This window comes from Cobetia sp. BMC6, from assembly GCF_029991385.1.
Classification (GTDB): Bacteria; Pseudomonadota; Gammaproteobacteria; order Pseudomonadales; family Halomonadaceae; genus Cobetia.
This window is the reverse complement of the sequence record NZ_JAKUMF010000011.1, coordinates 57,672-108,224: the sequence shown is the minus strand read 5'-3', so window position 1 is coordinate 108,224 and position 50,553 is coordinate 57,672. Positions and strand designations below refer to the sequence as shown.

Sequence of the window (50,553 nt, the reverse complement as noted above, 5' to 3'; positions counted from 1 at the left end):
AGGCTGCCAGATCTCGCGCTCGCGGCTACCGAAACGAAAGCAATTTCATTGCGATGATCTACCTGATCGGCAGCCCCGTGGGGCGCATGCTGGATGAAGCCAAATCCACATGAAACGTCGAAGAGCCGGATTCTGACAGCACAACACATAATGAATAGTATAACAGAGCATTTGGGCAAGCTTAGAATTACCTATATAGAATCAGATGGTGGTGCGGGTGCCTATAAAGTGGTCAGGCATTGTCAGGATAACCCTTTAGAAAGAATGCCGGGTGGGGATGTGTGGGGTGAAGATATGTTTCTACCTACAGACTATGAAGGATTGTTAACAGCAGATGTCATTTCTGACAATGTTCTCCACTCTATAAAGTCCGCAGTTTCTTCTGCAAAAAAATATAAGATTGATGAAGAAGGCTTTCGATCACTCTATACTGAATTTGCTCTAGGTGTATATTGCCCAGTTGAAAGGAAATATCGACTTTTTAAATACAGCATGTCGCTTGTTAGGGGATTCACCGGTCTTTATGAGATAGAAGTAAATAAAGGGGAAGTGCCTGAGGATGATATAGTCGTCTTGGGTATGCGGTCTCAGTTCGAAAATAATGCCAAAATAGTATTTGAATACTATCGCTCGCGTGGAAAGAGTCCTACCGATTTAATGCTTGATTTTGTAAATTACGCGATCGATACAGCAGGCGGTATAGGAAGTGAAATAGATAGACCATCGGTACTTAAAGTACTAAATGGTGGAAGGCTCTCTATGAAAGAGTATGTTAGTTAGGTTATATGGATGCCTGTGATATTGGCACCCAATATTTTTGTGGTTAAGTTAAGCGCAGCGCCTCGATATCCTGGGCGATGTCTTCGGCGAGCTGGCGGACGGCTTCGCTTTCGCCTTCACGCTGGGCGTAGGCGCGCAGGCCCATGACTTCGGCCTGCAGGCGACGGCCGAGGCGTTCCGGCTGGTGAGCGGGGCGCTCGGGGTCGATGAGTTCACCGGCGTCGCGGGCGTCCGCGAAGGCCTGGCGGAAGCGGGCTTCCATGTTGGCGAGCAGCATCTCGACCTTGTCACGGGCGGCCTGTTCACGCTCGCCGAGTTCCAGCAGGCTCTTTGCCAGCATGCAGGCGCGGGACGGCACCTCGCAGTCGCGCAATCCGCCGAGCTTGCGGATATAGGTGGCGAGGGCGGTCAATGGCGAGTCGTGGCTGGCCATCAGGCTTTCCATCTCACGCAGACTGCGCGCGGAGTAGCAGTCCAGCGCTTCCTGGAAGAGGCCGTCCTTGCTGCCGAAGGTGGCGTAGATGCTGCCGGGACGCATGTCGAGCGCGCGCTCGATGTCCTTCAGCGACGTGGCATGAAAGCCCTTCTGCCAGAAGAGATTGAGCGCCCGTTCGAGGGAATCCTGGCGGTTGTGCAAGGTCGCGCGTGGCATGGCTGTCCTGACGATGGGGCTCACGAGTGACGCCTGTCTTCGCGCGGCTCGGCGAAGTGGGCAGTCTACAAGGAGCAAGGTGTTGAGTGAGTACTCAATTTTAACTTGAATGATCGCTCAAATCCAGCTAGTGTGTTCCCCGACAACGCAGTGCAGCGGTTTCCAGGCTTGATTTTGAGCGTTCGCTCATGTGTTGCCCTGCATCTTCAGGGGCGCTGCTCGAGGCTTCATGCCACTGACTGGCAGCCCGCCCCTGAGACACCGCGCATCTCGCCCCTCATCCCGAAGGAGTTCTCATGACTGATTTCACGCTGTATACCGCCGACAATGCCCCGCAGGACAGCAAGCCGCTGCTTGGCAAGTCCGTCGAAGCCTTCGGCATGGTACCGGGCCTGCACGCCGTGATGGCGGAAGCACCGGGTCTGCTGAAAGGCTACCAGGTGCTGCACCAGCTATTCCTCGACAGCAGCTTCGATGATGAAGAGACCACCGTCGTGTGGCAGACCATCAACGTCGAGCATAACTGCCACTACTGTGTACCGGCGCATACCGGCATCGCCAAGTCGATGAAGGTGGATGACGCCATCACCGAAGCACTGCGCAACGAGACGCCGCTGCCGACCGAGCGTCTGGAAGCCCTGCGCACCTTCACGCTGGCCGTGGTGCGTGAGCGTGGCTTCGTCGATGACGCTACCGTGCAGACCTTCCTCGATGCCGGTTATACCAAGCGCAATGTGCTGGAAGTGATTCTGGGCCTGTCCCAGAAGGTGATGAGCAACTACACCAATCACCTGGCCGAGACGCCGATCGACGAGCCGTTCAAGAAGTTCGAGTGGCACAAGCAGGGCTGAAGCCGAGGCGAGAGGCGGCGGCAAGTGCCTGACTCTTCAATGCTAATGAAAATATTTCTCATTAGTGTTGACGTCTGAGCCCGCGGGTCATATTCTGGGGTCATCGCTTCCCCGCCATGGGTAGCGGTGTCCCGGCCAGTGGAGTCAGGCCCCTGTCCGGGAGGCTTCTCATCAGACAGTTTTACGGTCCTTGCCAGCGGCTCATCCTACGGGGTGGGCCGCTTTTTTATGCGCAAAAAAAGACGCCTCCTTCGCTTGCACGAGGGAGGCGTCCGGAAGCGCTTTTCGGTTCACTCACTTTCCGTCTGCCAATGACAGGGAGGAAGGCTTGCGAGTCGAGCGGTGCTTCGTGCTCACCAGATTTGGATGTCAGGTCCCTGGTAAGCGTCTCATCAGGCCAGTCACGACCTTGATATTCTGGCGCCATGATACGTCAGCCGGTGAGGGGAGGCCAGCGACGCGTGAGATAAACGCTGACTCAATGTTAATGAAAATATTTCTCATTAGTATTGACGGCGTCTACTGGAGAGCATAATCTGGATTCATCGCTTCCCGCCATGGAATGCGGTAGCCAGAACAGCGGAGTCAGGCCCCTGTTCGGGTTTCTCCTCATCAAGCTAGTCACGGTCTTAGGGCGACTCTCACGGGTCGCCTTTTTTCGTGTCTGGTGCTTCTTTATTCCTGTCTGGCGCTTTTCTCTGGCGCTCTATTCTGGCGCTCGATCTCGGTCTCCCTTCGGCCGCTCCCCGCTTGCCTCCCCGCTCACGCCTGTTGCGCCCCGTCGCTCGGCCTCCGCTGGCTCGCCATCTCGTTTAGAATGACGACACTCTATTCGTACGCCGCCAAGGTGCCCGGGTTTCGCTGCCTTTTCAGACGGTTGGCCTTGGTCGTCAGCCATCGCCATCGCTCAGTGCACAGGCGAGACCTGCGGGGCCTTTCGAGGAAGTCATCATGATCACACTCTATCGACTGCACGATGATGGCCGCCTGCGCGGCGAACATATCGTGTTGCCTGACCCGCAGCCCGGTCAGCCCGATGCGCCGCCGCGCCTGGCGGACAGCGCTGAAGAGGCGGCAGTCCTGCATGCCAGCTTGCTGGCCGATGACGAGCTGGCGCCACCGATTCTGGTGCGTAGCGATGTGCTGTGGATCGATCTCTGCGAGCCGGATGAGCAGGAAAAGCGCTGGGTGAGCGAACAGTTCACGGTGGAGCTGCCTGATGTCGAGGAGCTGGAGGAGATCGAGTCGTCGTCGCGCTTCTATCTGGAAGGCGATGGCATCCACGTCGTCTCGCTGTTTCCGCATCGCAAGGGGCGCGAGCCGCAGACGGCCAACGTCGCCTTTCATCTGCATGGGCGCCAGTTGATCAGCATGCGCCACGAGGATATCGGCCTGCTGCGGCTGTTCCGCAATCACCTGCGTCGCCAGCGACTGAGCCCGGAGGATGGCTGGGAAGTGCTGTTGGCGCTGCTGGCGATGAAGGTCGATTACCTGGCCGATGAGATCGAGGATATCTACCGGGCCCTGGAGGCGTTGGGCAAGCAGGCGGTGCACCCCGAGGCGCTGGAAGACACCCTGCACGGCATCCTGTTGCAGGAGCGCTACAACGACAAGGTGCGCCAGTCGCTGCTGGACAGTCAGCGCCTGCTGCGTCAGCTGACGCGCCATCTGCCCTCGGCGCCACGTCAGAAATCGCGACGGCAGGAGATTCGCGACATGCTGCGCGACATCGACTCGCTCAATCCGCACACCACCTTCATCTTCGACAAGGTCAACTTCCTGCTCGATGCCTCGATCGGTTTCACCAATCTCGATCAGAGCCGCATCATCAAGATCTTCTCGGTGGCGGCGGTAGTCTTCATGCCGCCGACCTTGATCGCCAGCATCTACGGCATGAACTTCCACTGGATGCCGGAGCTGGACGAGGACTGGGGCTATCCCTTCGCGCTGTGCCTGATGGGGGTATCGGCGCTCTCGACCTATCTGTTCTTCAAGTGGAAGAAGTGGCTGTAAGTCACTGAAGACAGACATAAAAAAAGCGCCTGGCGTCGTGAGACAGCCAAGCGCACAAGAAACTTGCATTACAACACTGAAGATCGCCACCGAGGCCCGGGATGGGCCGACAGCGAAACCGCGCGTGGGGGCGTCGCCATGCAGACCAGTCACCGGGAATCGGTGGGATGAGCAGTGCAACTACCTGAGCGCGAACCTGGACGGTCGGGCTGCGCCACGCAGGCCCGGCCGTCGTCGGTCTAGTCCGGGAGCAGGCGGCCGATGCCGCGACGCGCCTGCTCCCGCATGTTCGTGGCGCACAGTATAGGGTGCCGCGCTTTGGAGAATAAGCGCGTACAATTGAAAACTAGGGTTTCCAATATGGAAACCTGAGAGATAGATGGGGTGTCTGGCCGTGTCCAGAGGCCATGGCGGTTGCAGAGCGAGGGAAAGGGAGAAACATGGCGACACTTGATGCATTGCGCGTCTTCGTCGAAGTCGTGCGCGCGGCCAGTTTCACGGCGGCGGCGCGCCGACTGGGAATTTCCAAGTCGCTGGCGTCCAAGCGGGTGGCGGCACTGGAAGAGCAGCTGGGCGTCAGCCTGATCAATCGATCGACCCGCAAGCTGCATCTCACCGAGGCGGGGCGCATCTACTACGAGCACGGCCTGCGCATCCGCGAGGAGCTGGAATCCGCCGAGGCCCGCGTACAGTCCGTGACCTCGCAGCCGATAGGCCAGCTCAAGGTCTCGGCACAGGTGTCGTTCGGCTTCATGTATCTGGCCGCGCCGACCACCGCCTTCATGCGTCGCTACCCGGATGTCAGCGTCGAGATTCTGCTCGAGGATCAGCGCTTCGAGCCCATCGATGAGTCAGTGGACCTGGCGATTCGCATGGGGCCGCTGCCGGATTCCTCGATGGTCTCGCGGCCGCTGTGCAAGGTGGTCTATGGCCTGTATGCGGCGCCGGACTATCTGGCGCGTGTCAATGCACCGCCGGTGCAGCCCCAGGATATCCGCGCCTTCGATACCATCTTCTACGGCAATTACGACCTGGGGGCGCATTGGCGCTTCACGCTCAATGGTCAGCCCTTCGATGTGGAGCCGGAGTCGCGGCTGGTGATCAACAATCTGCTCGGCGTGGTGGAGGCGGCCAAGGCCGGCTTCGGTCTCGCCTACCTGCCGACCTTCTCGGCCCGCGCGGCAGTGGAAAGTGGTGAACTGGTGCCGCTGCTGCAGCCCTACTGGAACGAGCATGGCTCGATGGTGGTGCTGTTCCGTTCACGCAAGTACCTGCCCGACAAGACCCGCGCCTACCTCGACTTCATCACCGAGTGGTTTCAGGAGCATCTGCAGCTCTGAGTCGCCTCTACCGAGAGGGTTACCAATCGATGGCCTGGCCGGCCCAGTCGTAGAAGCCGCCGCTGGCGGTGGGCGAGAGTTCGCAGGCGACGCGCAGCAGACGGCGCGCCACGAACCCCGTCGTGAAAAGTTTGCCCTCGGGCACGCGGGCCTGGAAGGGCGTCGACAGGCCGGTGTCGGTGGTGCCGGGATGCAGCGCGACCAGCAGCGCCTCGGGATTGCGCCGTGCGATCTCGATGGCGGCGGTCTTGAGCAGCATGTTGTGGCTTGCCTTGCTGGCGCGATAGGCATACCAGCCGCCGCTGCGGTTGTCGGAGATCGAGCCGACCCGCGCCGACAGCGAGGCGAAGATCACTGGCGTGCGTCGGCGCAGACGTGGCGCCAGCATCCCCAGCAGCAGGGCCGGGGCGAAGGCATTGACCTGATGCAGATGCGTCAGGGCCGCCAGGCTCAAATCCTCCAGGCGTTTCTCCGGCCATAGCTGCTCGCGCTCGTCATGCAGCAGGCCCAGCGCGTTGAGTATCAGCGCCGGTGGCTGCCCCGTCTCGCTCTCCCCATCCAGTTGCTGTGTCAGCCACTCCTCGAGGCGCGCGGTGCCTTGCTCGGTGGTCAGGTCGGCCTCCAGCGTCTCGAGCTCGGGATGCGCCGAAAGGCATGAGACATCGCGACTCACCGCCAGCACTTTTCCGCAGTGCGGATGGGCGAGCAGCTCAGCGATCAGCGCCCGCCCGATCCCGCCGCTGGCGCCGGTGACCAGTGCGCAGAAGCCCTGTGGCAGGCGCGCGAAGGTGTCCGCCGCCAATGGCTGATCTTCCAGTCTGCTATCTGCCATGCATGTCTCCCTCTGTAGTGGCCGAATGTGACTGTCGTCAGGCAGTGCGCTCCATCAGCCTGGCGAGGCGGGAATCGCGGCTCAGTGTGGTCGGGGTGGTGTCTTCCTGCAGGCGGCCCGCTTCCAGCAGCGCCAGACGCGCGAAGCGCTCCAGCCCCAGCGGCTGGTGGGTGATCATGATCAGGCTGCGGCCCTCGCAGGCGGCGAGAATCGCGCTCATCACCTGCTCGGCGCTGGTGCGGTCCAGTCCTTCGCAGGGCTCATCGAGCAGCACGATCGGCGCTGGTGACAGCAGCGCACGCGCCACACCGAAGCGGCGCAGCTGGCCACCGGACAATGAACGCCCCCCTTCATCCGGGAAGCCGGCAAGCCCCTGTGGCTGGCGGGCCAGCCAGTCGCCAAGGCCAAGGCTTTCCAGCATGCGCGTCAGTGCCTCATCGCTGGCCTCGGGAGCGGCCAGGCGCAGGTTGTCGGTGTAGCTGGCACAGAAGAGATGCGTGTCCTGCGGGCAGACCGCGAAGCTTGCACGCAGCGTGGCCTCGTCGAGTGAATCCAGCGCCACGCCGCCCAGCGTGATGCGTCCGGCGCTGGGGACATGGAAGCGACTGAGCACGTCCAGCAGGGTGCTCTTGCCGCTGCCGGACGGGCCGAGCAGTGCCAGATGCTCGCCTGCGGCCAGTGTCAGCGACAGCTCTTCAAGCACCGGCGTGTCGCCGTGGGTGACGCTCAGCTGCTCGATCTCCAAGGCGTGTCCCACCGGCGTGGCAGCCTCAGAGCCACTGGGGAACTGGGCCGCCGGCGTATTGGCCTGCACGCCGTTGAGGCGCGCGGCCGCCGACAGACAGCGACCGAGCCCCTGCCAGGCCAGCGGCAGTGGCGCCAGTGCCTCGAAGGCGCCGAGTACCGCCAGCAGGAACAGCGCCAGCAGACGACCATCGAGCAGCTCGCCAGAATGCGTCGTGATGTCGTCGTTCGCATATGGCGCCATCTGCATGACGCCGAGCAGGGCGACCCCGGCCAGCGTCAGCCCCAGCAGACTGTGACTCAGCCAGCTGGCCAGTGCCTGACGGCGTGCCTGGGTGCGCTCGATGCGGTCCCGCTCGGCCTGTTGCTCGGCCAGGCGCTCAAGCTCTTCATTCCAGCGATCATAGATCACCAGCTCGCCCAGTCCCTGCAGGCGCTCAAGCAGGCGTGCGCGCAGGCGGCTGGCCGAGGACTGATGACGCATGGCGTCACGGCTACCCCGCCACCATGCCAGCCACGGCACCAGTCCGCCGGTCAGCACCAGCCCGATCACCGCCACCAGCGCCAGTGTCGGCGCAAAGATGCCGATCAGCGTGCCGGCGGCGAGGATGGCGCAGACCGCCACCAGCGAGGGAATCAATACGCGCACGTAGAGGCTGTCGAGGGCGTCGACATCAGCGCCCAGGCGGGTCATCAATTCTCCCTGTCCGGCATGCTGCAGGGCGGTGGGGGAGAGCGGCTCGATGGCTTCGAACAGGCGGCGGCGCAGGCTCGCCAACAGACGCAGCGTGCCCTCATGGGTGGTGACCCGCTCGCCATAGCGCCCGGCGGTGCGCGCCAGCGCCAGACCGCGCACACCTGCCGCCGGGGTGAAGAAGTTGAAGGCCTGGGTGGTGACGACGCTCAAGCCGGCCACGGCGGTGGCGGAGAGGAACCAGCCCGACAGCGCCAGCAGACCGGTGGCGGCCAGCAGGGTGATCAGTGCCAGCAGGGCACCGATACCCAGCCAGCCGCGATGCTCGCGCATCAAGGCCAGATACGGCGTCAGTTCGCGCAGACGTGGGCGCTGTTCGACGTGTGGCTCGGCCAGTGCTGGCTCACTGGCCGTGACAGGCATGGGCGTGTCAGACGCGGGCTTGCGGATGGCGCGGTTCATGCGTCACCTCGCGGCGTCGGGCGGGGGAGCGGGCGGTCCTGCACCAGTTGGCCATCGTCCAGATGAATCAGGCGCTGGCATAGCGTCAGCAGCTCTGGTCGATGGGTCAGCAGCAGCAGGGTGCGACCCTCGCCGAGACGCTTGAGCGCGGCAATCACGCGCGCTTCGCTGTCGGCGTCCAGGCTGGCGGTGGGTTCATCCAGCAGCACCAGTGGCGCGTCATGCAAGAATGCGCGGGCCAGTGACAGACGGCGTGCCTGACCGCCGGACAGCGCCTGACCGCCCTCGCCAAGGCGCGTCTCAAGCCCTCGCGGCAGGTGCTGGTACCAGTCGAGCAGGTCGGCATTGTCCAGCGCCGCTTCGAGCTGTGCGTCACTGGCGTGAGGCCTGGCAAGACGCAGGTTGTCGGCCAGCGTGCCGGAAAGCACCACCGTCTCCTGACCGACCCAGGCCGCCATGCCCGGCGGCAGGCCGTGGCTCAGCGGATGGCCATTGAGATACAGCAGGCCGTCGCTGGCCTCGACGAAGCCGAGCAGCAGATTGAGCAGCGTCGACTTGCCGGAACCGGAGGCGCCGGTCAGCGCGACACGCTCGCCCTGGGTGATCCGCAGGGTCAGTGGCCCGAGTGCCGGTGGAGTCAACGTGCTGGTCTGGCGGTTCCACTGATTGGGATAGCGCACACAGACCTCTTCCAGCATCAGCGAGTGCAACTTGCGGGACTTAGGGCGTGCTGCGGGCAAGTCGCTGTCGGGGTTGCGCGTCAGTGCGCCCGCTTCACCATCCGACTCTTGGATAAATGGAGCGCTGCCGACGATGGGGGCGAGGTCACTGGCGGCAGCCTCGGCCTCGGCCTTGGCGTGATAGTGCACGCCCAACTCGCGCAGCGGCTGATAGAACTCGGGCGCCAGTACCAGAATGAAGAGTGCGGTCTGCAGGGTCAGCGGTGAGTCGCCCCAGGTGCCGAATTGCAGGTGGCCGAGGAAATGGAAGCCGAGGTAGACCGCCAGCAGCGCGATGGACACCGCGGTGAAGAATTCCAGCACCGTGGAGGACAGGAAGGCCAGGCGCAGTACGCGCATGGTGCGCTTGCGAAAGGCATGGCTGACTGCCTCGACCTGGGGGCCGCGTCTGGCGCTGCCGAACAGCTTCAGGGTCTTGAGACCGGTGAGCAGGTCCATGAAGTGACGGCCCATGCGGTCCATCTCCCGGAACTGCTCCTGCGAGCGCTTGCGCGCCGCGATGCCGACAAGAATCATGAATATCGGTACCAGTGGTGCGGTGGTGGCGAGAATCAGGCCGGCCGCCCAGTTGAGCGGAAACACCACACACAGCAGCATCAGCGGAATCAGCCCCGCGAGGCGTGTCTGCGGGCGGAAGTCGGCATAGTAGCCGTGCAGTGACTCGACCTGGTCCCAGGCGCGGTTGGCGAGACTGGCGCGATGCTGGCGACGCACCCACAGCGGGCCGAGTTCGGCGAAGCGCTGCAGCAGGCGTTCGCGCAGGCCACGACGGATCTGCTGGCTGGCGCGCGTGCCGGCATAGCCACGCAGGCCAGTGAGCGCGCCGCGCAGCGAGAGACTGGCGGCGAGTACCGCGATGGCCGGCCACAGTGTCGCCAGGCCTTCGCGGTCGATCGCGACGCCCTGGGCCAGGCGGGCGATGGCCCAGGCCTGGGCGAGCAGGACCAGTGTCGAGAGCAGGGCGCACAGGATGGCGAGCTGGGGCCAGCGGCCACCGGCACGTGCCAGTGTCTCCAGCCAGCGGCGTGGCACGAATTCTGCCGAGGCAGTGGCATCGGTGGGGGAGGGTGAAACATCGGGTACAGCGGCAGTTCGGGGCATTCATGCTCCTGCCGGTGGTGGCAGAGATAGTTGCAGGGAAGCGCTGGCGTCATGTCTCAAGGCAGAGAATGACGCATCTGGCGCAAGCTTACCGCCGAGAGAGCGTTGGTACACGGCGACGCACTGTCGCACATCTTCACCTTGCGTATAATATGCCCCAGCACTTGCTGCTGAGACAGCAGCGTGATTTCACGCCCCGGCAGTCAGTCATTGCCGAGACGCTTGTTGCCCTCTCTTCTCGAACTACTGGACTCCACATGACCGTTCGTACGCGCATCGCACCGTCGCCGACTGGTGATCCCCACGTCGGCACCGCCTACATCGCCCTGTTCAACCAGTGCTTCGCTCGTCAGCACGGTGGCGAGTTCATTCTGCGCATCGAGGATACCGATCAGACGCGTTCCACCGGTGAATCCGAGCAGATGATCCTCGACTCGCTGCGCTGGCTGGGCATCGAATGGGCCGAAGGCCCGGATGTCGGCGGTCCGCACGGCCCGTACCGTCAGAGTGAGCGTGGCGATATCTACGCCAGGCACTGCCAGCAGCTGATCGATGCCGGCCATGCCTTCAAGTGCTATCGCACCAGTGAAGAGCTGGACGAGCTGCGCGAGTCGCGCAAGGCCGAAGGTCTGCACATGGCGCTCAAGCCATCCGACCTCGCGCTGCCGGCAGAAGAAGTGGCTCGTCGTGAAGCGGCGGGCGCGCCCTTCGTCATCCGCATGAACGTGCCGGAAAGCGGCACCTGTGTGGTCAAGGACATGCTGCGTGGCGAGATCGAGGTCGATTGGGCCCAGGTCGATGCGCAGATCCTGCTCAAGTCCGACGGCATGCCGACCTACCACCTGGCCAACGTGGTGGATGATCACCTGATGGAGATCACCCACGTGATGCGTGGCGAGGAGTGGATCAACTCGGCGCCCAAGCATCAGCTGCTGTATGAATACTTCGGCTGGCAGATGCCGGAACTGTGCCACATGCCGCTGCTGCGCAACCCGGACAAGACCAAGCTGTCCAAGCGCAAGAACCCGACGTCGATCCTCTACTACCGTCGCATGGGTTACCTGCCGGCGGCGGTGATCAACTATCTCGGTCGTCTGGGCTGGTCCATGCCGGACGAACGCGAGAAGTTCACCCTGAGCGAGATGCAGGAGCATTTCGATATCCAGCGTGTCTCGCTGGGTGGCCCGGTGTTCGATGTCGAGAAGCTCAGCTGGCTGAACGGTCTCTACATCCGCGATCTGTCCGAGGATGAGCTGCTGAGCGAACTGCGTCAGTGGGCCTTCAACGAGTCCTACGTCAAGCAGATCCTGCCGGAAGTGAAGCCGCGCATCGAGACGCTGTCCGAGGCGATTCCGCTGGCCGGGCACTTCTTCTCCGGCCTGCCGGCCATCACGCCGGACGACTTCGCCAAGGCGAAGCTGGAAGGCGAAGACCTGGTGCGTCAGATGCAGTTCCTGACCTGGAAGCTTGAAGCCGTGAGCCGCTGGGACAAGGAGCATCTGCTGGCGGAGGTGAAGCTGCTCTCCGAGCACTTCGGGCTCAAGATGAAGGACTTCCTGGCGCCGGTATTCGTGGCGGTGACCGGCTCGGCGACCTCCACCTCGGTGATGGACGCGATGGTCATTCTGGGCTCCGACATGACGCGCGCGCGTCTGCGCCACGCCGTGGCCGTGCTGGGTGGTGTTTCCAAGAAGGCTGCCAAGCGCTTCGAGAAGGAATATCGCGACCTGTAAGAATATCGCGACCGGCAAGGTGTCTGCGGTGTGCGGATGCCGGCCCCTGTGACGTCTGTCGTCATGGGGGCCATGCCTTGCAGCAGCACGATGAGAATTGTGTGAGAAAGAAGTTGACGACCCCGAGGGTTATCAGTAAGATACGCCTCGTTCCTGAGAGACGGGGCCTTAGCTCAGCTGGGAGAGCGCAACACTGGCAGTGTTGAGGTCAGCGGTTCGATCCCGCTAGGCTCCACCAAGTTTCTCAAGCGACTGCGTCCCATTCGTCTAGTGGTCCAGGACACCGCCCTTTCACGGCGGTAACAGGGGTTCGAACCCCCTATGGGACGCCACTCTTCAGACATCTCGAGTCACCTTTCAGGTCTCGTGAAGTCAACAAAAAAGCACACCTTGCGGGGTGTGTTTTTTTTGTCCCTGATTCTGGCTTATGCACAGCCTGTGTGTCGGCAGAAAGCATGTTATCCCCAAGTCGCCCTTGACAGACCTCGTGTCTTGTCCACTGTTCGCGCGCTGTCACATCTCCCCCTGCATCTCCTCCCAAAGTGCGGCCCCTGTGGCTGGCGCTCACTTCGTGTTGCCAAAAATTTCTTTTATATCAATGGCTTATGCGCTGGTTAAATTTTGTGCAATCTGTTGGTAAGCCCGCTGTCATGCTGGTTCGCCGCGCTTGTCTAGGGGTTATCAACGAGGTTATCCACAGATAGTGTGGAAAAGCATGCCGAGCGCTGCTGCTGTCTGGGATGTTGCGATGCGGCACGAAAAACGCCTCATTCCCGCGTCCATATGGCGTTGGAATGAGGCGTTTTCAGTGCGAGGCCGTGTGATGCGGTTCGGCTCACTCGCTCGAGTTCAAGGCCGCTTCATCTGGAGAGGCGCTTGAGCAGCGAGGAGGTGTCCCAGCGATTGCCGCCCATGGCCTGCACGTCGGCATAGAACTGATCGACCAGCGCCGTCACCGGCAGGCTGGCATCGATGCGGCGTGCTTCCGCCAGACAGATGTCGAGGTCCTTGCGCATCCAGTCGACGGCAAAGCCGTGATCGTACTCGTCCTTGATCATGGTGGCGTGACGATTTTCCATCTGCCAGGAGCCAGCGGCGCCCTTGGAGATCACCTCGATCACCGCCTCGCGATCCAGTCCTGCCTGCTCGGCGAAGTGCAGGCCCTCGGAAAGTGCCTGCACCAGCCCGGCAATGCAGATCTGGTTGACCATCTTGGTGGTCTGGCCGGCACCGGTCTCGCCGATGCGCTTCACCATGCGACCGTAGTGCGTCAGCACCGGCTCGGCACGCGCGTAATCCGCCTCGCTGCCGCCACACATGATGGTCAGCACGCCATTCACGGCGCCTTGCTGGCCGCCGGAGATCGGCGCGTCGACGAAGCCGATACCGGCCTCGCCCGCGGCGGCGGCCATCTCGCGTGCCAGGTCGGCACTGGCGGTGGTGTGGTCCACCAGCAGACTGCCGCTCGCCATGCCGGCCAGCACGCCGTCGTCGCCGTAGGTGACGCTGCGCACGTCATCATCATTGCCCACGCACATCAGCACGATATCGGCGCCCTCGGCGGCTTCTCGCGGGGTGGCGTGATGGCTGCCGCCGTACTCCTCGCTCCACAGCTCGGCGCGTGCACGTGTGCGGTTGTAGACCCGCACCTGAAGGCCTGCGCGTTTCAGATGGCCGGCCATGGGGTAACCCATGACCCCGAGTCCGATGAAGGCGGCGGTATGTGGCGTGGTGTGTGTCTCTGACATGCTGGGAGGCTCCTTGCCATCGATCAGGTGTGAGGTTGCGCCGCTCGCGGTGGGGCGCATGGCGTGCCGGCGCGTGCAGGGCGTGACGAAGCCGGTACATCAGCACGCTAGCACGTTCGGGGCGGGGCGGCTTTATGACTTGCATCTCGACAGGGGTTGCACGCATGAGAGGCGACAGGCCAAAAAAAACCGCCTCCGAAGAGGCGGTCTGTCCTGCAGGCCGATGACCCGATATTGCCTGGTTGCCAGGCAACTGGTTACTTGGTCGGGTAGTCGCGCTGCGGGTGGCCGGTATAGAGCTGGCGCGGACGGCCGATACGGTGGCCGCCGGCGATCATCTCGTTCCAGTGGGAAATCCAGCCGATGGTGCGCGACATGGCGAAGATGACCGTGAACATGTTGGTCGGAATGCCGATCGCCTTGAGGATGATGCCGGAGTAGAAGTCGACATTCGGGTACAGCTTGCGCTCGATGAAGTACTCGTCTTCCAGCGCGATCTGCTCCAGACGCTTGGCGATCTTGAGCTGCGGGTCGTCCGCCATGCCCAGCTGCTCCAGTACTTCGTCGCAGGTCTCTTTCATGACCTTGGCGCGCGGATCGAAGTTGCGATAGACGCGGTGACCGAAGCCCATCAGCTTGAACGGGTCTTCCTTGTCCTTGGCCTTGTCGATGAAGCGCTGGATGTTTTCCTCGGACTCTTCACCGATCTCGTCGAGCATGGTCAGCACGGCTTCGTTGGCGCCGCCGTGTGCCGGGCCCCACAGTGCCGCGATACCGGCGCTGATGCAGGCGAACGGGTTGGCACCGGTGGAGCCGGCCAGGCGAACGGTAGAGGTCGAGGCATTCTGCTCGTGGTCGGCGTGCAGCATGAAGATGGTGTCCATCGCCTTGGCGAACACCGGGTTGATCTTGTACTCCTCGCACGGGTTTCCGAACATCATGTAAAGGAAGTTCTCGCCATAGGAGAGGTCATTGCGCGGGTACATGAACGGCTGACCGATGTTGTACTTGTGGCACATGGCCGCCAGGGTCGGCATCTTGGCGATCAGGCGCACGGCGCTGACGTAGCGTTCCTTCTCGTTGGTGATGTTCAGGTTGTCGTGATAGAAGGCGGCCAGACCACCGACCACGCCGCAAAGGATCGCCATCGGGTGGGCGTCGCGACGGAAGCCCTTGAAGAAGTTGACGATCTGCTCATGCACCATGGTGTGGTTGCTGATCAGCTGGGCGAACTTGTCGTATTCCTCGTCGCTCGGCAGTTCTCCGAACAGCAGCAGGTAGCACAGCTCGATGTAGTTGGAGCTCTTGGCCAGCTGGTCGATGGGATAGCCGCGATGCAGAAGCACGCCTTTCTGACCATCGATGAAGGTGATGGATGATTCGCAGGCGGCAGTGGAGACGAAGCCCGGGTCATACGTGAACATGCCTTCGGCGGTCAGGCCGCGAACGTCGATGACGTCCTGGCCGAGCGTGCCGGAATAGACCGGGAACTCGATGCTCTTGTCGATACCGTCTACTGTCAATGTCGCTTTCTTGTCAGTCATGCCGACCTCCTCATTATTCGCGTAACTCTTTGACTTGCTTGCCATGCCGGGCTTGCATCAATCCCGCCCACTATAGAAGCCCGCCAAGGATTGTCAATTCGCCACACGGCGTAGAGACGCGCGCCATGCTGTTGTGCGTCAGTTCCCCGACGTTTACGTATCCCGTGGCGTCAGGTCGCGTCCTGTTCACTGCATTTTGTGCAATCCGTGGTTGCGGCCCTGCGACGTCATGCCATTTGTCATGCCAATGGCCAACCCCTATAATCCACCGTCGCGCGACTGGCGGGAAATTCGGCTCGGTACCGTGGATGGCCTGCGCCCGAGACCCTTCCTCAAACCACCGCCCCTGCGGGCTTGCGTCCGTGTTGGGCCAAGAGAGTGTGTAAGAGCCGTGAATAGCAAACGACCCGTAAATCTCGATCTGACGACGATAAAGTTCCCTCTCCCTGCGCTGACTTCAATCACCCACCGTATTACCGGCGTGATTCTGTTCGTGGGCCTGGTATTTGCGCTGTGGGCACTCGATGCCTCGCTGTCCTCCCCGGAAGGGTTCGAGGCAGTGCGCGACACCCTGGCAACCAACTTCCTTGCCAAGATCGTGGCCTGGGGCCTGCTGTCTGCCCTCGGTTTCCACTTCGTGGCTGGCATCAAGCACCTGCTGATGGACATGGATATTGGTGTCGAACTGGAAAGTGCTAATCGCAAGGCGCAGGTCACTGTCGTGATCAGTGCTGTTCTCGTGGTCCTGGCGGGAGTCTGGGTATGGTAAACAACATCACCAATTTCAGCCGCAGCGGTCTGTCCGACTGGGTGCTGCAGCGTGTCTCTGCCGTGATTCTGGCAGTCTATTCCGTGTTCATGGTCGGCTACCTGCTGCTCCATCCGAACCTCGACTACACCACCTGGAGTGGTCTGTTCGAGAACACGGCAATGCGTATCTTCTCTTTGATGGCATTCATCTCGATTGCCGCACACGCCTGGATCGGTCTGTGGACCGTGGCGACCGATTACATGAAGCCGACCGCACTGCGTTTCGGTTTCCAGGTCTTCGTCATCCTTGCGTTGTTCATCTTCTTGGTCTGGGGCGTTCAAGTCCTGTGGGGAGCCTGATACATGTCCACCATGCGTAGCCTGACATTCGACGCGATCATCATCGGCGGTGGCGGCTCTGGCCTGCGTGCCGGCCTCGAGCTGTCCCAGTCCGGCAAGAAGACCGCCGTGCTGTCCAAGGTCTTCCCGACCCGTTCGCACACTGTCTCTGCCCAGGGCGGTATCACCTGTGCCATCGCTTCTGCTGATCCGAATGATGATTGGCGCTGGCACATGTATGACACCGTCAAGGGCGGCGACTACATCGCCGACCAGGACGCCGCCGAATACATGTGTACTGAAGGCCCGAAAGCGGTCTTCGAGCTCGAGCACATGGGTCTGCCGTTCTCTCGCTTCGACAACGGCCGCATCTATCAGCGCCCGTTCGGTGGTCAGTCCAAGGACTTCGGCAAGGGCGGCCAGGCGGCACGCACCTGCGCCGCGGCTGACCGTACCGGTCACGCTCTGCTGCACACCCTCTATCAGGCCAACCTGAAGAATGGCACCGTCTTCCTCGACGAGTGGTACGCCATCGACCTGGTCAAGAATGCCAACGGCGATATCGTCGGCGTGATTGCCCTGTGCATCGAGACCGGCGAGACCGTGGTCGTGAAGTCCAAGGCGACCGTTCTGGCCACCGGCGGTGCGGGACGTATCTACGCCTCCACCACCAATGCCCTGATCAACACCGGCGACGGTATCGGCATGGCGCTGCGCGCCGGCCTGCCGGTCCAGGACATGGAAATGTGGCAGTTCCACCCGACCGGCATCCACGGTGCGGGCGTGCTGGTCACCGAAGGCTGCCGTGGTGAAGGTGGCTACCTGGTCAACAAGGACGGCGAGCGCTTCATGGAGCGTTATGCGCCGAACGCCAAGGACCTCGCGGGCCGTGACGTCGTCGCGCGCTCCATGGTGCTGGAAATCCTCGAAGGCCGTGGCTGTGGCGAGAATGGCGACCACGTCTTCCTGAAGCTGGATCACCTGGGCGAGGAAGTGCTGAACAAGCGCCTGCCGGGTATCTCCGAGCTGTCCAAGACCTTCGCGCACGTCGATCCGGTCAATGCACCGATCCCGGTCGTGCCGACCTGCCACTACATGATGGGCGGCATCGCCACCAACGTGCACGGCCAGGCCATCGCACAGAACGAAGACGGCAGCGACCGCATCGTCAACGGCCTCTATGCCGTGGGTGAAGTGGCCTGTGTCTCCGTTCACGGTGCCAACCGTCTGGGTGGCAACTCGCTGCTGGATCTGGTCGTCTTCGGCCGCGCCGCGGGCAAGTACATCGAAAGCGCGCTCAACGAAGGTGTCGAGTACCTCGAGCCGACGCAGAGCGACATCGATGCTGCCCTGGTGCGCCTGAACCGCTGGAACGAGTCCGAGAGCGGTGAGTCCGTGCCGGAACTCAAGCGTGAACTGCAGCAGATCATGCAGAACTCCTTTGGTGTCTTCCGTCAGGAAGACAAGATGGAAGAGGGCGTCAAGCAGCTGTCCGAGCTGCGTGAGCGTATCGCCAAGGCGGGTCTGTCCGACAAGTCTCAGGTCTTCAATACTGCGCGTATCGAAGCACTCGAGCTGGACAACCTGATGGAAGTGGCGGAAGCCACTGCCATTGCGGCCCTGACCCGCAAGGAAAGCCGTGGTGCTCACTCCCGTTACGACTTCCCGGATCGTGATGACGAGAACTGGCTCAAGCATTCTCTGTTCTTCCCGAACGAGAAGCGTGTCGGCAAGCGTGATGTGAACTTCGCGCCGAAGACCGTCGAGCGTTTCGAGCCGAAGATTCGTACCTACTGAGTCTGAACCCAAGGCGCGCGTCACGGCCCGTTGGGGCGCCGCGCCTTTCTTCAGACCAAGTTCGCACTCGCTCGAGTTCACTCTCGCTTGAGTTCGCCGTGATCGAGGTGCGTGCAGGTCACCGCACGCACCTGACCCGTTTGCCCGGAGGGGAAACCATGCTTCAGGTATCCATATACCGCTACAACCCTGAAACCGATACTGCGCCGTACATGCAGGAGTTTCAGGTCGACACCCAGGGTCGTGACCTGATGGTGTTGAACGTGATGGAAATGCTCAAGGAACAGGACAGCTCGCTGGCCTATCGTCGCAGCTGTCGTGAAGGCGTCTGTGGTTCGGACGGCATGAACATGAACGGCAAGAACGGCCTGACCTGTGTCACTGCGCTGTCCGAAGTCGTCAAGGACAACAAGCTGGTGCTGCGTCCGCTGCCGGGTCTGCCGGTCGTGCGTGACCTGGTCGTCGACATGAGCATCTTCTACAAGCAGTACGAGCGCATCCAGCCGTACCTGCTCAACGACACGCCGGCGCCGGCCATCGAGCGTCTGCAGTCGCCGGAAGACCGTGACAAGCTCGACGGTCTCTACGAGTGCATCCTGTGTGCCTGCTGCTCGACTGCCTGCCCGTCCTTCTGGTGGAACCCGGACAAGTTCGTCGGTCCTAGTGGTCTGCTGCAGGCCTATCGCTTCCTGGCGGACTCGCGTGACACCGCCACCAAGGAGCGTCTGAGCGAGCTGGATGACCCGTTTGCCGTATTCCGTTGTCGCGGAATCATGAATTGTGTCGCGGTTTGCCCCAAGGGTCTGAACCCGACACGTGCCATCGGCAAGATTCGTGAGCTTTTGCTGGCAAACGCCACTTAAAAGCCGCGCCTTAGCTTGCTATGATGCACGTCAGCTGCGGCAGGGTGTCACACCTTGCCGCAGCGCACAGCTTGCTGAAGCCGGTGCCTTGTGCACCGGCTTTTGACGATAAAAGAAGACTCAGATGGTGAAGGCCTCCATGGTTTCGCCATACAGGGCATAATCGAGTGACGCCGACAGCGCTTGTCAGGCGCCTACCCCACCCCATCAGTCAGGGTGACCGAGAGATGCAAGAAGGCACAATGGAGTTGATGTGGCGCACTTCCCATATGAGCGGGGGGAATGTCCACTACGTAGAAGATCTCTACGAGCGTTATCTTGTCGACCCGAATGAGGTTCCCGACGAGTGGCGCAACTACTTTGATACTCTGCCGCGTCATGACGGCAGCCCCTCCCAGGATGTTCCGCTAGCGCCGATCCGTGATCAGTTCTACGAGATGGGTCGCAACAGTCGCCGCCCGGTGGCTGTCTCTGCGGGCGAAAGCAGCGAGAACAAGAAGCAGGTTCGTGTTCTCCAGCTGATCAACGCCTACCGCTTCCGTGGCCACCAGAAGGCGGATATCGATCCCCTCGGTCTGCGCAAGCCGGCACCGGTACCGGACCTCGAACTGTCCTTCCATCAGCTGTCCGCCGCTGACATGGACGTCGAGTTCCAGACCGGCTCGCTGTTCCTCGGCAAGGATGTGGCACCGCTCAAGGAAATCCACGCCGCGCTGGAGCAGACCTACTGCCGCAGCATCGGCGCCGAGTTCATGCACATCGTCAACACGGAAGAGAAGCGCTGGCTGCAACAGCGTTTCGAGTCCGTGCGTTCCAAGCCGAACTTCTCACGCGATGTCCGTCATCACGTGCTGGAGCGTCTGACCGCTGCCGAAGGCCTCGAGAGCTATCTCGCCAGCAAGTACCCGGGCACCAAGCGCTTTGGTCTGGAAGGCGGCGAGTCCTTCATTCCGATGATGGATGAGCTGATCCAGCGCAGCGGCAAGTACGGTACCAAGGAAGTCGTGATCGGCATGGCCCACCGTGGCCGTCTCAACCTGCTGGTCAACCTGCTGGGCAAGAGCCCGTCCGAGCTGATCGAGGAATTCGACGGCAAGAAGCAGATCGCCAAGGGTTCCGGCGACGTGAAGTACCACCAGGGCTTCAGCTCGAACGTCATGACGCCTGGCGGCGAAGTCCACCTGGCGCTGGCGTTCAACCCGTCGCACCTGGAGATCGTCTCTCCGGTGGTGGAAGGCTCCGTGCGTGCCCGTCAGGACCGTCGTGAAGACGCCGAGGGTGACAGCGTACTGCCGATTTCCATCCACGGTGACGCGGCCTTCGCCGGTCAGGGCGTGGTCATGGAAACCTTCCAGATGTCGCAGACCCGTGCCTACAAGACGGGCGGTACCGTGCATGTCGTCATCAACAACCAGGTGGGCTTCACCACCTCGCGTGCCGATGACGCTCGCTCGACCGAATACTGCACCGACATCGCCAAGATGGTTCAGGCGCCGATCATCCACGTCAATGGAGATGATCCGGACGCCGTGCTGCACGCCGCCCAGGTGGCCATCGACTATCGCCAGCAGTTCAAGCGTGACGTCGTGATCGACCTCGTATGTTACCGCAAGCGCGGTCACAACGAAGCCGACGAGCCGTCCGGTACCCAGCCGCTGATGTACGCCAAGATCAAGTCCCAGAAGACCGCTCGCGAGAAGTATGCGCAGCGTCTGGTCGAGGAAGGTGTGCTCAGCGAGGAAGAGACCAAGCAGCTGGTCGACCAGTACCGCTCGGATCTCGATGCCGGCAATCATGTGGCCAACGCCCTGGTGAAACAGCCGAATACCGGCCTGTTCGTCGACTGGACGCCGTATCTGGGTCACGAGTGGACCGGCGTTGCCGATACCTCGATGGACATGAAGCAGCTGCAGGCGCTCGCCAACAAGATGTGCGAAGTGCCGGACGGCGTCTCGGTCCAGCGTCAGGTCAACAAGATCTATGAAGACCGTCGCAAGATGGCCGCCGGTGGCATGCCGCTGAACTGGGGCTTCGCCGAGACACTGGCCTACGCCACCCTGGTCGATGCCGACCATCCGGTACGTATCACCGGTCAGGATGTGGGTCGTGGTACCTTCTCCCACCGTCACGCGGTGGTGCACAACCAGAAGGATGGCAACACCTACGTGCCGCTGCAGCACATCAAGGATGGTCAGGCGACCTTCACCATCCATGATTCCTACCTCTCCGAGGAAGCCGTGCTGGCCTTCGAATATGGCTACGCCACTACCATGCCGAATGCGCTGGTGGTGTGGGAAGCCCAGTTCGGTGACTTCGCCAACGGTGCCCAGGTGGTGATGGACCAGTTCATCTCTTCCGGCGAGAGCAAGTGGGGCCGCCTGTGTGGTCTGACCATGTTGCTGCCGCACGGCTACGAAGGTCAGGGCCCGGAGCACAGCTCCGCACGCCTCGAGCGTTACCTTCAGCTGTGTGCCGAGCACAACATGCAGGTATGCATGCCGACCACGCCGGCGCAGATCTATCATCTGCTGCGTCGTCAGGTCATCCGCTCGCTGCGCAAGCCGCTGGTCGTGCTGTCACCCAAGTCTCTGCTGCGTCACAAGGAAGCGACTTCCACCCTCGACGAGCTGGCCGATGGCCGCTTCGAGATGGTGCTGTCCGACAAGGGCAACCTGGAAGCTTCCAAGGTCAAGCGCGTCGTGCTGTGTGCGGGCAAGGTCTACTATGACCTGGCCGCCTATCGCGCCGAGCAGGGCCGTGAAGACGTTGCCATCATCCGTGTCGAGCAGCTCTATCCCTTCCCGAAGGAAGAGCTCCAGGCCGCCATCGCCGACTACGAGAATCTCGAGCAGGTGATGTGGTGTCAGGAAGAGCCGCTCAACCAGGGTGCCTGGTATCAGAGTCAACATCACATGCGTCAGGTCGCTGAGCAGCACCGTCAGGGGCTTGGCATGAGCCTGGACTTCGCCGGACGCCCGGCCTCTGCGGCACCTGCCGCGGGCTACATGTCCGTTCATAACGAGCAGCAGCGCCAGCTGGTCGACGACGCCTTCAACAAGTAAAGGCTCGCGACCCGCAAGGGCACCGAGAGAGAATCGAGTTAAGGAACTCCAATGGCTATCGATATCAAAGCGCCGTCTTTTCCGGAATCCGTCGCCGAAGGCACTGTGGCGACCTGGCACAAGCAGCCCGGCGACAGCGTCGAGCGTGACGAGCTGATCGTCGAGATCGAGACCGACAAGGTCGTGCTGGAAGTCGTCGCACCGCAGGACGGCACCCTGGGCGAGATCAAGGTTCAGGAAGGCGACACCTGCGAGTCCGAGCAAGTGCTGGGCTCCATCGGTGATGCAGACGCCGCTGCGTCTTCTGACGCCAAGGACGACTCCGCCGCTGAGAGCAAGTCCGAAAGCAAGGACGACGCCAAGGCCGAGAGCAAGCCGGCCGCCGGTGGCGAAGGCAAGACGCTGGAAGTCAAGGCGCCGAGCTTCCCGGAATCCGTTGCCGAAGGCACCGTTGCCACCTGGCACAAGAAGGTCGGTGAGGCCTGCGAGCGTGACGAGCTGATCGTCGAGATCGAGACCGACAAGGTGGTGCTGGAAGTCGTGGCTCCGGCCGACGGCGCCCTGAGCGAGATCAAGGTCGAGGAAGGCGATACCTGCGAGACCGAAGCCGTGCTGGCACTGTTCAGCGCTGGTGCTTCCGGTGGCGCCGTGCCGGCCGCTGAGGCAAGCGACGACAAGTCCGAGTCTGACGAAGGTCAGGACGAGAAGGTCGGCGACAAGATCCTCGCCCCGGCAGCGCGCAAGATGGTGGCCGAGCACGATCTGGACGTCAGCAAGCTGGTCGGTACCGGCAAGGGCGGACGCGTGCTGAAGGAAGACGTGGCCAAGGCCGTCAAGGAAGGCACTGCGGCCAAGACCGCTGCCAAGCCGGCTTCCAAGTCTGATGCCAAGGCCGCGTCGAAGTCTGCACCGACCTTCGAGGGCGAGCGTCCAGAGAAGCGCGTGCCGATGAGCCGCATGCGTCAGACCATCGCCAAGCGTCTGGTCAATGCCCAGCAGACTGCCGCCATGCTCACCACTTACAACGAAGTGGACATGAGTGCGGTGATGGAGCTGCGCAAGCAGTACAAGGACACCTTCCAGAAGGTGCACGACACCAAGCTCGGCTTCATGGGCTTCTTCGTCAAGGCGGCCACCGAAGCGCTCAAGCGCTTCCCGGACGTCAATGCCTCCATCGACGGCACCGACATCGTCTACCACGGTTACCAGGACATCGGTGTTGCCGTGTCTTCCGACCGCGGTCTGGTCGTGCCGGTGCTGCGTGATACCGACAGCATGAAGCTCGCCGATGTCGAAAAGACCATCGTCGACTTCGGTCAGCGTGCCCGTGCCGGCAAGCTGGGCATCGATGAGATGCAGGGCGGTACCTTCACGATCACCAACGGCGGCATTTTCGGTTCCCTGATGTCCACCCCGATCCTGAATCCGCCGCAGACCGCCATTCTGGGCATGCACAAGATCCAGGAGCGTCCGATGGCCGTGAACGGTCAGGTCGTCATCCGTCCGATGATGTATCTGGCGCTGTCCTACGATCACCGCATGATCGATGGCAAGGATGCAGTCCAGTTCCTCGTCGCCATCAAGGACCTGCTGGAAGATCCGGCTCGTTTCCTGCTCGACGTCTGAGACCGCAATGTCTCACGGCCTTGAGGATCTCGAGGGCGTGAGCGGCCCCGGCGGGTGGCACTGACACGCGCCGGGTTGCCAACCCGAATCGAACTGCACCAACAGGAAGAGACATGGCCGATAAATTTGATGTGATCGTCATTGGCGCTGGCCCTGGTGGCTATGTCGCCGCCATCCGCGCTGCTCAGCTGGGTCTGAAGACCGCCTGCGTCGAGAAGTGGGTCAACAAGGAAGGCAAGGTCGTTCACGGCGGTACCTGCCTGAACGTCGGCTGCATTCCGTCCAAGGCATTGCTGGAAACCTCGCACAAGTACGTCGAAGCGCGTGATGAGTTCGCCGAACTGGGCATCAAGGCCGACGGCGTCGAGATCGACGTGGCCAAGATGATCGAGCGCAAGGCGCAGATCGTGAAGAACCTGACCGGCGGTATCTCCGGTCTGTTCAAGGCCAACGGTGTCACCGCGCTGGAAGGTACCGGCAAGGTGCTGCCGAACAAGCAGGTCGAAGTGACCGACCACGACGGTGGCAAGACGACCTACGAAGCCGAGAACATCGTCATCGCGTCCGGTTCCGTGCCGGTCGAGATTCCGCCGACGCCGCTGACCGAAGGTCTGATCGTCGACTCCACCGGCGCGCTCGAGTTCGAGGAAGCGCCGAAGCGCCTGGGCGTCATCGGCGCCGGTGTCATCGGCCTCGAGCTTGGCAGTGTCTGGAGCCGTTGCGGTTCTGAAGTCACCGTGCTGGAAGCGGTCGACAGCTTCCTGCCGATGGTCGATGCGGCCGTCGCCAAGGAAGCCCAGAAGCTGCTCAAGAAGCAGGGTCTGGACATCAAGCTCGGCGCCCGTGTGACCGGTTCCGACATCAAGGACAGCGAAGTCGTCGTCAAGTACACCGACGCCAACGGCGAACAGGAACAGACCTTCGACAAGGTCATCGTCGCGGTTGGCCGTCGTCCGTACACCCAGAGCCTGCTCGACAGCGATGTCGGCATCAATCTGGACGAGCGTGGCTTCATCCACGTTGATGACCAGTGCGCGACCAGCGTGCCGGGCGTCTACGCCATCGGCGACGTGGTGCGTGGCCCGATGCTGGCGCACAAGGCCTCTGAAGAGGGCGTGATGGTTGCCGACATCATCGCCGGCCACAAGGCCGAGATGAACTACGACGCCATCCCGAGCATCATCTACACCTTCCCGGAAGTGGCGTGGGTCGGCAAGACCGAACAGCAAGCCAAGTCCGAAGGCATCGAAGTCAAGACCGGCAGCTTCCCGTTCGCGGCAAGCGGTCGTGCCATGGCCAACAATGCCACTGAAGGTCTGGCCAAGATCATTGCCGACGCTGAGACTGATCGCGTCCTGGGCGTTCACATCATCGGCCAGCATGCCGGTGAGCTGATCGCACAGGGTGTGACTGCCCTCGAGTTCGGCGCAAGCGCCGAAGACCTCGCACTGATCTGCACGGCTCACCCGACGCTGTCGGAAGCCGTGCACGAAGCCGCGCTGGCCGTTGACGGGCATGCGATTCACATCGCAAACCGCAAGAAGCGCAAGTAAGCGTCCTTCCGAACAAGAGGCGCGTCGCCCCGGCCAGGCCGGGGCGAACGGTGGCAGTGGCATCTTGCGACTGCCGTTCGAGTCTAATGCAACCAATGGCATGACACGATGAACCTTCACGAATATCAGGCAAAACAACTTTTTGCCGACTATGGCCTGCCGGTGTCCAAGGGCTTTGCCGTTGACACCCCGGAAGACGCTGCTGAAGCGTGCAAGAAGATTGGCGGCGACAAGTGGGTCGTCAAGGCACAGGTCCACGCTGGTGGCCGCGGCAAGGCTGGCGGCGTCAAGCTGGTCGACAGCGCACAAGCCGCTTCCGACTTCGCGACCCAGTGGCTGGGCAAGAACCTGGTGACCTACCAGACTGACGAAAATGGTCAGCCGGTCACCAAGATTCTCGTCGAGAACTGCACCGACATCGCCGAAGAGCTGTACCTGGGCGCCGTCGTTGACCGCACCACTCGTCGCATCGTCTTCATGGCTTCCACCGAAGGCGGCGTGGAAATCGAGAAGGTTGCTGAAGAGACGCCGGAAAAGATCTTGAAAGCCGAGATCGATCCGCTGGTCGGCGCACAGCCGTACCAGGCGCGTGAACTGGCCTTCAAGCTGGGTCTGAACCCGACCCAGATCAAGCAGTTCACCAAGATCTTCCTGGGTCTGGCGAAGATGTTCGCCGACAAGGATTTCGCGCTGCTGGAAATCAACCCGCTGGTCATCACCGACGAAGGCAACCTCCACTGCCTCGACGGCAAGATCAACATCGACGCCAACGCCGTCTACCGTCACCCGGATCTGCAGGCGATGCACGATCCGTCCCAGGAAGACGAGCGTGAAGCGCATGCTGCCCAGTTCGAACTGAACTACGTTGCCCTCGACGGCAACATCGGCTGCATGGTCAACGGCGCAGGCCTGGCGATGGGCACCATGGACATCGTCAACCTGTCTGGCGGCAAGCCGGCCAACTTCCTCGACGTGGGTGGCGGTGCTACCAAGGAACGCGTTGCAGAAGCCTTCAAGATCATCCTGTCCGACGACAACGTCAAAGCTGTTCTGGTGAACATCTTCGGCGGCATCGTACGTTGTGACATGATCGCCGAAGGCATCATCGGTGCCGTCGAGCAGGTCGGTGTCAACGTGCCGGTCGTGGTGCGTCTGGAAGGTAACAACGCTGAACTCGGCGCCAAGAAGCTGGCCGAAAGCGGTCTGAACATCATCGCTGCTACCAGCCTGACTGACGCGGCGCAGCAGGTTGTCAAAGCTGCGGAGGGCAAGTAATGAGCATTTTGATCGACAAGAACACCAAGGTGATCTGCCAGGGCTTCACTGGCGGCCAGGGTACCTTCCACTCTGAACAAGCCATCGCCTACGGCACCAAGATGGTCGGTGGCGTGACGCCGGGCAAGGGTGGTCAGACTCACCTGGGCCTGCCGGTGTTCAACACCGTCGCCGAAGCCGTTGCCGAGACTGGCGCTGAAGCGTCCGTCATCTACGTGCCGGCACCGTTCTGCAAGGATTCCATCCTTGAAGCGGCCAATGCAGGCATCAAGCTGATCGTCTGCATCACCGAAGGCGTGCCGACTCTCGACATGCTGGAAGTCAAGGTCAAGTGCGACGAGCTGGGCGCGCGCGTCATCGGTCCGAACTGCCCGGGTGTTATCACTCCGGGTGAGTGCAAGATCGGTATCATGCCGGGTCACATCCACCAGCCGGGCAAGGTCGGTATCGTGTCCCGTTCCGGCACCCTGACCTACGAAGCCGTCAAGCAGACCACTGACCACGGTTTCGGTCAGTCCAGCTGTGTCGGTATCGGCGGCGACCCGATCCCGGGTTCCAACTTCATCGATATCCTCGAGATGTTCGAGAAGGACCCGAAGACCGAAGCCATCGTCATGATCGGCGAGATCGGCGGTTCTGCTGAAGAAGAAGCGGCTGCCTACATCAAGGCGAACGTCACCAAGCCGGTCGTCTCCTACATCGCTGGTGTGACTGCGCCTCCGGGCAAGCGCATGGGCCATGCAGGCGCCATCATCTCCGGCGGCAAGGGTACTGCCGACGAGAAGTTCGCGGCTCTGGAAGCGGCTGGCGTCAAGACTGTGCGTTCACTCGCGCAGATCGGCGATGCCATCAAGGAAGTCACTGGCTGGTAAGCCATTGATCTCCTGACAGCGATCGGCGCCAAGCGGATCGCATGTCACCGAAAGGGCAGGCCCACAGGGCCTGCCCTTTTTTCGTTTCTGGCCCTCAACAGTCTCTCCCGAGTGCATGCCGGCGGTTCTACCTGCAGCCGGTGACGTGCGCGAGGGCGAGGTGTTTCACAGGTACAGGCGCGACAGGTGCGTTCATATCAAGCAGTTGATAATCTGATGACTGTTCATTGGCACCTGACCAAGCGACACGTGCAGATGCCCCACGGCGCAACACGACTCACTGATAAGGATGTTCCATGCTCAAGTCATTCCCCGCCCTCACGCGTTCCGCGCGCCTGCTGGCGCTGCTGTCCCTGCCGTTGGCTGCTGGCGTACCGCTGGCTGCCAGTGCAGATTCCGGCGCGGCGGCAGCCTCCGCCCCTGAAGCTTCAGCGAGCATGCAGGTGCCTGCCAAGAGCATCGAGTCGGTGACCAGTCGTGATGATGTCGCCTCCGTCCAGGCGCGTCTCGAGACGGCGCTCGAGGCCAAGGGGCTGACGCTGTTCAGCGTCATCGATCATGAAGCGGGAGCCAAGAAGGTCGGCATGGGGCTGCCTGCGACGCATACCGTCATCTTCGGCAATCCCAAGGTGGGCACTCTGTTGATGCAGTGCGATGGAGCGGCCGCCCTGGACCTGCCGCAGAAGATGTTGATTCGTGCCGTGGAGGGCGGCAGCGTGATCGAGTGGAATGACCCGCAGTACATGGCCAATCGTCATGATCTGGGCGACTGCAAGCTACCGCTGGACAAGATCGCCGGGCTGCTCAAGGGGCTGGCCGCCGAAGCGGCGGGTCAATGAAGGCAGCGCTCATCACGTGTCGATACTGATATCGTGAACTGACAACGGGAACTGACGATCGATCGCTGCCAATCAAGCAGGACGAGAAAGCCGGACTCCTCATGGAGTCCGGCTTTTTGATGGCCCCCTGTCAGGAACCACCTGTCTTGCAGGGAGGGATTGCAGACAGGGCTTGTAGACAGGGCTTGCAGGGTTTGCTTTCAGAGCTGCTTACAGAGCATCACCGTGCTGCTTCAGCCACTGCACGGCGCGGTCCGGGTAGTCCGTGAAGACACCATCTACCTTGGCGTCGATGAAGAAGGCGCGCAGCATGTCATCGTAATCGCTGGCCCAGTCGGGGATGCGCCCTTCATCGAGGCGGAAGGTGTAGGGCATCACGATCAGGCCCTGCGCATGGGCTTCCTCGACCATCGGAGTGACCTTGATGTCGTCCCGGGTCGAGCTGTCTTCGATCACCATCGGTTTCCATGGCCCGATGCCATCGGCGTAGGTGGCGATGCGCTGCATGCCGCCTTCCTGATACATCCAGTCATAGTCGTAGGGCTCAAGCTTGCCATCCGCATCCGGCTGGAAGGTCATGTCCCAGCTGGTCTCGCCCATCAGCTGTACCAGGCGCAGGTCCATCTCCAGCTCAGGCTGCAGCGTGTCGTGGATGCGCTTGAGGCCATTGGGGTCGAAGACCTGTACTACAGCGTTGTCATCGTGCGCGACGTAGCCGTACTGCTTGAGGGTCTCGAGCACGGCTCGGGAGACCTGCTTGCCTTCCGACTGGTGGAACCAGGGTGCCTTGATCTCCACGTACAGGCCGACATCGCGTCCGGTGGAGTGATTCAGGCCCTGGATCATCTCGATTTCTTCACTCAGGGTATGCAGGCCGAAGTGCGACTTGCCCAGCGGGAAGCGCTCAGGGTAGTCGGCGACCTGCTCGCCATCCTTGACGGTGAAGCCCTCGCTGAACGACAGCTTGCGCAGCTCATCCAGCGTGAAGTCGATGGCGTAGTAGCGGCCATCGTCGCGCGCACGCTCGGGGAAGACCTCGGCGACATTGGTCACGCGATCCAGGAAGCGGTCGTGCAGTACCACCAGCTGGTCGTCCTTGCTCATCACCACGTCCTGCTCGAGGAAGTCGGCGCCCTGGGCGTAGGCCATCGCCTTGGCGGCGAGTGTGTGCTCGGGCAGGTAGCCCGAGGCCCCCCGGTGGGCGACCACGACCTTGTCGGTGCCATGGCCGGGGTCGATGCTGCGCAGAGGCCTGTCATCAGCGAGTGCCGCTGAGGTCGAGGTGGCCAGCAGAGAGCCGACCACGCCCATCATGGCCAGCGGGCGACGAATGCGGGCGGAAGTCGGGTGACACTGGGAAGGATGCGGCATGTGAGATCACCTTGAGCTGTGGTTATTGTATGGCCGTTCAATAAAGCCGTCTGCCAACATAACAAATTCTTATTCATAAGGCGATGATCAAGTGTTTTTCATGATGAGCAAGAGCCGCTGCTCGGTCGTTCGGTCATGTGGTCGCCGAGCGACGCTTGAGCAAGCTTCCCAGCATGCTGCGTCCCGCCATCACGAAGAACACCGGAGCGCCGGCGATCAGGTAGAAATAGAAGGTCACGGCCCGCCATATCACCACGGCCGCCGCGGCACTGGCGGCGCCGATCATCGGGCTGAGCAGGGCGGTGGAGGACAGCTCCGCGCCTCCGGCACCGCCGGGCAACAGCGTCAGCTGGCCCGCTGCCAGCGAGAGCATCTGCACGATGAAGGTCCAGCTCCAGTCGATGTCCTGCCCCAGCCCGGACACGGCCAGATAGAGGATCGAGTAGCGCAGCAGCCAATGCGCGCAGCAGAGCAGGAAGATCAGGCTCAGTGTCAGGCGCGGCAGGGCGAGCGTCTCGACCAGCGCATGGCGAAAGTGGATCAGACCCCTCGCCAGCTTGACGCGTGAGCGATGGCGTACCTTGAGCCAGCGCAGCAGGCGTCCGCTGGTCTTGAGCAGGCGCCGATGGTGCTTGCCCAGCGCAGCCAGCAGGCCAAAGCCGATGATCAGCAGCAGCGCCGGCACGGCCAGCATCCACCCCAGGCGCAGGTCGATGGTATGCGAGAGGGCGTAGAGCCCGATGCTGGCCAGTGCCGAGAGGAAGAACAGCATGTCGGTGATCTGATCGACCGCGAATACTGCCGTGGCCTGCGCCGGGCGCACCCCCTGACGTGACAGCAGCCCCATCAGAGTAAGCGGGCCGCCGCTGCCGCCGGGGGTGGCGCTGATGGCGAATTCGGTCGCCATCACCATGCCGACGGCGCGCCGTTGCCCCAGATGACCGCCACGTCCGGCCAGCAGTAGACGCAGCCGGCCGGCGTTCAGGTTCCAGCACATGACGATCATGCAGAGCATCAGGAGGAAGGTGTCGAGGGGGAACTGGCGCAACTGGCCGCCCAGTCCACTGCCACCCAGCACCAGCGGTATCGCGATGACCATCACAAGGCCAGCACCCAGTAACCAGAGGGCACGATTCATGGCAGATTCCCGCAGCGGGTTGATACAAGGCCCATACAACGGGACTCATCGGGTGGGTGGGTCTCAGGCAGCACTGTGTTCCGCCTGGTGCGAGTTCAGTTGCGTCATGTCAGGCGTGGCGGGGGTGAGCAGCCCCTGCTGGGTCAGCCACCCGATCTTGGTCATCGGCAGGCGCCCCTCATCGAGCAGGCGCTCGACCAGCGTCAGCCAATACTGGCGTGAGCGTGCATGGCGCATATCGACCGGATGCAGGCCCAGACGCAACACTGGCGCCTGTTGCTCGCGGCTCAGCTTGCGCTGCGTCACCCACTGCGACATCAGACGGCGGGGCGCTGAGCGTGCGCTCCAGACCAGTCCGGGCGCATCGATGACCGTGAAGTCAGGTAGTCGATAGAGATGCTGGGGGTCGCTGGTGTAGCGGAAGTCGAGGGACTTCAGCGCCTGACGAGTGCCGTCGCTCATCAGCCAGGCGGGAGCCACGAAGCCCTCCAGCGGCCAACCAAGACGCTTGAAGAGTGCGGCGCCTTCCAACAGGCGTCGTCTGGCTTCGGCCTCATCGAGGGGGTAGAACTCACCCTCCCAGGTCAGCACGCGGCGCATCAGGTAATCGCGCGGGGTGCGGGGGGCTGGCGCGTCATCGCAGTGATAAAAGCCATGCAGGGCAAGCTCGTCTCCCTGTTGGCGGCGAGAGTCCAGCAGCGCGATGAATTCGGGAGCGTCTTCCAGGGCGCTGCGATGATGGAAATCAGGTACCACCAGCCAGGTGATCGGACAGGGATGATTCAGGCGTGCCTGGCAGAGGGCATCCACCTCGGCGACGAAGTCCCGGTAGTCGGACCATGTCTCGGGCGCGACATCATGCAGGACCAGCAGAAAGTGCTGCTTGGCAGGTGGCGACTCAGCCATGGGTCACCTCTTCCAGTACCGGTTGCATGCGAGTCCCGGTGACCGCGTGATAATGCCCGAGCAGACCATCCACGACACGGTCCCAGGCGTGATGCTTCTCGACATGACGACGCGCCTGGCGGCCCAGTGCCACGGGGTCATTGGCGAAGACTTCCTGTACGGCACGCGCCATGGCATGCGGCGAGTGCGGGTTGCAGAGCTGACCGCAGCCCAGTGGCACATTCTCGGCCAAGGCGCCTGCGCGTGCCGCCACCACCGGCGTACCACAGGCCATGGCTTCCAGCACCACCAGGCCAAAGGTTTCTTGGGTGCCGGCATGCAGCAGCACATCCACCGAGGCCACCAGACGCGCCACTTCGGTGCTGCTGCAGAAATGCCCGGTCACGCTGACATTGTCGGGTAGATGTCGCGGCATGCCCGAGCCGATCAACAGCAGATGGTAGTCGGGGCCGAGCAGGCGAGCGGCTTCCAGCAGCTCATCCAGATTCTTCTCCCGTGAGCCGCGCCCGGCGAAGGCCAGCAGTCGCACGTGGTCTTCCAGACCAAGCTCACCACGCAGACCCTCATCGCGGCAGTCAGGGTGGAAGGTGGAAAGATCGACACCGAGTGGCTGGATATGGACATTGTCGACACCGAGCCGGTCGAGTCGGTCGGCCATCACCTGGCTGGGGGCCAGTACGCGATCGAAGTGGCGATAGAGGCGTTTGACGTAGCGATCGACATTGGCCCCTGACCATTCACCCAGACGATTGGTGATCAGGCGTGGCAGGTCCGAGTGATAGAAGCCCAGCACCGGGACATCGAGCTTGCGACCGGCATCGAGTGCTGCCCACGCCGTGACGTAGGGGTCGCCAGCCTCGATGACATCCGGCTGCAGTGCCAGCAGCGTGCTGACCCAGCCGCCCCGGCGCAGGGGGAAGCGATAGCCGTTGCCGAAGGGAATGGGCGGTGCCGGCACGCTGTAGAGGTCATCACTGACGCTGGTGGTCTCACCGGGGACCAGCAGGCTGTGACGTACATCAGGTCGCTTCCGCAGACGTCGTCGCTTGGCTTCCAGGTAGGTTCTGACCCCGCCACTGGAGGGGGCATGGAACATGGTCATGTCAGCGATATGCACACGGACTCCTCAAGACCGCTTTACCGGTCGTGCGCGATGAAGATGAATCCCGACGTCACTGCCTGCCATGGCTGCCTTGTCGTGCTTCAGAGGGCTAGAGAAAGACGCAATCGAACACACGGATTCCAGCTAGCCAGTGGCATTGACGAACGAGCCTCTGGTCAGTCATGGGGGGAACCCGACGTGAAACCAAGGGTACGAGGCATGACATGCGGTGTCGCGCGTGACGAGACGCCTCGCCACGCGATATTCCACACTGCGCCTGGCAGTGACGTTACATCAGGAGATGACTGGACTGTGTGACAACAGGGAACAAGGTTGGTGCGATGCGCTCCTGCGCTCAGTCTCTTGGCATAAGGCCCCTGACATCAGGCTTCTGGCATCCGGTTCACTGCGAGGGGAAGAAAGATGTTTCGCCATGCTGGCGATGGTTCAGGAGGGAGTGCGGCAGCTGGCCTCTCAGCTGCGCCGGGCAAGAAAAGCCCTACGACAGGCAAAAAAAGACCCTGTCCGGAGCCACCGGACAGGGCAAGTGCGTGCACTACAGGAATACAGGGGGCGACAGGGGGAGGGTCGCCGGAGCGGGCATTGCAGGATCTAGCAGTGGATCGACTCAGTCATGTCTGGCATCCGTGCCTGGTGTTGCATGGGGTCCTGGCATCGTTATCTGTCCTGATGGATGGAGATCGGGCGTCATCACGCCAGTCCATGCTGGGACAGGTGCAGGGCGCTGGGCATGGCCTGGCCAAGCTCCTGCGAGAAGGCGGCTTCCGGCTCGGCTGGGCGCTGGCTGGCGAGCAGCACAAGGCTCAGCAGCAGGCCGGCGGCCAGCAGCAGACGGTTGCGGGTCCGGCGACGATCACGTTCCAGCAGCATCGCGACATGTTCCATCGCTTCACGTTGAATCTCACGCTGGCGCTCCGGAGAGGTGGAGCTGCCATCCGAGTTTCTGCCTGAGCTGCTGTCTGCTCCGGAGTCGACACGGGCATAGCTCATGGCCGGGTGACGAACGATGGCGGCATGCTCGGCCAGGTGACGCAGTGAGGTAGCTGCAGTGGAGCGATGAGTTTTCATTTCCGGGTCCTCGCATGGACGAACTTCATCAGGGACAGGCTTCAGTCATTCGCGCTTGGTCAATCCAGTAACGCTGCAGCAGTGAAAGCAGATGTCGTGTGTCGATGTGAGGAGTATAGCGTGAGCTTCTGTTTCACAAAATTACAATTTCTCACGCTTGGTACACGCGCAGTATACGCAATACACGAGAACGAAAAACGCCCCGGGCGCAGAGCGCTCCGGGGCGTAGATGGCCGGGGCAATTGCCCATGATCACAAGTCAGTTACATACGGCAGTGGTGGGTCGCGGCTTATTCGGCCGGACGACCTACCAGTGAACGACGCTCTTCACGGGCTTCGGTCAAGGAGACCTTGATGATGTCGCCCAGTGAGTAACGCAGCTCGTCTTCGATGCGCACGCGGCCTTCCTTGTCATCGATCGCGACCTTCTTGCGATCGCTGTGGATCAGCGGTGCCGGAATGAAGACGCTGGCGCCATTCTCTTCCAGACGCACGCGCATGCCGCCACGACGGATGTCGATGATCTCGCCAGTGAAGACCTGCTGTTCTTCGGCGGCCTTGGTCAGGTAGCGCACGTAGAGCCAGTCCTTCACATCACGCTCGGCCATGCGGTTGAGACGACGACGTTCGCTGAGGTGCTCGGTCAGCTGCTCGGTGGCTTCCGCCGGCACGTCCTGGCCGAGAATCACACGCTTGATCAAGCGGTGGTTGACCATGTCGCCGTACTTGCGGATCGGCGAGGTCCAGGTCGCGTAGGCTTCCAGACCCAGACCGAAGTGCGGCCCCGGCTGTGCGGACATCACGGTGTAACCCTGGAAGCGACGCATGCGCACGTCCAGCCAAGTGTCTTCGCGACTGTCCAGCTCCTGACGGATCAGGCGGTAGCCTTCCAGGCTGCCCAGCTGTTCCGGCGTGGCGGTGATGTTCTGGCCAGCCAGGAACTCGATGGTGTCGTCGTACTTCTCCGGCGCGAAGCCCTGGTGCACGTTGAAGATACCGTGACCGATATGCTTGGAGAGCAGACGTGCGCAGCTCAGGTTCGCGGTGATCATGGATTCTTCGATCATGCGATTGCTGATGCGGCGGTGGTCGGCACGTACGTTGAGCACGTTGCCTTCCTCATCCAGTTCGAACTCGAAATCCGGACGCTCGCGGAAGACCTGGGAATTGCGTGCACGCCAGGCGATACGCGCCTGGGTGAAGGCTTCCAGCTGACGCAGTCCTTCGGCCAGCTCTTCGGTTTCCGGCTTCCAGCTGCCTTCCTGGCCTTCGATCCAATCGGAGACGTTGTCGTAGGTCAGGCGGTGGTGGGAGCGCATGGTGGCCGCGAAGAATTTCGGCTCACCGATCACGCCATCGGTATCGATGTCGACGATGCACATCAGCGTCGGACGGTCTTCACCTTCCTTCAGCGAGCACAGGTCATCGGCCAGGATTTCCGGCAGCATGGTGACGTTCTGGCTCGGCAGGTAGACGGTGAAGGAGCGCGTGCGCGCCTCTTCGTCGACAGGGCTGCCTTCCGGCACGTAGGCGGTCGGGTCCGCGATGGCGATGCTCAGGGTCCAGCCGCCTTCCGGGCGCTCGACGATGTGCAGGGCGTCATCCATGTCACGCGTCTTCTCACCATCGATGGTGAAGAAGGGCACGTGGGTCATGTCTTCGCGGGTCAGGCCCTCATCCAGCAGCGGCCAGTCGTTGCCGCCCTCCGGTGAGGCCTGTTCCAGCGCATGGCGCGCCAGGGTGACACGCCATGGCACGCGCGGGTTGTCCACCTCGGCGATGACTTCCTCTATCTGGGCGAAGAAGCTGCGGTCATCCTTGCGCATCGGGTGACGCAGCAGACGTGCCACGACCCAGTCGCCATCATTGAGGGCTTCCTCATTGATGCCACGCTTCACGCGCGCTTTCATGCGCGTGTTGATGGACGGGTGATCCGGCATCACGTTCAGGCGGCCATCACGTTTGCCGACACGAGCGACGAAGCGATCGACACCCGTCTCAATCAGCACTTCCGGCTGTACGGACTTCTTCTCACCTTCCACCTTGACGGTCGCTTCGACAGTATCGCCGTGCAGTACCTGCTTCATGGCGGGTGGCGGCACGAAGTAAGACTCGCCGTCCTCGCATTCGAGGAAGCCGAAGCCCTTGTCGGTGCCTTTGATCACCCCCGTGACACGGGGAATTTCCTGGCGGATTTGATCTTTCAGCTGCGCCAGCAGCGAATTGTTCTGCAGCATTTCGGAAGTTCTGTTGGCGGGGTCAGTGGCTCACTATACGGACATGGAGCATGGGGGGAAAGCGGCCAGATGGCCCAACGCCCGCGCGGGCTGCGCGCAGGCGTGGATGAGCGGTGGGACAACCGCGGGCAACCCAGGTGAAAGCGGCCTGCCTGCGTACCTTGTCACAGGCTCAGGCGCGCGCTCAGTCGGCGGTCGCCGTGGCGTTGATCAGACGCGAAACCGGGGTATCACCGTCGAACAGGGTGAAGATGGGCGCCTTGCGATGACGGCCACCGATCTCGCGAGCCTTGATCAAGCCGAGCAGGAACTCGGCGACATTGGCGCGCGAGACCTGCATCTCGTCGGAGTCATCGGCGTTCTGGGTCAGCTTGCCGCTGCCGCTGTCGTTGGTGAGACGGCCGGGCTTGACGATGACATGACGCAGGCCGCTCTCGGCGAGGCACAGGTCGGCCGCCTTCTTGGCCGCGAAGTAGGGGCGCATCGCTGCCGGGCCGGCCAGTGGTGTCTCGGAGCGGATCGAGCTGACCTGGATCACGCGCGACAGCCCGAATTCGGCGGCCAGCTCTGCGGTGCGCATCGCACCATGCAGGTCGATGGTCAGCGTCTTGTCCGGGCCGGTGTTCGGGCCGGAGCCCGCGACGAACACCGCCTGATCGCAGCCATAGAAGGCCTGGCGCATCTCGCCTTCCAGGTCGCCCAGTACCGTCGGGATGCTGCGATCATGGAACCAGCTCTGCTGCTCGGTCGAGCGGATCATCGCCACGATGGGTTCGCCGGCGGCCTGAGCCTTCTCGCAGAGTTGACGACCGATCTTGCCGTTGGCACCGATGATGAGCGTCTTGCGCATGCTGTCTGCTCCTTCGCGAATCAAATGGCGAGGTGGCTTGCGAGTGGTATTCCCACTCACTGCCACGCCCCTCCTTGTAGAGCAAGGTCTGCGGGCTGAATCACGAGACTTCAAGGGGGCCGTTCAATCGCGGGCATTACGCGGCGCCTCGCTCGCGGGATGAAGTCTGCGATGGTCAAGCATTAAAGGCGGCTGTCATCTCTGTCTGTGGCACGGGAGCCTTGCTAGGATGGCGCTGCCAGGTACGACTCCCCAAAGATTGCGCCAACGACAAGGATGCCCGATGAGCCGCATAGCCCACCCCGATAATGATGAGCACAGCGACACTGCCGCATGGCACGGCGCCGCCTTCCCCTCCGAGAGCGCGATCCGGGTCGGGCTGATCGGTTATGGCATGGCGGTGCGCACCTTCCACGCGCCCTTGATCGAGGCCACGGACGGGCTGGCGCTGGTGGCACTGTCCACCTCGCGGCCCGAGATCGTCAGGGCCGAGCGTCCGCAGCTGGAGGTGGAGGCCACCCCTGAGGCCTTGCTTGCGCGTGACGACATCGACCTGATCATCATCGCGACGCCCAACGAGACCCACGCTCCGCTGGCCTCTGCGGCGCTGGCGGCAGGCAAGCATGTGGTCGTCGACAAGCCCTTCACGGTGACGTTTGAAGAAGGTAAGGCCCTGACCCGCCAGGTCGAGCAGGCCGGACGGGTGCTGGCGGTATTTCACAATCGGCGCTTCGATGCCGACTTCCTGACGCTGGCGGAATTGATCAACGACGGCACGCTGGGCCGTATCGCGCATCTGGAATCCCACTTCGACCGCTTCCGTCCGACGGTGCCGAACCGCTGGCGTGAGCAGGCACTGCCCGGCAGCGGCCTGTGGTATGACCTCGGTCCGCATCTGCTGGATCAGGCGCTGTGCCTTTTCGGCGAACCGAGCACCATCCAGCTCACGCGTCGCGCCCAGCGCGAGGGCGCGGTGACCGATGATTTCTTCCACGCCGTGCTCGATTACGCCCACCATCCAAGGCACCCGGGTCTGGTAGTGGAGCTGCACGCCAGTGCACTGACGGCGGCGCCGACGGCACGCTTTGCCGCACACGGTACCCGTGGCAGCTACGTGGTATTCGGGCTCGACCCTCAGGAGGATTGCCTCAAGGCCGGTGACTGGCCCTCGCGTGACCCGCTGGAGCGCCAGGCGCGCCAGTGGGGGCGGGATGCGCGTCCCGGAATGCTGACCGTGCTGGAGGCCGACCCGGATGGCGCCGAAGGCGAGCAGGTGCTGGTGGGTGGCACCCATCAGGGCCGCGATGGCGACTATCCGGCCTGGTATGCGGGGCTGCGCGACTGCATTCGTGGCCAGGGCGGCAATCCGACTTCACCCCATGAGGCGCTGCGCGTGATGAAGTGGCTGGAGGCCGGCATCGCCAGCGAAGGCTGAAACCATCGAAGGTGAGATGACTCACGAAAGACGCGCGCCCTGAAGGCCCGAATGGCCAGCTATCAGAGGCGCGCGTCTTGTTTTTCAAGGCAGTGGCAGGCGAGGACGCGGCCTGCTCAGCTCGGGTCGTTCTCGCCCTTGTCGGCCTTGCGCATGCGCGAGAACAGCTCCGCGCGCAGCTCACCGATGCGCGGCACCTCCTCGGCATGGAAGGGGATGGGGCGCAGCAGGCGCATGGCTCGCAGGCCGAGACGTGCGTTCATCAGGCCACTGCCCAGTCCCTGACCGGCCTTGGTGGAGAGGCGGCCGGCCAGATTCATCGACAGCAGGTCCATGCTGGCCTCGGCAGCCAGTTCGCTGGCACCGGCGAAGGCCATCGAGGCCAGCACCTCCTTGAACAGCCGCAGGCGGCTGGCATAGCCCAGCTCCAGCCCGTAGAGGCGCGACAGGCGCTCCATCATGCGCAGACCGCGCCAGGCCACCAGGCTCATGTCGACCCAGGTCAGCGGCGAGACCGCCACCATCACCGCTGTCTCGCCACTCATGCGCGAGATCAGACGCCGCGCCTCACGGTCCCGCGGCCCCAGCACGTGGAAGGCGAACAGCTCGCGGCGCTCCGATGGGGAGTGATGCGCTTCACAGGCGGCGCGCCAGGCGCGCACGCCGGCGTCATCATCGCCGAGCTTCATCTGGCGACGCAGCTGTTCGAGCAGGTCTTCCTGCTGGCTGTCGGCCTTGCCGCCTGCCTTGCCCGAATCCTCGTCAGGCGTGGACAGCGCATCACCGCGCTGGCCAAAGCCCTGTTGGCCAAAGCTTTTCTGGCCAAAGCTCTCCTGGCCAAAGTCATCCTGCTGATGCTCTTCCAGCTCGGCGCGCAGCGCGACGTGCCTGCGCAGGTGACGCAGCCTGAAGAGCTCCTTGCCCAGCGCACGGGCGCCAAGCCCGATGGCGCCAAGGCCCAGCAGACCCCAGGCGCCGGCGATCAGGTCGCCGCCCATGGCCGCCTGATAGAGCGCATGACCGGCTTCGACACCCCCGAGTGTCAGGGTGCCGAGCAGCAGCCATTTGAGGCCGCGATGACGTGGCCGGGCGCTCAGCGTCGCATCCAGTCCCGGCGTGGCGGGTTCCGGTTCGGCCGCCGCCAGCGGCTGGCTTTCCATCTCCGGCGAGAAGTGACGCGCGCCGCGCAGGGCCTCTGCCGTGCTCTTCGATGCGCTCTCGGTGGGGCGCTCGGCATAGGGGGGCGAGGCGGCATCGGCCTGCGCCGAATCGGGGCTCGTGAAGCGTTTGCCCGGGCGCGGATGGCGGGATTCGGTGTTCATTTCAGGTGGTCTCCCAGCAGCCAGTCGAGCACGGCGTCCATGCGGATGTGAGGTGGCGCATTGCCATCGATCTTCGGCGGCGCGAAGTGGGGGAAGTCGAAGCGGCTTTCGGCCCAGAAATTCGGGTCGGGCAGCCGTGAAGGCACCTCGCCCGGGAACAGCAGCACGGACTCGCGGCCAGTGCCTTGTGTGTCCGAGTCGCCCGCTCCCTCGTGCTCGCCTAACAGTTGTCCCGCCAGTGCCGGATGACGTTGGCCATTCTCTACCACCTCACGCGCCTCACTGGCGCGGATGGCGGCGATGGTGAAGGCCTTGAGTGGCACATCGCGATAGCGCAGGCGCTTGAGCGGGTCCGCCAGCAGCTGCTCGAGCAGGTCGCGCATCGCGCCATGCTGCTCTGGCGTGACGTGGTCGGCCTTGGTGGCGGCGATGGCCAGGCGGTCGATGCGGCGGTCCATCAGGCGCGCCAGCAGGTGGCGGCGGCCATAGGCGAAGCTGTCGAACAGCTTGTCCAGTGCACGGCTCAGGTCGCGGAATGGCGCCGGGCCGGCATTCAGCGCGCCCAGCACGTCGATAAGCACGATCTGGCGATCAAAGCGCCGGAAGTGGTCGTGATAGAAAGGGCGCACCACGCGGCGGCGATAGTGATCGAAGCGCCGCGCCAGGGTGCGATACAGGCTGGCTTCCGGCAGGGCGGCCAACGCGTCGGGTGTCCAGTCACCGAGCCCCGGCAGCGGGAAGAACTGCAGCACCGGCGCCTCGTCCAGCTCGCCGGGCAGCAGAAAGCGGCCCGGTGTCAGGTCGACGAAGCCACCCTTGCGGCGCGCGGCGTGCAGATAGTCGGTATAGAGGCTCGCGATCTCGGCGAGGCGGTCTTCATCCACTTCGCTGTCCGGTGTCAGGCCCTCTATGGCCGCCATCCAGTCCTGCGCCCAGTCGCCACGCCCGTCGGCCAGCTGGGTCTCGCACTCACTGCTCCAGCCGCTGAAGTCCTGCTCCAGCATCGGCAGGTCCAGCAGCCATTCGCCGGGATAGTCGATCAGGTCCAGCGTCAGGGTGGCGCGCTGGCTGTCGAGCATGCGCGCGGCGCGCGAGGTGGGGCGAAAGCCTATCTTGAGACGCAGCTCGCTGATGCTGCGGGTCGGCGTCGGCCATTCGGGCCCGTGGGGTGACTGCTGGCCGGACAGCGAACGCAGGCCGGCTTCCAGCGGAAAGCGCGGGATGGAGAGGTCCGGCTGGCTGACGCGTTCCGCGCCGAGCAGGCGGCCGTCGCGTGCGGCAGGCAGCAGTTCCAGGCGCGCGCCGAGTCCGGCATGGCGCAGCTGCTCGATCAGCGAGACGAGAAAGGCGGTCTTGCCGGCACCGGACAGGCCCGTGACGGCGAGCCGCAGCTGGCGGTCGAGACCGCGCTCCAGCAGGTCATGTGCTTCGCGGCCCACATCGCGGGCAAGCTGGCGGGCGTTGCGGGTCATGGTGTTGAACATCAGGCATTCCCTGTCAGTGGGGGCGAGGCGGCGGCGCGACGTGATGGCATCCTGGCAGCTGATGATGAGCTGGATGATGGCCGGGACTTGTCAGCGTGCGCCGTACGGCTCGCCATCAACCCTCTATCTGCGGGCGATCGGCGCGCAAGGCAAGCTGACGCCACACCAGCAGGGCGATGGGCAGCAGGCAGGCGGGGATCAGCAGCAGGTTGAGCAGCGCCCAGCCCAGCGTGCTGACCAAGGGGCCGGCCAGCAGCGCCGTCACCGCCCCGGTGGTGAAGACGAGGAACTCGTTGGCAGCCTGGGTGCGGGCCTTCTCGTTGGTGCGATGGCAGTGGGTCAGCATCGTGGTGGCGGGCAGGAAGGTGAAGTTCCAACCGATGCCGAGCAGGATGAGACCGAGGAAGAACCCCTGGGTTCCCGTCAGGTAGTCGGCGGCCAGCAGCTGCGCGGTGGCAAGACTTGCCAGCAGGAAGGCGCAGCCGGTCACGATCATGGTGCCCGACCCGAAGCGGGCGACCAGCCGCCCGGTGAAGAAGGACGGCAGGAACATGGCGACCACATGCCATTGGATGGTGGTGGCGACGTGATCGAAGCCGTGTCCGGCATGGGCCATCGCCAGCGGTGTGGCCGTCATCGCCAGATTCATCACCCCATAGCCGACCATCGCGCTGAGCACGGCCAGCAGGAAGGTCGGCTGACGCAGGATCACGCCCAATGGGCGTGCAGGTTCCACTGCATCACCGTCGGCTGACCGGGCATTGTCCTCGCTGGGCAGGCGGATGAAGGCCAGCAAGAGAAGCGCCACCAGATAGAGCGCCCCCAGCCCGATGAAGCTACCCAGGAAGGGCGTGTCGGCCAGCGCATGACTGGTGCGGGCAAGCCAGGGTCCGAAGAAGGCCGCCAGCACGCCACCCCCCATTACCAGCCCGATGGCGCGTTCGCGCTGCTCCTCCGGGGCGGCCTCCATCGCGGCGAAGCGATACAGCTGACCGAAGCCGATGCCGATGCCCACCAGCCAGGTGGCGAGCAGGAACAGCCCGAAATGCTGCAGATGCAGTGCCAGCACGGCCAGCCCCGCGCCAGCCAGCCCGCACAGATTGCCGAGCACGAAGCCACGTCGCCGCCCGAGGCGGGCGGTGATCAGTGAGGCGGGAATGGTGGCACACATCAGTCCCAGCCACTGGGTGGCGACCGGCGCGGTCGACCAGCTGCTCGAGGCCAGCTGGGCACCGATCAGTGGTGAGACCGCGATCAGCAGGATGTTGCCGCTGACCAGCAAGGCCTGACACAGCGACAGCAGCGTGACGGCCAAGGGCAGGCGTGCCCGGTCGGCAGCGGGAGAAGATAGTGGCATGAAGGCGCAGCTCCGTCGGATATCGGCGCCCGGTGCGCCTGTCCTGATTATGCCTGTACTCCGTCCAGGCGTTCCAACTCCATGCCCGGGGTCGCGCTCACGGCGAGCCTAGTCTCCCGCCCATTCCCGCAGGCTGCCCTGGCGCACACGGTGAATGGCGTGTGACAGCTCGCCCTGCTCGGAAAGGCGCTGGATGACTGCGGGCAGCGCAGCGCGGATCTGTGTAGCTGACATGCCGGGGGAGAGTTCCGAGGCATACAGCATCTTGAGCAGCACGTAATCCAGCGGGCTCAGCCAGGTATCCACCGTGACGTCACTGAAGACGGAGGGAAAGACGTTATCCGAATCATTGGGCAGCCCCATCAACTGGGCGCTCTCCTCGACGACGCAGTCCACCAGGCGCGCCTTCTGGCGGACATAGTCCGCGGGGATCAGGATCAGGCCGCTGGTGATGGCGTGATCCGGCCCGGTCTTGAACAGCGTCAGGCATGCGCCTTCCCGCAATGCCTTGCGCATGCCCGGGGTGGCGGCCTGCTGCTTGCCGACATAGGCGGCGGCCTCGCGCGTCATGTTTTCCCGGGCGATGAAGGCGATGCGCAGATTGGCCTCTCTGGCGGAAGACACGAAACTCAGCGGATGACCGGTGATGGTGGATAGATGACGGAACTGGATCTCGCTCATCTGTCGCTGCAGAGATGAGTCGCCCAGCTGCGAGTCGACCCAGACCGTGATCGGTTTCTGCCAGCGCACCAGCGAGGCGCTGCTGCCGGGCAGGTATTCACGCTTGAGTGCCACTTCCATGAAGCTGTCCGCCAGTACAGCGGCCCGCTGCCAGCGCTCGGCGGCCTGGCTCGGGCTGATGGTGGCCAGACAGGACAGCAGCAGACCGATCCCCAGCGCCTTGAGTGCCCAAGGCGCCCTCAGCGAGGAAGCGAAAGAAGCCCTCAGCGTGGAAAAGAACAGCCCCTTGAGCTGGCGATGGGGTAAGCAGAGCATGGGCGACCTCTTCAGGGAACATGCAGTCCAGCATGCCTGAAATGCAAACGCCCCGCGTGTCCGAGAGGGCAACGCGGGGCGTGATACTCATTTGATGACGATTTGCCGTCCCAAAAAGGCGGCTTTCAGGCGTCAGATGAAGGCCAGATAGATGGCGATCACCAGCACGACCAGCAGCAGTGCACAGACCTTGGCACCTTTCCAGGGCGTCATGTCGATGGCGCCGACATCCTGCTGGATCCACGGCTCGTCACGCGGCGCCAGCTTGCCGATGATCAGCATCATCGCGATCAACAGCACGAACACCAGACCGACGAAGTGGAACTCGTGGATCACGTCCAGCACGCCGGAGAAGGCCGGCACGAAGTAGACCACCCCGATCACGCTACAACCGATCAACAGTGCCAGGTTGGCGGCGATGGTCGGCACGCGACGTGTCAGCAGCCCCATCAGCACCACGGCGAAGATCGGGATGAAGTAGATGGCATTCATCTTCTGCAGGTAACCGAACAGGCTCTCCTGACCGGCCAGCAGCGGCGCGAGGGTCATGGAGGCGATCGCCAGCACCCAGCCGAAGCCCTTGGAGACCTTGACCACTTCCTCGTCGCTGGCATCACGACGCAGATGCGCCTTGTAGATGCCGGTGGAGAACAGCGTGGTGGTGGCGTTCAGCGCCGAGTTGAAGGACGACAGGATCGCGCCGACCATCGCCGCGGCGAAGAAGCCGGTCAGCGGTGCGGGCAGTACATCGAACACCAGCTGGCCGTAGGCGCTGTCGGCCTTGACGCCGGAAGAGGCGTAGAGGTGGTAGGCGATGATGCCGGGAATCACCAGATACAGCGGGCCCAGCAGCTTGAGGGCACCGGTCAGCAGCACGCCTTTTTGGCCCTCGGCGAGGGTCTTGGCGGCGAAGGTGCGCTGGATGATCTGCTGGTTGGTACACCAGTAGAAGAAGTTGATGATCATCACGCCGGTGAACAGAGTCGAGAAGGGTACCGACTGGTCTTCGCCGCCCATTGAGTTGAATTTCTCCGGATTGGCGGCGGTCAGCGTGTCCCAGCCGGCCATCGCACCCTGGCCATCACTGACGGCATCGAGGCCGAAATAGACGATCAGCATGCCGCCGATCAACAGGCCCACGCCGTTCAAGGTGTCGGAGATGGCGATGGAGCGCATGCCGCCGAACAGGGCATAGATGGCACCGATGATGCCGACGACCCAGATGGTCATCCACAGCAGTGCATTGGGCGAGCTGATACCGGTCAGCGAGGGAAGGTCCAGCATGCCCTGCAGGCCGATGGCACCGGAGTAGAGGATGATCGGCAGCAGGATCACCGCGTAGGCGAACAGGAAGATCAGGTTGGTGATCAGCTCGGTGCTGCGTCCGAAGCGCAAGGCCAGCAGCTCAGGCAAGGTGGTGATGCCACTCTTTAGGAAGCGTGGCAGGAAGAACATTGCCATCACCACCATGGCCAGTACCGCCATGACTTCCCAGGCCATCACTGACAGACCATCGGTGAAGGCGGCGCCATTCAGGCCGACCATCTGCTCGGTGGACAGGTTGGTCATCAACAGGGAGCCCGCGATCAGCGGGAAGGTCAGGCTGCGTCCGGCGAGGAAGTAACCGGTGGAATGCGAGGTGTCATCGCGGTGTGTCCACCACCAGGTCAAGACAGCGACCAGGCCGGTAAAGAACACGAAAGAAACAAGTGTCAGAGCATGCATGGGGGGAGGGTTCCTTTAGGCGTGCGGCGTCGAATCAGAAGGGGTCAGGCTCATGATCCGAGGAGATGATTCGATGCCGATCCAGCCGTGGCGATGCAATGCACACAGCAGGCTGTGTCATCGTCCGTGAAGAGACTCACCGGTAACATTCACGGCAAGACTGGCGATAGTGTAGGTATCTGCTGATTTCTCGCTATCCGCCATTTGTAGAACATACGTTGGTTTTGAGGTGCAGCTGGCGTCGATTGAGCGTTGAGAATGAACAGGAGGTCATTGCTTCTCAGTCTCTGGTATCAGGCCTTGATCGCAGTGTCATAAAAAGACGCATGTCGCGGCTTTCACCGCGCATTGCGGGTCACCTTTGATGCTTAGTCAGAGACGCCAGCGCCCCGTCATCAGTGAAGATGACGGGGCGCTGGCGTTAGCATGTCGTGCGTTCATCTCGTACGCACATGTCGTGAGGTCATGGCGATGACGATGACATGCGGCGTGCGATCGCGTCGTGCGGGTGGGGCGATCAGCTGGCGAAGGCCAGGTAGATGGCCATCACCAGTACCAGCAGCACGATGCTGGCGATACGAGTGCCGGCCCAGGGCGTCATGTCGATGGCGCCGACGTCCTGCTGGATCCAGGGTTCGGCGCGCGGTGACAGCTTGCCGATCACCAGCATCATGGCGATCAACAGCACCAGCACGATGGCGATGAAGTGGAAGTTGTGCACCCGATCGACCAGTTCGGAAAGCGTCGGCACGAAGTAGAACAGGCCGATGACCGCGCAGCCGAGCACCAGCGCCAGATTGGCGGCGATGGCCGGCACGCGCTTGGACATCAGTCCCACCACGATCACCGCCAACAGCGGGATGTAGTAGATGGAGTTCACCTTCTGCACATAGACGAACAGGCTTTCCTGGGTCGCCAGCAGCGGGGCGATGGCCATCGCGGCGGCGGCCATGATCCAGCCGGCCCACTTGGAGGCCTTGACCACCTCTTCATCGCTGGCCTGCGGCTTGAGGCGTGCCTTGTAGACATCGAGACTGAACAGGGTGGCGGTGGAGTTGAGCGCCGAGTTGAAGGACGACAGGATCGCGCCGACCATCGCCGCGGCGAAGAAGCCGGTCAGCGGCGCGGGCAATACATCGAAGACCAGCCGGCCATAGGCGGCGTCGGCCTTGATGCCGTCACCGGCGTAGAGCTGGAAGGCGATGATGCCCGGCAGCACCAGATACAGCGGGCCCAGCAGCTTGAGGGCACCGGTCAGCAGCACGCCCTTCTGGCCCTCGGCGAGGGTCTTGGCGGCGAAGGTGCGCTGGATGATCTGCTGGTTGGTACACCAGTAGAACATGTTGAGCAGCAGCACCCCGGTGAACAGGGTCGAGACCGGCACTGACTGGTCATCCCCGCCCAGCGAATTCAGCTTCTCCGGGTGGGTCTCCTTGAGCGTCTCCCAGCCAGCGAGGATACCGTTGCCGTCGCCGACGCGGTCCAGCCCGTAGTAGACGATGATCATGCCGCCGATCAGCAGGCCGATGCCGTTCAGAGTGTCGGAAATGGCGATGGAGCGCAGGCCACCGAAGAGGGCATAGATGGCACCGGCGATGCCGACGGCGATCACGGTGCCGGTCAGCAGCACCATCTGCGAGTCGATGCCGGTCAGGGCTCGCAGGTCGAGCACGCCCATCAGACCGAGGGCGCCGGAGTAGAGAATGCTGGGCAGCAGGATGATGGCGTAGGCCAGCATGAAGATCAGGTTGGCCAGCAGCTGGGTGGTGCGATCGAAGCGCAGTGCCAGCAGTTCCGGCAGGGTGGTGATACCGCTCTTGAGGAAGCGTGGCAGGAAGAACATGGCCATCGCGACCAGCGAGACCACGGCTACCACTTCCCAGGCCATCACGGAGAGGCCGTCGGTGAAGGCGGCGCCGTTGAGGCCCACCATCTGCTCGGTGGAGAGGTTGGTCATCAGCAGGGAGCCTGCGATGATCGGGAAGGTCAGACTGCGTCCGGCGAGGAAATAGCCGGTGGAATGTTGATGGTCGTCACGACGGGTCAGCCACCAGGTGATCACGGCGACCAGCCCCGTGAAGAACACGAAGGAGCTCAGGGTGAGGGCGTTCATGGCATTATCCTTGTTGAACAACAGGGCTCGGAGGCCTGCTTGCTCAGCTGCCCATCGTCTGCAGAACATGCCTCACCGTTGGCGCGCGGTAGCACGAGACACGCTGTCAGCGACCGACATCTAGCGTGCCGATCAGTGTCAAAGAAATGCCGGACCCTCACCATTGATAATTTGTCTGACATTTTTCTGCAATTGTCTGATTCGTGCAGACATAGCCCGGTAGCGGCTGTCGACCTGTCGCCATGACCAGAACGCCCCGCCTCTTGCGTGTCGATCGACGGCAGGAGGCGGGGCGTTGTCGTTGTCAGAAGCTGGTATCGCAAGCTGATAGTCAGCAGCGGGTGTCAGTAACCGACACCGCTGTCAGACGCTGGCGCCGGCGGGGGTCAGCACCAGCTGGTAGAGCGAGGCGCCGTGGATGTCTTTCAGTGTGACGGTCAGCGCTTCGCTCTCGGGATCGAGATCCACCTGGCCGAAGAACTGGAAGCCTTCGCTGGGCGACATGTTGGCCCGTCCCTCAGGCGGTGCCTTCACGAATTCGAGTCTTGGTCCGAAGGTGTTGTCCAGCTCGCCAGGGCCGTAGGTGCCGGCGTGGATCGGGCCACTGACGAATTCCCAGAAAGGTGTGAAGTCCTTGAATACGGCGCGCTCGGGCGAGTAGTGATGTGCGGCGGTGTAGTGCACATCGGCGGTCAGCCAGACCAGATTCTGGATGTCGTGATCGCGCACGAACTTGAGCAGTTCGGCGATCTCCTGCTCGCGTCCCAATGCCTCGCCATCCCCATTGGCGCCGTTCTCGAAATTGTCGCCGTCACGCACCAGCAGTCCGATGGGCATGTCGGAGGCGATGACCTTCCAGGTGGCGGTACTGGCCTTGAGCGACTGCTTGAGCCAGGCCAGCTGATCGCGACCCAGGAAGTCGGTCTGTGGCCCGCGCCCCGTCTGGCGGTTGGCGGAATTGGCACCGCGGAAGCTGCGCATGTCGAGCATGAACATCTCGAGCCCCGGCCCGAAGCTGAAGTTGCGGTGGATGCGCTCCGGCGCGGCAGGGCCGGTGCGCAGCGGCATGTTCTCGAGGAAGGCGCGCCGCGCATTGGCGGACAGCACGTCGAGATTCTTCTCGGTGTAGCGATCATCCTCGAGAATCTCGCCCGGGTACCAGTTGTTGGTGGTCTCGTGGTCATCCCACTGGGCGAACATCGGCACCTCGGCATTGAAGCGGCGCAGGTTCTCGTCCATCAGGTTGTAGGCGTACTGGCCACGATACTCGTCCAGCGTTTCTGCCACCTTGGACTTGGCGGGCGTGACGATATTGCGCCACAGGCTACCGTCGTGCTGGGTGACGCTCTCCTTGAGCGGGCCATCGGCGTAGATGGTATCGCCGGAGTGCAGGAAGAAGTCCGGCTTGACCTGGCGCATGGTCTCGTAGAGGCGCAGGCCACCGAAGTCCGGATTGATGCCCCAACCCTGGCCGACGGTGTCACCGGACCACACGAAGCGCAGCGCACGCGGTGCCTGCGCGCTGGGCGGCAACACCAGGCGACCGGCTGTGGCCTCGCTGATGGCGCGGTGATCATCCAGCGCCGCGTAGCGCACCCGGTAGAAGACCTCGCCGCTGGCGTTGGCGCGAGTGCCGATGCGAGTCAGGTCGAGCTTGCTGGTCAGGCCATCCGTCGGCAGGGCCACCGGACCGCGCATCTGGAAGGCGCCGCGCATCTCGGGATTGTCGGCCAGTTCGATCAGCATGCGTGCCGGCTTGTCGCTCTGGCTCCACAGCATGGCGCGGCTGGCGGTCACGTCGCCGCTCATCACACCGGAGGGCATGCGCGGTCGTCGTCCCTCGGCCATCACGATCGCGGGGGCGCCGAGCAGGCCCGTGGTCGCCAGCAGCCCGACCCCGGCGCCTTGCAGGCCGCGCCCCAGCAGCTGGCGGCGGTCCATCCGTGACGGGGCACCGGCGGGGGTGCCTGGTGCAGCACCATTGCCGGCTGGCGCAGTGCTTGGCGAGACGGGGGAGGTGTGGGAGGTGGGGGAAACGTGAGCGGCGTGGGACTTGCGAGAGGAGCGCAAAGGCAGCAGATCAGACAGACGGCGGGACATGAGGGGCTTCCTTGTAACAATCTGGCGTCAGGTTGGGATAGCAAGTGGCATCAGAAGTGACATCACGAGTGACATCAGGGCGCCAACCATCGCGGGGCAGGCCGCAAAGGCTGACAGCGCTGATGGGAGAGACTACTTTCCACGCTCAAGATGAAGATCCGGTGTCAGAACCATGATCGCTCCACGCCGCCCACGCCCGGCACTTGCAGTACAAGGTGCCGCACTCAGTCAGGCCTTTCTCGCGGCTTATTGCCCGATTTCACGCAAGGACACCCCTCATGCCCCGCTCAACCCCCTCGGAGTTCTCACAACCTGATCCTGCCAGGCTGATCACGGACAGCCACCCCCAGGCACGGCATGTACTCGATTACTGGTTCACTCAGCTGACGCCCAAGGACTGGTTTCGCAAGAGCGATGCACTCGATGGCCAGCTGCGTGAGCGATTCGCCATGCGCCTCGAGCAGGCGCTCGCCTGTGAGCTATGGGAGTGGCGGACGAGCGTCGGTGGGCGGCTGGCGGAAATCCTGCTGCTGGACCAGTTCGCGCGCAATATCCATCGCGATACGCCGCGTGCCTTCAGCGGCGACAACCTGGCGCTCGCGCTCTCGCAACAGGCCGTCGCGCTGGGCGACCTGGACCGTCTTCCGCTGGCCTGGCAGCCCTTCGCGATCATGCCGTGGATGCACAGCGAATCGTTGCGCATCCATGAACACGCCGAACAATTGTTCGCACGCCCCGGCCTCGAGCACACCCTGCGCTATGAGCATCGGCATGCGGACATCGTGCGTAGATTCGGCCGCTACCCGCATCGCAATGCGATTCTCGGCCGCGAGTCCACGCCGGAAGAGATCGCCTTCCTGGGCCAGCCCGGCTCCTCATTCTGACAAATGAAGAATCGACCCCTTTTAATTGCGTGACGTCGTCTCCAAGACTTGTACAGCGGCGCCAAGCGCCCGTACATCAGCAAGGAAGGAGACAGCAGATGGGTATCATTCTTGGGTTGATCATCGGTGGTCTGGCCGGCTGGATCGCAGGCAACATCATGCGCGGCGGCAGCTTCGGCATTCTTGGCAACATCGTCGTCGGTGTTGTCGGCGGCCTGCTGGGTAGCGTCATCT

38 protein-coding genes and 2 tRNA genes (1 of these 40 cut by a window edge) are annotated in these 50,553 nt (G+C 62.8%); 20 read left to right on the top strand and 20 right to left on the bottom strand.

Annotation, left to right across the window (positions count from 1 at the left end; genetic code table 11):
• The first annotated feature begins 150 nt into the window (after positions 1 to 150).
• Positions 151 to 780 (top strand): hypothetical protein, encoded by a 630-nt coding sequence (locus MKZ40_RS15530; protein ID WP_175090444.1) that lies wholly within the window; start codon positions 151 to 153, stop codon positions 778 to 780.
• Positions 781 to 823: 43 nt separating this feature from the next.
• On the opposite strand, the gene MKZ40_RS15525 is transcribed toward MKZ40_RS15530, so the two are convergent.
• Entirely contained in the window at positions 824 to 1,432 is a 609-nt protein-coding gene (locus tag MKZ40_RS15525) for a TetR/AcrR family transcriptional regulator (RefSeq protein ID WP_175090445.1), read from the bottom strand.
• A 296-nt stretch (positions 1,433 to 1,728) separates the two neighbouring features.
• Between MKZ40_RS15525 and MKZ40_RS15520 the strand changes: the two genes are divergently transcribed.
• From MKZ40_RS15520 to MKZ40_RS15510, 3 genes are all read left to right on the top strand, one after another.
• On the top strand, positions 1,729 to 2,283 hold the full coding sequence (locus MKZ40_RS15520; RefSeq protein ID WP_175090446.1) for a carboxymuconolactone decarboxylase family protein: 555 nt from the start codon (positions 1,729 to 1,731) through the stop codon (positions 2,281 to 2,283).
• A gap of 951 nt (positions 2,284 to 3,234) precedes the next feature.
• Positions 3,235 to 4,296, top strand: coding sequence for a magnesium/cobalt transporter CorA (gene corA, locus MKZ40_RS15515; RefSeq protein ID WP_175090447.1), 1,062 nt, complete (start codon positions 3,235 to 3,237; stop codon positions 4,294 to 4,296).
• Between the two features lie 440 nt (positions 4,297 to 4,736).
• Positions 4,737 to 5,636 (top strand): LysR family transcriptional regulator, encoded by a 900-nt coding sequence (locus tag MKZ40_RS15510; protein WP_175090448.1) that lies wholly within the window; start codon positions 4,737 to 4,739, stop codon positions 5,634 to 5,636.
• Positions 5,637 to 5,655: 19 nt separating this feature from the next.
• On the opposite strand, the gene MKZ40_RS15505 is transcribed toward MKZ40_RS15510, so the two are convergent.
• From MKZ40_RS15505 to cydD, 3 genes are read right to left on the bottom strand one after another with little or no spacing between them, the layout of a single operon-like run.
• Positions 5,656 to 6,468, bottom strand: coding sequence for an SDR family NAD(P)-dependent oxidoreductase (locus MKZ40_RS15505; RefSeq protein WP_175090449.1), 813 nt, complete (start codon positions 6,466 to 6,468; stop codon positions 5,656 to 5,658).
• Positions 6,469 to 6,505: 37 nt separating this feature from the next.
• Positions 6,506 to 8,368 carry a thiol reductant ABC exporter subunit CydC gene (cydC, locus tag MKZ40_RS15500; RefSeq protein ID WP_175090450.1) on the bottom strand — a complete coding sequence of 621 codons (1,863 nt, stop codon included), beginning with the start codon at positions 8,366 to 8,368 and terminating at the stop codon, positions 6,506 to 6,508.
• Entirely contained in the window at positions 8,365 to 10,209 is a 1,845-nt protein-coding gene (cydD, locus tag MKZ40_RS15495) for a thiol reductant ABC exporter subunit CydD (RefSeq protein WP_175090451.1), read from the bottom strand. Before cydD ends, cydC begins: the two co-directional genes overlap by 4 nt.
• 257 nt (positions 10,210 to 10,466) lie before the next feature.
• Between cydD and gltX the strand changes: the two genes are divergently transcribed.
• The 3 genes from gltX to MKZ40_RS15480 all read left to right on the top strand — a co-directional run bounded on the left by gltX (position 10,467) and on the right by MKZ40_RS15480 (position 12,274).
• Positions 10,467 to 11,942, top strand: a complete 1,476-nt coding sequence (gene gltX / locus MKZ40_RS15490; RefSeq protein WP_175090452.1) for a glutamate--tRNA ligase — start codon at positions 10,467 to 10,469, stop codon at positions 11,940 to 11,942.
• A gap of 162 nt (positions 11,943 to 12,104) precedes the next feature.
• Positions 12,105 to 12,180 (top strand) — tRNA-Ala (locus MKZ40_RS15485).
• A gap of 18 nt (positions 12,181 to 12,198) precedes the next feature.
• Positions 12,199 to 12,274 (top strand) — tRNA-Glu (locus MKZ40_RS15480).
• 528 nt (positions 12,275 to 12,802) lie between these two features.
• On the opposite strand, the gene MKZ40_RS15475 is transcribed toward MKZ40_RS15480, so the two are convergent.
• Positions 12,803 to 13,690, bottom strand: coding sequence for an NAD(P)-dependent oxidoreductase (locus MKZ40_RS15475; RefSeq protein WP_175090453.1), 888 nt, complete (start codon positions 13,688 to 13,690; stop codon positions 12,803 to 12,805).
• Positions 13,691 to 13,947: 257 nt separating this feature from the next.
• A complete protein-coding gene (gene gltA / locus MKZ40_RS15470; RefSeq protein ID WP_175090454.1) occupies positions 13,948 to 15,234 on the bottom strand; it encodes a citrate synthase in 1,287 nt (428 codons plus the stop codon).
• Positions 15,235 to 15,625: 391 nt separating this feature from the next.
• Here gltA and sdhC point away from each other — a divergent pair, with 391 nt between their 5' ends.
• The 10 genes from sdhC (at position 15,626) to MKZ40_RS15420 (ending at position 28,210) form a co-directional block, all read left to right on the top strand.
• Positions 15,626 to 16,003: a succinate dehydrogenase, cytochrome b556 subunit gene (gene sdhC, locus MKZ40_RS15465; RefSeq protein WP_043333108.1), complete on the top strand. Its 378-nt coding sequence runs from the start codon at positions 15,626 to 15,628 to the stop codon at positions 16,001 to 16,003.
• Positions 15,997 to 16,344 carry a succinate dehydrogenase, hydrophobic membrane anchor protein gene (sdhD, locus tag MKZ40_RS15460; RefSeq protein WP_043333107.1) on the top strand — a complete coding sequence of 116 codons (348 nt, stop codon included), beginning with the start codon at positions 15,997 to 15,999 and terminating at the stop codon, positions 16,342 to 16,344. The genes sdhC and sdhD overlap by 7 nt, the downstream gene beginning before the upstream one ends.
• A 3-nt stretch (positions 16,345 to 16,347) precedes the next feature.
• Complete coding sequence (gene sdhA / locus MKZ40_RS15455; RefSeq protein WP_175090455.1) at positions 16,348 to 18,120, top strand: succinate dehydrogenase flavoprotein subunit; 1,773 nt, start codon at positions 16,348 to 16,350, stop codon at positions 18,118 to 18,120.
• 158 nt (positions 18,121 to 18,278) lie between these two features.
• Positions 18,279 to 18,983 (top strand): succinate dehydrogenase iron-sulfur subunit, encoded by a 705-nt coding sequence (locus MKZ40_RS15450; protein ID WP_043333105.1) that lies wholly within the window; start codon positions 18,279 to 18,281, stop codon positions 18,981 to 18,983.
• 227 nt (positions 18,984 to 19,210) lie between these two features.
• On the top strand, positions 19,211 to 22,045 hold the full coding sequence (locus MKZ40_RS15445) for a 2-oxoglutarate dehydrogenase E1 component (protein WP_175090456.1): 2,835 nt from the start codon (positions 19,211 to 19,213) through the stop codon (positions 22,043 to 22,045).
• 51 nt (positions 22,046 to 22,096) lie between these two features.
• On the top strand, positions 22,097 to 23,671 hold the full coding sequence (gene odhB / locus MKZ40_RS15440) for a 2-oxoglutarate dehydrogenase complex dihydrolipoyllysine-residue succinyltransferase (protein WP_175090457.1): 1,575 nt from the start codon (positions 22,097 to 22,099) through the stop codon (positions 23,669 to 23,671).
• A gap of 113 nt (positions 23,672 to 23,784) precedes the next feature.
• Complete coding sequence (gene lpdA, locus MKZ40_RS15435) at positions 23,785 to 25,224, top strand: dihydrolipoyl dehydrogenase (protein WP_175090458.1); 1,440 nt, start codon at positions 23,785 to 23,787, stop codon at positions 25,222 to 25,224.
• Between the two features lie 108 nt (positions 25,225 to 25,332).
• Entirely contained in the window at positions 25,333 to 26,499 is a 1,167-nt protein-coding gene (gene sucC, locus MKZ40_RS15430; RefSeq protein ID WP_175090459.1) for an ADP-forming succinate--CoA ligase subunit beta, read from the top strand.
• Positions 26,499 to 27,371 (top strand): succinate--CoA ligase subunit alpha, encoded by an 873-nt coding sequence (gene sucD, locus MKZ40_RS15425; RefSeq protein ID WP_043333998.1) that lies wholly within the window; start codon positions 26,499 to 26,501, stop codon positions 27,369 to 27,371. Before sucC ends, sucD begins: the two co-directional genes overlap by 1 nt.
• Before the next feature lie 296 nt (positions 27,372 to 27,667).
• On the top strand, positions 27,668 to 28,210 hold the full coding sequence (locus MKZ40_RS15420; protein WP_175090460.1) for a DUF302 domain-containing protein: 543 nt from the start codon (positions 27,668 to 27,670) through the stop codon (positions 28,208 to 28,210).
• 210 nt (positions 28,211 to 28,420) lie between these two features.
• On the opposite strand, the gene glpQ is transcribed toward MKZ40_RS15420, so the two are convergent.
• The 7 genes from glpQ to MKZ40_RS15385 all read right to left on the bottom strand — a co-directional run bounded on the left by glpQ (position 28,421) and on the right by MKZ40_RS15385 (position 36,903).
• Complete coding sequence (glpQ, locus tag MKZ40_RS15415; RefSeq protein ID WP_217485942.1) at positions 28,421 to 29,581, bottom strand: glycerophosphodiester phosphodiesterase; 1,161 nt, start codon at positions 29,579 to 29,581, stop codon at positions 28,421 to 28,423.
• 133 nt (positions 29,582 to 29,714) lie between these two features.
• The gene (locus MKZ40_RS15410) at positions 29,715 to 30,719 is read right to left on the bottom strand and encodes a lysylphosphatidylglycerol synthase transmembrane domain-containing protein (RefSeq protein ID WP_175090461.1); all 1,005 of its coding nucleotides are present in this window, start codon (positions 30,717 to 30,719) and stop codon (positions 29,715 to 29,717) included.
• A gap of 63 nt (positions 30,720 to 30,782) precedes the next feature.
• Entirely contained in the window at positions 30,783 to 31,625 is an 843-nt protein-coding gene (locus tag MKZ40_RS15405) for a polysaccharide deacetylase family protein (protein WP_175090462.1), read from the bottom strand.
• Positions 31,618 to 32,742, bottom strand: a complete 1,125-nt coding sequence (locus MKZ40_RS15400; RefSeq protein WP_175090463.1) for a glycosyltransferase family 1 protein — start codon at positions 32,740 to 32,742, stop codon at positions 31,618 to 31,620. Before MKZ40_RS15400 ends, MKZ40_RS15405 begins: the two co-directional genes overlap by 8 nt.
• Positions 32,743 to 33,438: 696 nt before the next feature.
• A complete protein-coding gene (locus MKZ40_RS15395) occupies positions 33,439 to 33,816 on the bottom strand; it encodes a hypothetical protein (RefSeq protein WP_175090464.1) in 378 nt (125 codons plus the stop codon).
• A 290-nt stretch (positions 33,817 to 34,106) separates the two neighbouring features.
• Complete coding sequence (locus MKZ40_RS15390) at positions 34,107 to 36,053, bottom strand: exoribonuclease II (protein WP_175090465.1); 1,947 nt, start codon at positions 36,051 to 36,053, stop codon at positions 34,107 to 34,109.
• A 184-nt stretch (positions 36,054 to 36,237) separates the two neighbouring features.
• Positions 36,238 to 36,903 (bottom strand): NAD(P)-binding oxidoreductase, encoded by a 666-nt coding sequence (locus MKZ40_RS15385; protein WP_175090466.1) that lies wholly within the window; start codon positions 36,901 to 36,903, stop codon positions 36,238 to 36,240.
• A gap of 283 nt (positions 36,904 to 37,186) precedes the next feature.
• Between MKZ40_RS15385 and MKZ40_RS15380 the strand changes: the two genes are divergently transcribed.
• A complete protein-coding gene (locus MKZ40_RS15380) occupies positions 37,187 to 38,338 on the top strand; it encodes an oxidoreductase (RefSeq protein WP_175090467.1) in 1,152 nt (383 codons plus the stop codon).
• Positions 38,339 to 38,454: 116 nt separating this feature from the next.
• On the opposite strand, the gene MKZ40_RS15375 is transcribed toward MKZ40_RS15380, so the two are convergent.
• The 7 genes from MKZ40_RS15375 to MKZ40_RS15345 form a co-directional block, all read right to left on the bottom strand.
• A complete protein-coding gene (locus MKZ40_RS15375) occupies positions 38,455 to 39,660 on the bottom strand; it encodes a TIGR01620 family protein (protein WP_254627188.1) in 1,206 nt (401 codons plus the stop codon).
• Complete coding sequence (locus MKZ40_RS15370) at positions 39,657 to 41,144, bottom strand: YcjX family protein (protein ID WP_254627189.1); 1,488 nt, start codon at positions 41,142 to 41,144, stop codon at positions 39,657 to 39,659. Before MKZ40_RS15370 ends, MKZ40_RS15375 begins: the two co-directional genes overlap by 4 nt.
• A gap of 115 nt (positions 41,145 to 41,259) precedes the next feature.
• Positions 41,260 to 42,465 (bottom strand): MFS transporter, encoded by a 1,206-nt coding sequence (locus tag MKZ40_RS15365; RefSeq protein ID WP_175090506.1) that lies wholly within the window; start codon positions 42,463 to 42,465, stop codon positions 41,260 to 41,262.
• A gap of 144 nt (positions 42,466 to 42,609) precedes the next feature.
• Entirely contained in the window at positions 42,610 to 43,497 is an 888-nt protein-coding gene (locus MKZ40_RS15360) for a DUF2927 domain-containing protein (RefSeq protein WP_175090468.1), read from the bottom strand.
• A 132-nt stretch (positions 43,498 to 43,629) separates the two neighbouring features.
• The gene (locus tag MKZ40_RS15355; RefSeq protein WP_175090469.1) at positions 43,630 to 45,222 is read right to left on the bottom strand and encodes a solute:sodium symporter family transporter; all 1,593 of its coding nucleotides are present in this window, start codon (positions 45,220 to 45,222) and stop codon (positions 43,630 to 43,632) included.
• Between the two features lie 517 nt (positions 45,223 to 45,739).
• On the bottom strand, positions 45,740 to 47,335 hold the full coding sequence (locus MKZ40_RS15350; protein ID WP_175090470.1) for a solute:sodium symporter family transporter: 1,596 nt from the start codon (positions 47,333 to 47,335) through the stop codon (positions 45,740 to 45,742).
• Between the two features lie 363 nt (positions 47,336 to 47,698).
• Positions 47,699 to 49,435: an alkaline phosphatase D family protein gene (locus MKZ40_RS15345; protein ID WP_254627190.1), complete on the bottom strand. Its 1,737-nt coding sequence runs from the start codon at positions 49,433 to 49,435 to the stop codon at positions 47,699 to 47,701.
• A 278-nt stretch (positions 49,436 to 49,713) separates the two neighbouring features.
• Between MKZ40_RS15345 and MKZ40_RS15340 the strand changes: the two genes are divergently transcribed.
• Together MKZ40_RS15340 and MKZ40_RS15335 are read left to right on the top strand one after the other, a co-directional pair.
• The gene (locus MKZ40_RS15340; protein ID WP_175090471.1) at positions 49,714 to 50,319 is read left to right on the top strand and encodes a DUF924 family protein; all 606 of its coding nucleotides are present in this window, start codon (positions 49,714 to 49,716) and stop codon (positions 50,317 to 50,319) included.
• Positions 50,320 to 50,417: 98 nt separating this feature from the next.
• A protein-coding gene (locus MKZ40_RS15335; RefSeq protein WP_043333988.1) for a GlsB/YeaQ/YmgE family stress response membrane protein crosses the window boundary here: on the top strand, positions 50,418 to 50,553 show its 5' portion. It continues 110 nt past the right edge of the window; the window shows 136 of its 246 coding nt (coding positions 1-136); the start codon lies at positions 50,418 to 50,420; its stop codon lies off the right edge, out of view.

What these genes read in the sequence shown, in the direction of transcription:
- MKZ40_RS15370 (WP_254627189.1), bottom strand. Translation starts at nt 41,144, where the DNA reads ATGTTCAACACCATGACCCGCAACGCCCGCCAGCTTGCCCGCGATGTG.
- MKZ40_RS15395 (WP_175090464.1), bottom strand. Translation starts at nt 33,816, where the DNA reads ATGAAAACTCATCGCTCCACTGCAGCTACCTCACTGCGTCACCTGGCC.
- MKZ40_RS15350 (WP_175090470.1), bottom strand. Translation starts at nt 47,335, where the DNA reads ATGAACGCCCTCACCCTGAGCTCCTTCGTGTTCTTCACGGGGCTGGTC.
- glpQ (WP_217485942.1), bottom strand. Translation starts at nt 29,581, where the DNA reads ATGCCGCATCCTTCCCAGTGTCACCCGACTTCCGCCCGCATTCGTCGC.
- odhB (WP_175090457.1), top strand. Translation starts at nt 22,097, where the DNA reads ATGGCTATCGATATCAAAGCGCCGTCTTTTCCGGAATCCGTCGCCGAA.
- lpdA (WP_175090458.1), top strand. Translation starts at nt 23,785, where the DNA reads ATGGCCGATAAATTTGATGTGATCGTCATTGGCGCTGGCCCTGGTGGC.
- sdhD (WP_043333107.1), top strand. Translation starts at nt 15,997, where the DNA reads ATGGTAAACAACATCACCAATTTCAGCCGCAGCGGTCTGTCCGACTGG.
- sucC (WP_175090459.1), top strand. Translation starts at nt 25,333, where the DNA reads ATGAACCTTCACGAATATCAGGCAAAACAACTTTTTGCCGACTATGGC.
- corA (WP_175090447.1), top strand. Translation starts at nt 3,235, where the DNA reads ATGATCACACTCTATCGACTGCACGATGATGGCCGCCTGCGCGGCGAA.
- MKZ40_RS15450 (WP_043333105.1), top strand. Translation starts at nt 18,279, where the DNA reads ATGCTTCAGGTATCCATATACCGCTACAACCCTGAAACCGATACTGCG.
- MKZ40_RS15445 (WP_175090456.1), top strand. Translation starts at nt 19,211, where the DNA reads ATGCAAGAAGGCACAATGGAGTTGATGTGGCGCACTTCCCATATGAGC.
- MKZ40_RS15475 (WP_175090453.1), bottom strand. Translation starts at nt 13,690, where the DNA reads ATGTCAGAGACACACACCACGCCACATACCGCCGCCTTCATCGGACTC.
- MKZ40_RS15360 (WP_175090468.1), bottom strand. Translation starts at nt 43,497, where the DNA reads ATGCTCTGCTTACCCCATCGCCAGCTCAAGGGGCTGTTCTTTTCCACG.
- MKZ40_RS15510 (WP_175090448.1), top strand. Translation starts at nt 4,737, where the DNA reads ATGGCGACACTTGATGCATTGCGCGTCTTCGTCGAAGTCGTGCGCGCG.
- MKZ40_RS15390 (WP_175090465.1), bottom strand. Translation starts at nt 36,053, where the DNA reads ATGCTGCAGAACAATTCGCTGCTGGCGCAGCTGAAAGATCAAATCCGC.
- cydD (WP_175090451.1), bottom strand. Translation starts at nt 10,209, where the DNA reads ATGCCCCGAACTGCCGCTGTACCCGATGTTTCACCCTCCCCCACCGAT.
- MKZ40_RS15530 (WP_175090444.1), top strand. Translation starts at nt 151, where the DNA reads ATGAATAGTATAACAGAGCATTTGGGCAAGCTTAGAATTACCTATATA.
- MKZ40_RS15340 (WP_175090471.1), top strand. Translation starts at nt 49,714, where the DNA reads ATGCCCCGCTCAACCCCCTCGGAGTTCTCACAACCTGATCCTGCCAGG.
- MKZ40_RS15385 (WP_175090466.1), bottom strand. Translation starts at nt 36,903, where the DNA reads ATGCGCAAGACGCTCATCATCGGTGCCAACGGCAAGATCGGTCGTCAA.
- MKZ40_RS15405 (WP_175090462.1), bottom strand. Translation starts at nt 31,625, where the DNA reads ATGGCTGAGTCGCCACCTGCCAAGCAGCACTTTCTGCTGGTCCTGCAT.
- MKZ40_RS15410 (WP_175090461.1), bottom strand. Translation starts at nt 30,719, where the DNA reads ATGAATCGTGCCCTCTGGTTACTGGGTGCTGGCCTTGTGATGGTCATC.
- gltA (WP_175090454.1), bottom strand. Translation starts at nt 15,234, where the DNA reads ATGACTGACAAGAAAGCGACATTGACAGTAGACGGTATCGACAAGAGC.
- MKZ40_RS15345 (WP_254627190.1), bottom strand. Translation starts at nt 49,435, where the DNA reads ATGTCCCGCCGTCTGTCTGATCTGCTGCCTTTGCGCTCCTCTCGCAAG.
- MKZ40_RS15375 (WP_254627188.1), bottom strand. Translation starts at nt 39,660, where the DNA reads ATGAACACCGAATCCCGCCATCCGCGCCCGGGCAAACGCTTCACGAGC.
- sdhA (WP_175090455.1), top strand. Translation starts at nt 16,348, where the DNA reads ATGTCCACCATGCGTAGCCTGACATTCGACGCGATCATCATCGGCGGT.
- MKZ40_RS15505 (WP_175090449.1), bottom strand. Translation starts at nt 6,468, where the DNA reads ATGGCAGATAGCAGACTGGAAGATCAGCCATTGGCGGCGGACACCTTC.
- MKZ40_RS15355 (WP_175090469.1), bottom strand. Translation starts at nt 45,222, where the DNA reads ATGCATGCTCTGACACTTGTTTCTTTCGTGTTCTTTACCGGCCTGGTC.
- MKZ40_RS15525 (WP_175090445.1), bottom strand. Translation starts at nt 1,432, where the DNA reads ATGCCACGCGCGACCTTGCACAACCGCCAGGATTCCCTCGAACGGGCG.
- MKZ40_RS15520 (WP_175090446.1), top strand. Translation starts at nt 1,729, where the DNA reads ATGACTGATTTCACGCTGTATACCGCCGACAATGCCCCGCAGGACAGC.
- MKZ40_RS15380 (WP_175090467.1), top strand. Translation starts at nt 37,187, where the DNA reads ATGAGCCGCATAGCCCACCCCGATAATGATGAGCACAGCGACACTGCC.
- cydC (WP_175090450.1), bottom strand. Translation starts at nt 8,368, where the DNA reads ATGAACCGCGCCATCCGCAAGCCCGCGTCTGACACGCCCATGCCTGTC.
- gltX (WP_175090452.1), top strand. Translation starts at nt 10,467, where the DNA reads ATGACCGTTCGTACGCGCATCGCACCGTCGCCGACTGGTGATCCCCAC.
- sucD (WP_043333998.1), top strand. Translation starts at nt 26,499, where the DNA reads ATGAGCATTTTGATCGACAAGAACACCAAGGTGATCTGCCAGGGCTTC.
- MKZ40_RS15420 (WP_175090460.1), top strand. Translation starts at nt 27,668, where the DNA reads ATGCTCAAGTCATTCCCCGCCCTCACGCGTTCCGCGCGCCTGCTGGCG.